This is a genomic window from Paenibacillus glycinis (assembly GCF_009909185.1).
Lineage (GTDB): Bacteria > Bacillota > Bacilli > Paenibacillales > Paenibacillaceae > Paenibacillus_Z > Paenibacillus_Z glycinis.
This window is the reverse complement of sequence record NZ_JAAAMV010000007.1, coordinates 57672-115342: the sequence shown is the minus strand read 5'-3', so window position 1 is coordinate 115342 and position 57671 is coordinate 57672. Positions and strand designations below refer to the sequence as shown.

Genomic DNA, 57671 nt, shown 5'->3' with positions numbered 1-57671 from the left:
CGGGAATCGTAATACAAAAATGCGCGCAGCGGGCTTGACCTTAACCAAGGTTCAGGTATTACGATACTTGAGCAGGCCAGGCCGGGCTGCCGCCCAAGAAGGGGAGAACAGAAGATGGAAATCACGTACGCAATTGCGGATATTTCGGCCGAAACGGGACTCAGCATCGACGTCATCCGCTACTACGAGCGAATCGGCCTGCTCCCGGCGGTGAAGCGCAAGGAGAACGGGCATCGCGCCTACTCCAAGTCGGATCTTGCCCGGTTTACCTTCGTGAAGCATCTGAAACGGACTCAGATGCCGCTCAAGGAAATCGAGCGGTACATCCGCTTCTACAACGAGGAGAATTACGAAGCCTGCTACCGCGTGCTTCAAGAGCATAAGCTCAGCATCGAGCGGCAGATCGCGGAATTGACGGGATCGCTCGGCATGATGAATTACAAGCTCGAGAATTACCGGCAGTTGATTCAATTACAAGATTAAGGAGCGATCATACATGGAAACTGCAATTCAATATACAAGGACGCCCCAAGAACCGATTCCATCAGGCTTCGGGAGCGACACGACGGCCGCGGAAGCGTTGGGAGGCCGCGATCTGAGCGGCAAAATCGCCATCGTCACCGGCGGCTATTCGGGACTCGGGCTGGAAACCGCCCGCGTCCTGGCCGAAGCGGGCGCCACGGTCATCGTGCCCGCGCGCACGCCGGACAAAGCAAGGGCGGCAGTCGCCGCCATTCCGCGCGTCGAGCTGGAGGCGATGGATCTGCTCGATCCCGCATCGATCGACGCGTTCGCGGAGCGTTTCCTCGCGACGGGCCGCCCGCTCGACATCCTCGTGAACAGCGCCGGCATCATGGCCGCTCCGCTGACGAGAGACGCCCGCGGCTACGAGTCGCAGTTCGCGGTCAATCATCTGGGGCATTTTCAGCTGACGGCCAGATTGTGGCCCGCGCTCAAGCAAGCGGGCGGCGCGCGCGTCGTATCCGTGTCCTCGCGGGCGCTTCGATTTGCCGGCGTGAACCTGGAGGATCCGAATTACGAGCACCGGGAATACGAGAAATGGCAGGCGTACGGCCAATCCAAAACGGCGAACGTGCTGTTCGCGGTCGAATTGGACCGGATCGGGTATGCGCATGGCGTCCGGGCGTTCGCGGTTCATCCGGGCACGATAGTAACGGATCTGTCCAGGCATTTGTCCGACGACGAGATGCGGGCGATGGGCGCGCTCGACGAGCAGGGCCGCCGCGTCGCGGTCAATAAGGACGCCGGCTTCAAGTCGGTCGCGGAAGGCGCGGCGACGAGCGTCTGGTGCGCGGCGAACGCGCAGTTGGACGGCCGCGGCGGCGTGTATTGCGAGGATGTGGACATCGCCGCGTTCGCCGGGCCGGACTCGCCTTCGTTCGGCCCGGGCGTCGTGCAGTGGGCGATCGATCCGGTCATCGCGCGGCGGTTGTGGGCATTGAGCGAGGACATGACCGGCGTGACATTCGAGTAAGCCGCGATAGGACGGGCAATTCTAAGGTCAACGTGACGCATCATGCGACCCGACTCGCTAACCGGGAACGCTAATAGCAGCGCCGAGCAACGGGAGTCGAGTCCCGGTATTCGGCGCTGTTTGGCGTGCCGGCGTTATTTTCGGGGCGAGCGTTCATGAATACGGCCAATCTTGGAAATCCTATCGTGGAACGCGAAGCGCACCCGGCAAGTTAACCGGAGCGGCGATTAGACGCGAGTCCGGACGCGGGGACGACAGGAGGTTTTGCGCAAGGATGTTTACTAATATTTTGGTTGCCTACGACGGCTCGAATCTTTCCAAGAAGGCGTTGAACAAGGCTGTCGAGTTCTACAGGCATTCGGAGGAATCGAAGCCGTCGAAGCTGGAAATCCTGCATGTGTTTCAAGATGTGGTCACGAGCGGCCAAGTGTATTTCGTGGTCAACGAGGACTCCATGAAGGAATACGCCGAGAAGCTGCGCGGCGACATCAAGGAATTGGTGCCTCCCGATATCCGCTTGGCGTTTTTTCAGGAGAAGGGAGACCCGGCCCGAACGATTCTCCAGCACGCGGAGAAGCACGGCAACGATCTGATCGTGATGGGCAGCCGCGGTCTCGGCAGGATTCGCGAGGTCGTGCTCGGCAGCGTCAGCCATAACGTGGCTCAGCATTCCAAAGTTCCGGTGCTCATCATCAAGTGACGCCGATGCCCCAAGCAGAAAGAGACGGCCGCGCAGCTTGCTGCATGGCCGTCTCTTTTTCGCGATCATGAAATTCCGCGCTCGGCGCGAACCGGTCGCTCCCGCACGCGCTTCGAGTGCGCCTCAATCGGATTCGATCAATGCGAGGCTTGCAAATAAGGCTCGACGATGCGGCGGACGCGGTTGATGCCTTCCCACATGTCGCCGGGGCCGTCGTAGATCAGCGAGATCGCGCCGTCATAGCGGCCTTCCCGCAGCAGATCTAGGCAGCGGACGTATTCTTCCGTGTCAGGGATGCCGTTCTCGTCGTAGTGCGCCTTGGCATGGATGGACACGGCATAAGGGAGAACGGCGGCCAATTGCTCGTACTTGGTCTCGCCCTTGAAATTGCCGAAATCGTCGACGACGTTCAGCTTGCCGTCGAAAGCCCCGACGATGGCGAGCACGTTGGCGGACGTCGACGTGAGCGGCTTGAAGTTCTCCGTGATGACGCGGACGTTGCTGCTCTGGCCGTATGCGTGCAGCTCCTTCAACGCCTCGATGGAACGGGTGAGGGCCGCTTCGTCGGACGGTTCGCTTTCGCCGGCGACGACGCGTATGTTCTTCGCGCCGGCCTTCGCCGCGATGTCGATCCACTCGCGGATATACGCGATATCCGCTTGCCTGCGCACGTCGTCGGCGCTGGAGATGTCGCCGTAGTCGAGCAGGACGGTGTCGAACGACAAGCCGGCGCTCGCGAACGCGCCGCGCAGCTTGGCCAAATAGTCGTCATCGGTGGACGGGAAATGAAAATGCCCGATTTCGAGCGCGCCGAAGCCTTGTCCGGCCATATAAGCCGGCAGGTCCAGGAGATTCATCAGCTCGGGCTGCGGGGTTTCGGCGAAAACATGCTTCTGCGCGTCCGCATCCCATTGCGTCCAGCGCAGCGGGCCAAGATTGCGGTGCAGGCTCCAGGTGCTAAGGGAAAGATAACTCATATCAGGATCACGCTCCATTGCAGAATAGGGGGCCTTGATTTTAGAAGCTTCAAATAAATCGGCGGCAGGCTTCGCATTTCTTGACCTTCGGATACTCGCGCGCCTCGAAGAAGTCATCCGTAAAGAAGTATTGACCGTTTTTGTTGGCATTATCGATCGCCTTCGCGCTGAAATGCGCGATATCGACGAAGACGCAGCGAGTCGAATGGAGCTTCCGTCCGGTCGTGTCCGCGATGATAAAATAACCGTCCTTGCCTTTGCAAGCTTTGAAATCCTCGGCCGTTTTGATTTCGATCAACGTTCCTCAGCTCCGTCACGATGGATTCGCAAACATCCGACGAACCGAACGTCCGTCTCTACTTCAGGGCAAGCGGCGCGAACGCGTTCCGCTGCGCGGCGATGATCTCGTCTTCCCAGGCGTCGAGATCGGAATTCGGGACCCGGCCTTCCGCGATCATCGCGTCGAATACCATCCGCATGCCGGTCTCCAGCGAGATCGAAGGCGCGAATTCCGGCACGTCCCGCATCAGCTTCTCGGAGCTGTAATACACGTTGTGCGCGAAGATTTCATCGCAGATGCCGATGCGCTCCGCGGCGACGGTTCGCAGCGTATCGAGCGACACGCCGACGAGCTCCACCTCGCGGCCGAGCACCTTCATGGCGAGCTTGTGATGCTGCTCCCAGGTCGTAAAGCCGCGTCCGACGACGTTGTACGATTGGCCGATGCAGTGCGCTTTGCCGAGCACGCCGGCGAACGCTTTGGCCGCGTCGTCCGCGTGCAGGAAGGAATGCAGCGCTTTGCCGTCGCCGCAGACGAGCAGCGGCTTGCCTTTCATGATGCGGTCGATCCAGGAGAAATCCCAGGCGACCTGCCGCAGCATGCCGGGACGCGGGCCGTACGTAGTCGACGGCTTCAGGATCGTGACCGGGAAGCCTTCCCGGTAGTAGGCTTCCATGAGCACGGCGTCGGCTTCGACCTTGCCGCGGCCGTAACCGGTCGTCGGACGGAGCGGATGATCTTCCGATACCGGCAGCCAGTCATAGTCGACGCCGTACGTGCAGACGGTGGAGCATTGCACGAAATGCTTCACGCCGCGGAAAGCGCGCAGGCTGCTCTCGGCATCCTCGCGGTTGAAGCTGATCATGTCGATCGCGGCATCGAATTGCTCCGACTGCATCGTTTGCTCGAAAAGGTCGCGTTCCTGGCGATCGCCGCGAATGACGCGGACGCCCTCCGGCAGCTCGCCGGCGCTTTGCCCGCGGTTGTAGCAGGTGACGTCATGCCCCTGCGCCGACAGGAGCCTCACAATGCTCGTGCTGATCGTGCCCGTACCGCCTAGAATAACGATTCTCATGGTTTCAATCTCCTCGCTTTCGATAGATGAAGGTCAGTCTGATTCCGAAAGGATCGAACAATCGAGCCGCCGATTCGTCCGCATGCGCCCGATCGGCAGGGATTCCGCGCGCATGCAGCAACTTTGAATGAATTCGCTTGCAAATGCGCGATTCCTGCGAAGCAACGGAATTTAATCCGCCGCCCGTGGCATTCGATACCCCGGCCAAAGGCGCGAAAAAGGCCAACCGGCCGTCGGAAGGCACCTTATACGGGGGGCAGGCGAAGTATAAAACCTGTTCCTTGTTTAGGGGCATTTCGCGTTACGGATTGACCTTCGTTTGGGCTGTTTTCGATGCAGGCATGTCGTCGCGCATCGTCGTGCCTCAGGAGGGAGCCGTGCAGCGCGAGACTGCCGGAGGCCATTCAAAACGGAAAACCAGAGTCCTTCGACATTGAAGGCTTCTGGTTTCGTTGTTAACGAGCGTTTTATGAAGACGATGCCGGGCGGCGCGAGCCCACAATCCCCCCGAGCCGCCGCCGAGTGCGCAACGCGCGCATACACGGCGCAAGCCTGATCGCGGAGCTAGCCGTTCGCGCGTGCATCGGCGATCGCTTTGACCTCGCGCCATTGCGCGAGCTGCTGCTCGAGGCCGAAGATGAGGGCGTCCACGCCGGCGACGAAGGCCGCGTGGTCCTGCTGCGGCAAGCTTGCCGCAGCATATGCGCCGAGCGCTTCCGGCGGCAGCGGCCGCACCGCCGCCAGCGAAGCGAGCAGCTGCTGCAGGCTTGCCGCCAGCGGAGCGGCTTCGGGTGCCATCGCCACGGCTTCTCCCGCAGCCGCAGCCGCGGCTCCCGCGGGCCCGCCGGTCTGCAAGCCCGCCGCGGCCGGCGATTCAACAACGGCGTCGGCGTCCACATAGCCTGCCGCTCCCGCACTCGCGGCAGGCGCCGTGCCGCCAAAAACGGCACTCGCGCCGCCTACGGCTTCTGCCGCGCCCGCGGCCGCCGGCTTCGTATGCGCGGCAGATGCGCCGGCGCCTCCGGTCCCGGCGGCGCCACCCGCGCCGCCGGCCGCGGCCGATTCCGCGGCCACGCGCGCCTTCTCCGCTTTGGCCGCCGCCGCGCGTTCCTCCTGCTCCGCCTTCAGCTCGGCGGCCCGCTCGCGCTCCTTCTTGTTCTGCTGCACGGTCGACCAGGTTTGCAGCAGCTCGTAGCCGTTCTTGTAGAGCAGCTTGTCCTTCGTGCCTTCCGAGATGTCCTTGTCCTTGAACAGCTTCACGATCTTCTTCACGTCGCCGACCGGCATTTCGTCCCGCGCCACGATGAGGGCGAGCGGATCGCGGTGCTCGATCGGCAGGTCCTTGATCGGCAGCACCTGGTCCTCCGTCAGCTTGTCCTTGCGGATCTGCGTGCCGCTCACGATCAGCTTCCGGACGGCGTTCCCGAATTTGAGCAGCTCGCATTTGTGCTTGATGTAGCTCTCCGGCTTGCCGAGCTTGCTCGCGAGAAACTTCAGGGAGCTGTTGAATTTCGACGCGTTCATCAGCTTATGGAACGCTTCGGCCTCCTCTATCGGCGAGAAGCCTTCCCGGGTCAGGTTTTCCGCGATCTGCTCCAGATAAATATCCATCTCGTCCGTCGCCGCCGAGACGATGCAGGGGATGGTCGCTTTGTTCAGCAGCTTGCTCGCTTTGTACCGGCGGTTGCCGTAAATGATCTTGTACCGCCCGTTCAGCGTCGAACGCACCTTGATCGGCGACAGCAGGCCGAGCTCTTCGATGCTCTTCATCAGTTCGTCGAGCGCCTCCTGGTCGAACTGGTAACGCGGCTGGTCCGTATCTTCATCGATTAAATCCATGGCGAGTTGAATAATATCCATATGAATGCTCCTATCTTTGCACAAGGTCGTGAAATTCGGCGCAAATGAGTCATCCGTATTATATAACACGAGATTCAATGTGAAAATGACCCCGTAACCGCTTACGGCGAAATTGGGTTCTGCGGCGCGATGTGGTACGATATAGCATAGTGGTTTACGAATACCAGATATTTTCCAATTTTACCTTTGCCGGCGGAGGGCAGCATGCCGTTCCGTCAGGCCGCCATGCTTTCGCGCGTTGCCGCGACGTCACATTTTCGAAGATGAGGTGCTCAGCTTGTCGTATGAAATCGATGCACGAACGGTGATCGGAACCGTGCAGTTGCGCGTTAGCGATCTTCAAAGGTCCGTGGACTTCTATAAGGAAGTCGTCGGCTTGCGCGTCCTTAAGCGGGACGGGGAATGCGCGGCCCTCGGCGTTCCGGGCTCGGAGAAGCCCTTGCTCGCGCTGAGGGAAATCGCGGGCGCGGTTCCGCGGCCCCGCAGGTCGGGAGCGGGTCTGTACCATGTCGCCCTGCTCGTGCCGGACCGCAGATCGCTCGGCCTCGCGCTCCGCAATTTGGTCGCGAGCGGCATCCAAGTCGGGCAATCGGATCATCTCGTCAGCGAAGCGCTGTACATCTCCGACCCCGACAACAACGGCATCGAGATCTACCGGGACCGTCCGCGGGAAGAGTGGCAATGGGACGGGGAAGGCCATGTCCGCATGGCCGTGGATCCCATCGACTGGGACGGCTTGCTGGCCGAGGCGGCGGACGCGCCGTGGACCGGCCTGCCGGCGGGCACGACGGTCGGCCATATTCATCTGCACGTGACGGAGCTGCCGACGACGGAGCATTTCTACGTCGACCTGCTCGGCTTTAACACGGTCGCGCACATGGCGGATTCCGCGATGTTTATTTCCGCCGGCGGCTATCACCACCACATCGGGCTCAACGTGTGGGCAGGCGTCGGAGCGCCCCTTACGCCGGACAGCGCGCCGGGACTCGATTATTTCGAGATCGTCCTCCCGACCGAGGACGAACAGATGACGGTCTTCGGCAGGCTGCAGGCGGCAAGCGTCCCGCTTCGAACGGAACGGGGAACGATCATCGCGCACGACCCTTCCGGCATACAAATTCATATCATCGTACGCGGCCCCGCTTAGGTTCAAACCCGAAGCGAGCCGGCGGCGGCAAAGGTAACGCCTCCAGCAAGCTTGCGCATTGCGGGAGGCTTTTTCGGCGGCCCGAACATGGCGAATTCAACGCGAAACGAAGGCTGGAAAAGCAAGACAACGATATCGGTTATCCGGAAAGGAGCTGCATCATGGCCAACAGGCGAGGACTGCTTGTCTCATTCGTTCGTTCCAAATGGTATATCTACGCTTCCGGCGTTTCGTTCACGCTGGCGGCCAATCTGTTTCAGTCGTATTACCCCAAGGTGCTCGGCCGCTTCACGGACCAGCTGGAGCGGCATGGCCTGACGCAATCGGCCGTGTTCGACGCCAGCATGGCGCTGCTCGTCATCGGCCTCGCGTACGGGGTCCTGGGAGGCATCGGGCAGTTCCACATCATGTACGTCGGCCGGCTGTTCGAGAAATACGCCCGCAAGCGGCTGTTCAAGCATTTTACGAAGCTGGGCGAGCAGTTCTATTCCAAGAACGGCGTCGGCAAGCTGCTCAGCTACGTGATGAACGACGTGACGACGGTGCGCGAATCGATCTCCATGGGCGTCAACCAGACGGCCAACGCGGCGATGCTGATCGTGTCGGCGATCGTGATGATGGTCATCAGCGACATTCCGTTATATCTCATCCTGGTCTGCATCTCGCCGCTGATCGCGATACCGTGGATCGTCGTGAAGCTCGGCCCCGTTATCCGCTCGCGGTCGCATACCGTGCAGGAATCGCTCGGCAAGATGACGGAATCCGCGGAGGAGCAGTTCGGCGGCATCCGGGTGACGAAGAAATTCGCGGTCGAGGATATCATGAACGACCGGTTCGGCGGCTCGGTCGATCGGATCAAGGACAATCAGCTGAAGCTCGTGCGCGTGTCTTCGTTCTTCCAGGCGCTGATTCCTTTCCTCGGCGCGCTGTCCTTAATCATCACGCTGGCGTACGGCGGCTACCTGACGCTGGCGGGCACGCTGTCGCTCGGCAATTTCGTCGCGCTGACGCTCTACGTCCGGATGATGGTCAATCCGCTGCAGGCGATCGGCAACGTCATCAATACGATCCAGCGCTCCCGCGCGTCGCTTGAGCGCGTCAACGATCTCTTGAACAAGGAGCCGGAGATCGTGGAGCACGAGACCGCGGTCGACGTCGACTGGTCGCATGCCCCGCTCAAGGTCAACCATCTGTCGTTCGCGTATCCCGGCGCGACGAAGGAAGCGCTCAAGGACGTCACGCTGACGCTGGAGCCCGGCAAGACGCTCGGCATCATCGGCAAGACGGGCAGCGGCAAGACGACGCTCGTCAAGCTGCTGCTCCGCGTGTTCGATACGCCGCCGGGCAAGATCAATATCGGCGGCACCTCGCTCGACGAGCTGACGCTGGAGAGCCTGCGCAGCGGCATCGCCTACGTGCCGCAGGACGGATTCCTGTTCAGCACGACGATCCGCGACAACATCGCGTTCTTCCGCCGCAGCTCGGAGCTCTCGCTCGTGCAGAAAGCCGCGGAGCAGGCGAAGATCCACGACAGCATCATGACGTTCCCGGACGGCTTCGACACGAAGCTCGGCGAGCGGGGCGTGACGCTCTCCGGCGGCCAGCGGCAGCGGACCGCGCTTGCGCGGGGCATGCTCATGAACGCGCCGATCCTCATACTCGACGACAGCGTCAGCGCCGTCGACGCCGTGACGGAGACGGCCATCATCGAGACGATCCGCAAGGAGCGCCGCGGCAAGACGACGATCCTGATCGCCCACCGGATCAGCGCGCTGAAGCACGCCGACGAGATCATCGTCATGGACGAAGGCCGGATCGTGCAGCGCGGCACGCATGATTCGCTGCTCGCGCAGAACGGCATCTACGCGATGCTGCACGCGATTCAAGAGGAGGGAAGCAGCGTTGGCTAAGACGATGGACAACTTGAAGACGAAGGCGGACGGCGGCGCCAAGGCGGATCCCACGCTGCCGAAGACGCCGAATCATAACCGTTCCGCCTACAAAGGGCTGTACAATTACGCCAAACCGCATCGCATGACGTTTCTGGCGGTATTCGGCTGCATCATCCTGGCGATCACGGCGGATCTGATGCAGCCGTACCTCGTGAAGATCGCGATCGACGACCATCTCACGAAGGGCGACGCGAACGCCAACATGCTGTTCCTGATCGCGGGCATTTACCTGCTGCTCTCGGTCGGCGGCTTCCTGTTCACGTACCTGCAGAACAATCTGCTGCAGAAGGCCGGCCAGAGCATCGTCGCCGCCATCCGCAAGCAGCTGTTCCGCCATATCACGAAGCAGTCGATGTCGTATTTCGACCGGGTGCCGAGCGGCAGCCTGATCACGCACGTGTCGAGCGACACGGAGACGATCAACCAATTCTTCAGCCAGGTGCTGCTGAGCGTGCTCCGCGACGGGCTGACGCTGGTGTTCATCATCGTGCTGATGTTCCAGCTCGACGTGCGGCTGACGCTGTACTGCTTGATCCTGCTGCCGATCATCGCGCTGAACGCCATCGCGTTCCGCTCTTATATGCGCAAGACGTACCAGATGGCGCGGACGAATCTCTCCAGGCTGGTGGCGTTCGTGGCGGAGAATCTCGCGGGCATGCACATCATCCAAGTGTTCCATCAAGAGAAAGAGCAGCAGAAGCAGTTCTCCGAGCGCAACCAGACGTACTTCCGCTCCAACCTGCGCGAGATCCGGACCAACGTGCTGTTCAACCGGTCGTTCGACATGCTCGGCAACCTGTCGGTCGCGTTCGTCACCTGGCTCGGCGGCAACGCGGTGCTCGGGGAATCCATCCCGTTCGGCGTCCTGTTCGCGTTCATTACGTATATCCGCCAGTTCTTCCAGCCGATCAATACGATCACGCAGCAGTGGAATACGCTGCTGTCCGCCTCGGTGTCGATGAACCGGATCTGGTCGATCTTCGACACGGTGCCCGAGGTGCAGGACAAACCGGACGCCAAGCTCGATTTATCCGCGGTGAAGGGTCAAATCGATTTCAACGGGGTAAAATTCGGATATGCGGACGGACAGCCCGTCATTCACCGGCTCGACCTGCACGTGCGTCCGGGCGAAATGATCGGCATCGTCGGCACGACGGGGGCCGGCAAGAGCTCCCTGATCAGCCTCCTCTGCCGTTTCTACGACGTGAAGGAAGGCAGCGTGACCATCGACGGCATCGACGTCCGCGACATGCGGCAGGAGAAGCTGCACCGGCTGATCGGGCTCGTGCAGCAGGAGCCGTATCTCTACTCCGGCAGCATCGTCGACAACGTCCGCCTGTTCGACGACTCCGTCTCGCGGGAGGAAGTCGTCGAAGCCTGCAGGCTGGTCGGCGCGGACGCGCTCATCGCCGGCATGAAGGACGGCTACGAGACGATGCTCTCCGAGCGCGGAAGCGGGCTGTCCGCCGGCGAGCGGCAGCTGATCTCGTTTGCCCGGATCATCGTGTTCAAGCCGCGCATCCTGATCCTGGACGAAGCGACGGCGAATCTCGATTCGCACTCCGAGCAGCTGATCCAGCGGGCGCTTGCGGTCGTCTCCGAAGGACGGACGACGCTCGTCATCGCGCACCGCTTGTCCACGATCATGGGCGCGGACCGGATCATCGTGATGCGGCTGGGCGAGATCGTCGAGGAAGGCACGCACCGCGAGCTGCTTGCCGCGGGCGGTTATTACGACGAGCTCTACCGGCATTCCCAAGGGAACGCCGACGGGAAGCACCGTCCGGGACGCGCGGACGGCGCCGCGATCGAAGCCGGGTGAAAATAGACAAGCCGGATCGAATTGTGAGATAATAAGCTGCTTTCGATCAAAGGCACCGGTTAGGAGTTAATGGGATGGAACTATTGCTATTGATATTGGAAATACTGCTCGTTAACCTCGTCTTGAGCGGCGATAACGCCGTCGTCATCGCGCTGGCGAGCCGCAATCTGCCGCCGGAGAATCGCAAGAAGGCGGTCTGGTGGGGCGCGCTGGCCGCGGTCGGACTGCGGATCGTGCTGACGGTGGTTGCCGTTTACCTGCTGAAGATTCCGTTCATTCAGATCGCCGGCGCGCTGTTGTTGTTCTGGGTCGCCGTGTCGCTGCTGAAGGACGACGGCGAGAGCAAGGACATAGAAGGCGCGCAATCGCTGCTGAAGGCCGTCCGGACGATCGTCGTGGCGGACTTCATCATGAGCCTCGACAACGTGCTGGCGATCGCGTCCATCGCGAACAACCAGATCTGGATCATGGCGGTCGGCGTCGCGCTCAGCATTCCGATCATCGTATGGGGCAGCCAGCTGATCATGGTCGTCCTGCACAAGTTTCCGATCTTCGTCTTCCTCGGGGCGGGCATTCTCGGCTATACCGCCGGCGAGATGCTCGAAGAGAACGAGACGCTGGCGTCGGCGATTCGCAAGGTCGCGGATTGGGCGGACGACGTCTTCCCGTTCCTCTGCGGCATACTCGTTATCGCGGTCGGCTACGTGCTGCAGAAGCGCACGCGTTCGCGGGTGCAGGAAGCGTGAGCCGAGGAACAGACGTTTAATCAAGGGTGATTCGTTCGAACGGCCGAAGGGCCGACCGGCGGATCGCCCTTTTTTGTCGTGCCGTCTTTCCTGCCGGATTTTGGACTGAATCCGGAATTTCGGAGTGGATGCCAGGCGTGGAGTATGGCATGATTTGAGTAAAACCGCGAACGAGGACCGGCCGGCCTGGAAAGGAGCAGCGATGAATATCCTTCGCATGTATCGATCGAAGAAATATCTCAGGCGCATCGTCCTCAGCTTCTCCGTCTTGGTGCTGATGCTGCTTGTCGTCTTTTCCGGAACGCTCTATATCAATGCCGAGAAGATCATCCTCACCATGCAGCGGGAGGCGAACACGAAGGTCCTCTCCCAGATCAAATTCAACATGACCTATCTGAACGACGTGATCCAGCGGCTCGCGATGTCGCTTTATTACGATAACGACATCATTCCGCTCATGACGGCGAGCGAGGATTCCGATATTTTCGACACGCTGACGAAGCGGTCGCGGATCGACAAGTTTGCGGACTACACGCCTTTCATCCACTCCATCATGATCTATAACGCGAAGACGGACCGTTTCTTGTGGGGCGGGGATCCGGCCGTGCAGGAGCGGGATGCGCCGATTTACGCCAACATGAGGGCGCTGTTCACGGGAAGCGAGCCGCTCCCCAAGCTGGAAATGGTGCCGATGAGTCTAAGCGAGGACGGGAACCGGGCGGATGTCTTCTCGATCTTCGACTACGACTCGATCGGGTATCGGCAAGGCGAGAGCGTATTCGTGCTGAACGTCAGGCCGCAATGGCTGTTCGATAATATCAAGCTCATCAATCAGCTGGCCTGGCAGGAGAACGAGAACGTGTTCATCCTGGCGGACGACGGCAGGATCCTGTCGCCCGATTCGGCTGCCCCCCCCATCGACGAGGCCTTCAAAAAGGCGATCTTGAACCACGTCCATCAGGAGCAAGCGAAGGATACGGGAACCTTCAAATATTCGCTCGGCAGCAAGCCGAAGATCGTGAATTATCTGGGCACGGGAATCAACGGCTGGACGCTGATCAGCATTCAGTCCTACGATACGCTGGTCAGCAAAGCCGACGCGTTGAAAAATACGTCGATCGTCTTGACGGTGGTCTTCCTGCTGCTTGCCTTGCTCGCCACGCTCGGCATCGCCCACCGGCTGTACCGGCCGCTCGGCAAGCTGGTGAGCTTCGTTCGGCAGGACTCCGATGTCGAAGCGGGCCCGAAGCCCCCGGACGGCGACGAGTTGTCCTATATGTCCAGCATCTACGCGGAAACAAGAAACCGCTTGCTCTCGGCCAGGAGCGAGCAGGTAACGACGCGCCATATCGTGCGTTCCTATTCGATCCGGAAGATCATGACGGACAGCGCAGCCATGCCGCTTGCGGAATTGAGCGAGCTGATTCAGGCACATAAACTGCAGATTAATCCCGAAGGCCCTTACCTGATCTGCGTCATGAAGCTCGACGAACGGAACGGCGCTTCCGGCCGCGAGGACGATCCGGATCGCAGGCTGCTGCGTTTTGCGATCGCGAACATCGCGCAGGAGCTGCTCGCCCGAACCTATCCGATCGAAACCGTTGAAATGAAGAACGACCATGTGGCGGCCGTCATCGGCTTGCCGGACGCATCGGCCTCCGCGCTCGGACATATCCGGCAGGAAATCGCGGGCATTCAGGATGTCATCGCGAAGATGTACCGGGCCACCTTCTCCGCCGCGCTGAGCGAAGACGTCCAAGCGTACCGGTCGGTGCACAATCACTATGCCTCCTGCCTGCAGCAGATCAGATATACGCTCGCGTTCGGCCGACAGTCCATCATTACGCCGTCCATGATCCGCGATAATCTGAGCAGCGCGGAAGCCGCATTGCCCCCCGAGCTGGAGAAGAAGCTGACCGAGAGCATGAAGTCGAATCAGGACGAAGCCTTCGAGAAGACGCTGGATAAAATCTTCGCGTTCATTGCCTCGCTGAATTACGATTACATGGTCTATATGGCGCTGCATGTCTTTATCCTGATGAAGCAGGTCATCAAGGAAATGAATGCGATCCGAATCGTCTCGCTGCCGAGCGAGCAGGGAGACATCAATCAGAAGATCATGGATTGCGCGTCGCTCGAGGACATGAAACGGATCCTGCTCGACCTGTACCGGGGAATGAACGAGAGCAAGCGGAGCCCGGAGCAGGAGCGGAACGAAATTCTCGCCGATACGGTCAGGGACATTATCATGCAGAACTACGCGGATACGAATCTCAGCCTGCAGATGATCGGAGATATGATGAAGCTGTCCCCCGACTACATCGGGAAGCTGTTCAAGAAGCATCAGGGCTTGTCCGTCGCCGAATACATCAATGACGCCAGGCTCCGCCAAGCCGTGAATTATTTGGAGCAGGGCGATCATACGATCAACGATCTCATCGAGCGGATCGGGTTCGGCACCCGCAGCAACTTTTTCCGCCTGTTCAAGAACAAATACGGCACGACGCCGAAGGAGTATCGGATCAAGCGCAATCTGACGGAGTGAATCGTGAACTGAACAAAAGCAGCCTGAGCCGTCCGAATGGACGGTTTTTTGCTATGCGCATGGATCTTCGGGGCTTTGTTGACGCGGCCTGTGCCCATTTGCGCCGATGAGGACGTTTACGGCGATATCGGACGCCGATCTTGGAACGGAAACGGGATTTTGGACTTCTCCGCGGCCCGTATTTGAGCCCAGAATGGGGCTATGAACGAGAAAGCAGACGGAAAGGAGAAGAACGGGCATGATCACCAAAGAAGCGGAGCTGCATCGTCCGCAGGCGGAAAAGGCGATTGTTCGGGGGAAGCGCAAAGGGAGGTTCAAGCACGGCGAGCTGTTCGGCTTGTCCCTGCCGGGCTTGATTTATTTATTCGTCTTCTCGTACGTTCCCATGTTCGGCATCGTCATCGCCTTCAAGAACTACCGCTACGACAAGGGCATTCTGGGCAGCGAATGGATCGGCCTCAAAAATTTCGAGTTTCTGTTCGCCTCCGAGAACGCCTGGCGCATCACGCGCAACACGGTGCTCTATTCCTTGACGTACATCGTCGTCGGCATGCTGCTTGCCGTGACGCTGGCCATCCTGCTTACCCAGGTGGGGAAGAACTGGGTCAAGCTTCATCAGACGGTGCTGTTCCTGCCGTATTTCGTCTCGTGGGTGGTGGTCGGGTACATCGCGCTGGCGTTCCTCGACAATACGTCGGGCTATCTGAATCAGCTGCTCGGTTATTTCGGGCTTGCGCCGCGCAAGTGGTACTTCGAATCCGGTCCGTGGCCGTACATCCTGGTCATCGCGCACGAGTGGAAAAGCATCGGCTTCGCGACGCTGATTTATTTTGCCGGGCTGCTCGGCATTAATCAGGATTATTACGAAGCGGCCCGCATCGACGGGGCTTCGAAGCTCCAGATGGTGCGGAAGATCACGCTGCCCCTGCTGCTGCCGCTGATGACCATCATGCTGATTCTGGCGATCGGCAATATGTTCAGGGGCGATTTCGGCCTGCATTATTTCGTTCCGAACGATTCGTCCTTTGCGCTGCCGACCACGGACATCATCGATACGTACGTGTTCCGGTCCCTGCGCATGCTCGGCGACATCGGCATGTCCTCGGCAGCGGGCGTCTATCAATCCGTCGTCGGGTTCGTCCTCGTCCTCGCCGCCAACTACATCGTACGCAAGATCAATAACGAGAACGCACTGTTCTAGGAGGTGCCCGCGTGGGTCACAGCAAGAAGACGGCCGCCGTCATCAACTCGTGCTTTATCCTGCTAAGCCTGCTGATGATCATCCCGTTCGTACTGGTCGTCTCGGTTTCGTTCACGGGCGAAGCATCGCTTGCCCGGAACGGCTACCGGTTTATTCCGGATACGTTCGTGCTGACCGCCTATCGGTATATTTTCAAGGTGCCCGACGTCATTCTCCGCTCTTACGGCGTTACGGCGCTGGTGACGGTAATCGGAACGGCCGCCGGATTGCTGATGACGGCGATGATGGCGTATACGATATCGCGGCCGGATTACAAGTATAAGAACGTCACGAGCTTCTACGTGTTTTTTACGATGCTGTTCAGCGGGGGACTTGTCCCTTTCTATATGCTGATGACGCAGTACCTGCATGCCAAGGATACGCTGTGGGCGATGATTCTGCCGGGGCTGCTCAGCGCGTGGAACGTCATGATCCTGAGAGGCTTCTTCGCGAAGATCCCCATGGAAATCATCGAGTCGGCCAAAATGGACGGCGCCCGGGAGTGGCGGATATTCTTCACCGTGATCATCCCGCTCTCCACCCCGGCGCTCGCGACGATCGGCTTGCTGATCGCGTTCGGGTATTGGAACGAATGGTTCAACGCGCTGTTGTTCATCGACGAGCAGCGCCTGGTTCCGCTGCAATTGCTGCTTGTCCGCATGCTGAACAGCATGGAAGTGATGACGCAGAATTTAGCGTTGCTCGGCATCCCGGATCTCGATGTTGCCCAGTTCCCGACGATGTCCGCGCGCATGGTGATGGTGGTGCTGGCCGCCGGGCCGATGATGCTCGTCTTTCCGTTCTTCCAGCGCTACTTCGTGCAGGGATTGACCGTCGGTTCGCTCAAGGGCTGACGGCGGGCAATGGCAAGACGGAACGCCGGCAAGCCGCCATTCGGGTGGGGCTAATAACGGAGGGGCAAGCCAATCGAAAGGAGGGAAGGCACGGCTGGCCGATAGCTCCCCATGTTATTATTTTCATACAAGCACGGTTTAAATAAGGGAGGTTTCATACAGATGAAGCAGTTGAAGAAGAAGGCATTCCGCCTCTCGTTGTTCGCGGTCGTACTCATGATGGCGCTGACGGGGTGCAGCAGCAAATCAAACAACGAGACGGCCGACAACGGCACAGCGAGCAAGGCGCCGGCGGACAACGGCACGTCCGCCACTACGAATGCGCCGGCTCCGGAGGCGGGCGCGGAGAACGACGCGCTTCCGCCGGTCGAGCTTACCTGGTATTACGGGGTAAGCGCGCAGCAGCCGGGCCAGCAGGAAGTCGAGGACGCGGTCAATCAATACTTGAAGGACAACACCAAGCTGAACGCCACGGTGAAGCTGAAGCCGGTCGATTTCGGCAGCTACGATCAGAAGATGAACGTGACCATCGCAGCCAACGAGAAGATGGACATCGTCTGGACGACGGGGTCCTGGCTGCTCAAATACAACGAGAACGTCAAGAAGGGCGCGTTCCAGGCGATCGACGACTTGCTGCCGAAATACGCGCCGCAGACGCTAAGCAGCCTCATGCCGGCGAAATTCTGGGAAGACGTGAAAGCGGATACGGACGGTAAAATCTATGCTGTGCCGAGCTATCAGGTCGCGGCCACTTCCTTCGGCTTCGTCTTTCAGAAGCGGTTCGTCGACAAATACCGCTTCGATATAAACAGCGTGAAGACGGAAGCCGACCTGGCGCCGTTCCTGGAGACGCTGAAGAAGAACGAGCCGGATGTCGTGCCGTTCGCCTTCCAAGCGGGCAACAACGGTCCGATCGACGGGAACCTGCGGGACTACGGTCCGGTTACGTATTACAAGAACGACCCGCACAAGAGCGTGGACAAACGCGAAACGCCGGAGTACAAAGCCTATCTGGATTTGATGCACGACTGGTATCAGAAAGGCTACATCTATTCCGATCTCGCGACGGTCAAGGACTTCAACCAATTGATGGCGAAGGGCAATATCGCCGTCATGACGGACGTCACCTTCAAGCCGGGCGGCGAAGCGGGCTATCCGGCCAAGAACGGCGGCAACGAGGTCGTCCGGAAGGCCATCACCGAGCCGCTCTTCACCGGAGTCACGACCTCGATGAACGCGATCAGCAAAGCTTCGAAAAATCCGGAGCGGGCGCTGATGCTGCTCGAGCTCGTCAATAACGACAAGAAGCTGTACGATCTGCTCTGCTACGGCATCGAAGGCAAGCATTACACCGTGGCGAACGGCGCGTATACGCCGGTTGAGAACTCGACGTACGCGCCGAACGTGGATTGGGTGTTCGGCAATCAGTTCAACGGGCTGCTGCGTCCGGGTCAGCCGGCCGACGTCTTCGAGCAGACGAAGCAGCTGAACGAACAAGCCGAGATTCATCCGATCAACGGCTTCAAATTCGACGATTCGAGCCTGAAGACGGAGGTTGCCGCCGTCGCCGCCGTGCAGGCGGAATACGCCGTTCCGCTCGAGACGGGAACGGCCGATCCGAACGAGGTGCTGCCGAAGTATCTGGATGCGCTCAAGAAAGCCGGCAGCGATAAAATCCAGGCCGAGCTGAACAAGCAGCTCGCGGATTGGGCGGCGAAGAACGGCAAGTAACGATCATCGATAAGGACGCGGACGGAAAGGGATAAAGCATCGAGGACGGACGTTCGTTTGCTTGCAGGAGAGCCGCATGGGAACGAAAGTCCGTTTCGACGCGCGAGAAAAAGCGCATGGCCGAAAGGGCATGAAGCGGAAACAAAAGGTGAAGCGAAAACAAAAAGCATGAAGCGAAAAAAGGAGGAAGAGTTGATGACGGCAACAATGCTAAGAAACGTCTCGCGCAAGATTGGAAAGCGCTTCCCGAAGTTCGGCCTTATTATGCTGGCAGGCGCAATCCTGCTATCGGGTTTCGTTTATGCAAGCGACACGGCGCAGGCGTCTCCGACGGTGTACTATGTAGCCAAAAACGGAAACGACGGCTGGAACGGAACTTCCGCGGACTTCGTATCCGGCACTACCGGACCCTTCCTGACGATTCAGAAATGCGCGAGCGTTGCGGCTGCCGGAGATACGTGCGCCGTTCGCGAAGGCGTTTACCGGGAAACGGTCAAGCCGTCGAGCTCCGGTACGACCGCGGCCCCGATTACGTTTCAGCCGTATCAAAATGAAAGCGTGACCATCGACGGAACGGATATCGTGACGTCCGCATGGACGCCGAAAAGCGGCAGCGCCGGCATTTATCAGACGAACATCGCCTTGAACCCGGCCCTGTTCGCCAATCAAGTGTTCGTGGACGGCAGCATGATGACGCAGGCCCGCTGGCCCAATACGAGCGGTCAGTTGATGTATCCGACCTTGGCCGTAGCCGAGGCGAATACGACGACGACGGGGACCTCGACCGAGACGGTGTACGATTCCCATTTGCCGAATTTGGATCTGGCGGGCACGAAGGTATGGATATTGGGAGGCGCCCAATTCACGGCCCATTCCGGCACGGTCTCGGCGAGCTCGCCCGGCTCCTTCACGTTCAATCAGCCGATGGCCGGCTGCGCGAGCCTGTGCTCGAAGCCCGGCAGCCGATATTTCCTGTTCGGCTCGTTGTCCTTCCTCGATGCGCCATCCGAATTTCATTATGATAGCAGCTCGCAAACGCTTTACCTGCAAACGACCGACAATACCGATCCGTCCACGCATACGGTTCAAGTCAAGCAGCGTCAATACGGGTTCGATCTAGCCGGCCGTTCATTCGTGCAAATCAAAGGCTTCCGTCTGTTCGGGACGACGATATTCACGGACAGCGCGAGCCGAAACAACGTGATCGACGGCATCAACGCGGAGTATCCTTCCCACTATATCGAGATTCCCGACGATCCGAGGAACGGCCCGTATGCTTCGCACAATTACGATACGGGGATCATCATGGACGGATTGACGAACACGCTGAAAAACAGCACGATCGCTTACAGCGCGGGCAACGGCGTTGCCCAGATCGGCCGGTTCAACGTCATTACGAACAACCTGATCCACGACGTCAATTACGCCGGCACCTACAACTCGCCGATCCGCTTCTTGGGGGCCGGAGTCGACGTGACCGCTACGTACAACACCATCTATAACACCGGCCGCGACGGCATGATCGGCGGGGGATTGCGCAATCGGGTCGCGTATAACAACATCTACAATTATGGCTTGATCGCCAATGATTTGGGCGGCTTTTACACATGCTGCGGCTCCACGCTCGGAACCGGCTCGAGTATCGACCACAACTGGGTGCATGACGACAAATCCGGCGGCGGCGTAGGCATCTATATCGACAACGGAGCGTCGCAATTCCTGATTCATCATAACGTGTCGTGGAACAACAACGGCGCAGGCATGATCTTGAACGGCTTGACGACCGGCAAGAGCCAAGGCAATAAGGTGTACAACAATACGCTCGGAGGCGGCCAAACGAAAAGCATCGCTTCCGCGGGAGTCGTCAACTCGGCGGACACCGTCGTGCAAAACAATATCTTCCGCGGACCGACGGATCCGATGCCGGGCGGATCGCAGTTCCTTAACAACCTGACGCCTTCCGCGAATCCGTTATTCGTGGACGGGACGACGTCTAATTTCCATTTGCAGACCGGTTCGCCTGCCATTAACGCGGGAGCGGTCGTACCGGGGATTACGGACGGCTACAGCGGCGCGGCGCCCGATCAAGGCGCTTATGAGTTCGGGCAATACGATTGGGTTCCGGGATGCAACTTCAACGGCTACGGAAGCTCGTGCAGCCCGACGAACAAGGTGTCCAATCCCGGGTTCGAACAAGGAACGACCGGGTGGCATGCGGCCGGAGGCTCGATTACGACCGCTTCGGATTCCCACAGCGGCACGTCTTCGCTGAAGGTCTACAACCGCATCGGCGCATCCAATAGCGCAAGGCAAAATCTGCCGATACAAAACGGCAAAACGTACACGTTTTCCGCCTTTACGAAATTGGGTTCCGGCACCGATTCGGCCTACATGGTGCTCGAAGTCGTCAGCGGAGGCCAGACATCCTGGATCCAGCTGGCTTCGAACCCGGTCAATTCGACGTCATGGGCGCAATTGACGCGCACCTATACGTTTAATCTGGCCGCCCCGATCACCGCCGCCAATCTTTATGTCCAGACGGGTACCTCGCTCGCGGATCTGTACGTGGACGACATGTTCGCGGATGAATTCAAGACAAGATTGACCCCTCCCGGCATGTACGTGGACAAAACGAAGCTGAACGACGCGATATCCACGGCGCAGACGCTTTATGACGGAGCGGTGGAAGGAAGCGAGCCCGGCCAATATCCCGCGGGCTCCAAAGCGGAATTGCTGTCCGTCATCCAGGATTCGCAATCGGTCGCGGCCGATTCGCATGCATCGGAGGATGCGATCGACGCCGCGTTGCGCATCTTGAATACCGCCATCGTCGCATTCCGATCGTCCCATAATTTGGACGCTACCGTCATCGTCGACGTGAATGACATGCTGGCCGATCAGGCGGGCTGGGATGCCGACCCGGGCAGCTTGCGTTTCTCCGATGACGATCTCGTGTTTACCCCGGCGACGGCGCGGACGGTTTTCGGCTACACGGGAGCCAAAATCAAGCATAACGAGATCGTGCAGTTCAAGGCGAAGCTCGATACGTCGAACGGCCTGCAGGGGTTCGGCATACGCGCGACCAATACGAACAAGCCGGCGTGGGATTCGAACAGCCAGTATTTGATCGTGGTCAAGACGGCCGTCATCGAAGTGCAGAAGTGGAACGGCACGAATCTGATCGTGCAGAGCATTCCGAATACGTATCTGCAGAGCGGCGTATGGCATACGGTGCAGCTGGGAGCCATCGATACGCACGAAGGCGTGCAAGTGATCATGAACGTGGACGGGACCGAGGTCGTCAACTGGACGGACGCGAACAATCCGATTCAGGACGAAGGGTATTTCGAAGTGTACGGGTCGACGCCGCTGTCGCCGATCGCGATCGGGGGTATCGAATCGCCCGATACGACGGCGCCCGTAACGACGGCGGCATTGTCTCCGTCGCAGCCGGACGGACAAAACGGCTGGTATGTGGGGCCGGTCACCGTAACGTTGACGGCGGAAGACGACAAGTCGGGCGCGGCGAACAGCGAGTATAGCTTGGATAACGGGGAAACCTGGCAGCCTTACGAGCGTCCGGTAACGGTCGATCAAGAAGGTCGAACCGTCATCAGCTATCGTTCGGCGGATAGCGCGGGCAACGTGGAAGAAGCGCAAACGTTAGCCATACCGATCGATAGGACGGCGCCGACGGCGGAAGTCGGTTACAGCACCGTGACGCCAACCTCGGGCAGCGTGGTCGCGACGATCGTGCCGAGCGAGCAGGTAACGGTCACCAACAACGGCGGATTCGACAGCTATACCTTCCAAAGCAACGGCGGATTTACGTTCGAGTTCGTAGACGAAGCCGGCCATCCGGGGACGGTGACGGCTGCGGTATCGAACATTGCGACCAGAAGCGCGGGCGTGCCGGGAAAGCCTGTCCTGTCGAGCGACAACGGATACGATACGGGAATTCAGGACGGAAGCTATGCGATAACCATGAATATGTGGTGGGGCAATAACGGCGACGTCTATAAGCTGTACGAGAACGATGCGCTGATCGATACGCAAACGTTGACCGACGATTCGCCGAACGCGCAATTCGCCGTTACGTCCGTAAGCGGCAGGAAAAACGGCGCTTACCGCTACCATGCCGAGCTTGCCAACGCTTACGGCACGACGAGGAGCGACGATCTGACCGTAAACGTTACGCAAGCGGAGCCGGCCGAACCGGTTCTCTCCAATGACAATTGGGACGGCGACGGAAGCTTCAACGTGAGCATGAACATGTGGTGGGGCACGAACGGAGAGACCTACCGCCTGTACGAGAACGGCGTGCTGATCGATACGCGGACGCTCGCCGGCCAAACGCCGCAGGCGCAAGCGGCCATAACGCCGATCTCGGGCCGGCCTGCGGGCATTTACGAATACGCTTGCGAGATCGAGAACGACGCAGGGACGACAGCGAGCGAAGTCATGGTCGTGCGGGTGAACTAGATGATCGCACACTATCGCCTGCGCGCAGGCTTAGACGATGCGGCCGAGAAGCTGGGCTCGGGCTCGGGAAAGTTCACGGTCGCGTTTATCGGCGGGTCGGTCACGGAAGGCGCGGGAGCTTCGCACGCGGATCGTACCAGCTATCGCGCGCTGACGGAGCGATATTTGATGCGTCGGTATACCGATGTTGCGTTCACGTTCGTGAATGCGGCCATCGGAGGAACGGATTCGGTCTATGGCGCCTACCGCTTCCGGGAGCATGTCCTGAAGCAAGGACCGGTCGATCTGTTGTTGGTCGAATTCGCGGTGAACGACGCCGGCGATCGGACTGCCTCTCTCCGGGCCATGGAAGGCATCGTGCGGCAGGCCAAGCGATCGAATCCGCGGATAGCGATTTGTTTTCTGTACTCGCCGAATACGGCGGGCTTGCGGCTGTTTCAGGAGAAAGGCAAGGTTCAGCCCGCTATCGAACACCATGAGGAAGTCGCGGCTTATTACGGGCTTCCTTCCGTCTCGATTGCCCGGAGCATCTACGAGGGCATTACGGCCGGCGAGCTGAAATGGGAGGATTTCAGCGGCGACGAGGTGCATCCGAACGATGCGGGCTTCGGCCTGTACGCCGGCTTCGTCGAAGCGTTTCTGCAAGAAACGCTCGGGCATCGGACGGTCGGCGGCTTCGATTCCGTTGAAGCCGCCGTCCTGCCGCCGCCCCTGGATCCGTCCTGCTACGAGGCTGCGAAGCTGCTGGCTCCCGGTTCGGCCGAGCGCGCGCCGGGCTGGCGGCATGAGCGCCCGTGGATCTTCGAGCAGATTTGTTATTGGAAGCTGCCTGACGAGGCTTTGATCGGGGATGCGGCCGGGGCGAGCTTCAGATTGAACTTCAGCGGGTCCGCGGTCGGCTTCGTGGTGTTGGCCGGCATGGACCTTGGCGACGTCGAATACGCGATCGACGGGAGCCCTTACGAGCGGATGCCGCTCTTCGATGCGAGATGCACGCAGTTTTATCGGCCGAAGACCGTCCTGCTGGCGGAGGATCTGATGCCCGGGAGGCATGCGGTCGATATTCGGATCGCGGCGGATACGCCCGAGTTCAGCACGGGCCGTTGCGTTCGCATGCTTTATTTTATGGTCAATGCCTAGCGCCCGACGCAAGAGGAAACGGAAATAGGACAGAACACCGACGCCGGCAGGGCGCCCGGAATAAAGCAGACGAAACGGGAGTTTCGGCATCCGCCGGAATTCCCGTTTTTTTGCGCGCGAGGACAGGAAGTCATAAAAACGCTATTATCGGCACATTCCTTCATAGTCACTCCGGAAAGCGAACGGTATCCTTAGGATGCATGTCAGGTCGATCCAGAGATAAAAGGAGATGAAGGAATGAGCAGAAAGTTCACTGGGCTGAAGACGCTGAGCCTCATGAGTCTGGCGCTGGGCTGCTTGGGCGGGTCGCTTGCGGCACCGCTGCAAGCCGGCGCGGAAGCCGGAGGCGGTTCGGGCGCCACGACGATCATGCGGGCGCACGAGGCGATTGCGGTCGACGGAGTCGTGGACGTACGCGGCGAGTGGGGCGATGCGAACGCCATCGCGCTGAACGGGATCACGGACGGCAACGGAAACGCCCACGGGGCCGAGATTTACTTTCGCTACGACGCCGACAATCTGTACATAGGCGCGATCGTGCAGGATCCCACGCCGATGATCAACGAGAAGTCGGGCAGCGGCATCTGGGACGGGGACAACTTGGAGTTGTTCATCGGCACGGAGGACGTGGATCTAAGCGAATTCCCGGACAAAGCCAACACGATGCTGGCAAGCGACGTCCAGCTCGTCCTCAGCGGAAGCGTCAGCAACGGGCCGCAATCGTACCTCTATCGCGGCTCGGAGTTCACGTTCCCGGCATTCCAGCTGGCGGCGAAGCGAGCGGCGGACAAGAAGAGCTATACGCTCGAAGCCTCGGTACCGCTCGGCGAGCTCGGCATTACGGAGCCATGGGACCATAAGCAAATCCGATTGAACGCGGTGCTGAACGACGGCGGTTCCAGCGGCAGGGGGCAATGGGGCTGGACGACGACGGGAGAATCCGTGAAGAAAAACCGGGGCTTATGGGGACTGGCGAATTTGGAGGCCGGCGCGGCGCCCGAAAGCAACATTACCGCGCAAGTAAGTGTAAGCGATTCCAATCAAATCACGGTGTCCGGCCGGACGACGGGCGCGGCGGGCAAGGACATGACGCTGCTGGTCGCCGATCCTAACGGGATGACCGCGTACGTCGGACAGGCGAAGAGCGACGCCGGGGGGAATTACGCCTTCGTCTTCCCGATCACGAAGGGCAGCGGCTATGCCGACGGGACCTACACGGCGACCGTGGGCGGCGATGGCGTTACCCTACCGGCAAGCGCGACGTTCTCGTTCGCGCCGGGCGAACCCTCTCCGGTGACGCCGCCCTATACGGGCGGACCGCCCGTCACGCCGCCGGCAACGACCGGCACGGACGAAGGCGCCGATCAGCCGGGAACGGGCGGAGACGATCAGCCGGACAACGGCCCGGCTCCGATCCTGAGCGATATCTCCGGCCACTGGGCGGAAGCCGCGATCAAGCGGGCCGTCGAGCTCGGCATCGTGAACGGCTACGAGGATCGCACCTTCCTGCCGAACCGCCCGGTGACGCGGGCCGAATTCGCGGTCATGCTGAGCCGGACCCTCAAGCCTGAAGCGGGCGGGAAGCTCGAATTCAAGGACGCGGCAAGCATACCGGCCTGGGCGGCCGACGCGGTCGGCAGCGCGGTTGCGGCGGGCTGGATTTCCGGCTACGAGGACGGCACGTTCCGCGCCGACCGGCGGATTACCCGCGCCGAGCTTGCGACGATGGCGGTCCGCGCGATGGGCTGGGAGCCGGATGCGGCGCTGGCGCTTGCATTTGCCGATGCCGCTGACATCCCTGCATGGGCCAGTCCGTACGTGGCGCTGGCCGCGGAACGGAAGCTCGTGAACGGAAGAGGCGACGATTCGTTCGTGCCGAACGGAATCGCCACCCGCGCGGAAGCGGCGGAATTGTTGATGAGAATGCTGGATGCCAAGACGACCGAGGGGGGTTAAGGGAATGACAGCGAGCAAGCGATGGAAGTTAGCCCTGACGGCGATTGCGGCCGCGTTATCGCTGCAAATGTCCGGGCTTGGCGGGTATGCGTCCGGAACGGCGTCGGCGGATGCCGCGGCCGAAGCGGGCGCGATCTACTACGTGGATTCCGCCGCGGGCGACGACGCGAACGCCGGGACGGATACGGATCATCCGTGGAAGACCTTGCAGCACGTCAGCGCCGAAGGCAGCATGGGCGCGTTTCGCCCCGGCGACCAGATCCTGCTGAAATCGGGTGGCGTGTGGAACGAACGGTTCGAGATGAAGTTCTCGGGCAGCCCGGAGGCGCAGATCACCGTCGGCGCTTACGGCGGCGAAGCCAAGCCGGTCATCAACGGCGGCGGACTCGACGCCGCGGTCAAGATCGAGAACCAGCAGTACGTCACGCTGCAGGACATCGAGATCACGAACTACAACGCGGCGGCTCCGGACGATTACAAGGCGGTGTTTCACAAGCGCTCCGGCGTGTGGCTCATGGCTTATCACAACGGGCCGATGAGCGGCATCCAGCTGAAGGGCCTGGACATCCACGACGTGACGGGACTGTCGGTCAGCGGCGAGGACTGGGTGGACGATCCGGACAGCGACAATCCCGACACGAAGATCAACAAGAACTTCAACGCGGCCATCATGGTCAACGCTTGGGAGTGGGAGAACGTCGCTCCCGACAAGCACGGCTATTACAAAGACCTGCTGATCGAGAACAATAACATCCACGACATCCGCACGATCGGGATCAACATGGACGGCTACCAGAACGACCTCGCGATGTATCACCAGAACGTGATCATCCGGGGCAACACGATCAACAAGACGGGCTCCGACGGCATCGTCGTCGGCGTCGCCCATAACCCGATCATCGAGAACAACGCCGTGTACGACGTCGGCATCAATTCCTACGATTTCAAATGGATCGCCGGCATCTGGGTATGGAAGTCGAACGGCGCGACGTTCCGCCATAACGAAGTGGCCCGCGTGCATTATCTGAATGCCGCTTCGGCGGATTCCTCGGCGTTCGACACGGATATCCAAGCGCAGGGCGACCATGTCTTCGAATACAATTATTCGCACGACAACGCGGGCGGATTCGTCATGGACATGGGCCAATTGACGAACGGGACCAACTACTACCGTTACAACGTCAGCCGCAACGACATGCACAACCGCTCCTCGGGCCGTACCGTGGAAGTGAGCGACCCGGGCGTCTTCTACAATAACGTCTTCTACAACGACATCGGCAACGGCGGCGTCATCCTGTCGAACAATCCGAAGACGACCTACGTCAACAACATTTTCTATGCGTCGCAAGGCAACGCGCCGTATCCGGCGGCTCCGGCCTTCTACAACAACGATTTCTTCGGCGCGACCCCGCCGAGCCAGGGCTTGCGCAACCTGACGGACGATCCGATGTTCGTCGACCCGTCGGGCGGAGACGGCATGGACAAAACGGCGGGCTTCAAGCTGAGCGCCAGCTCCCCGCTGATCGGCAAAGGCCGCATCGTCGCGGATAACGGCGGCAAGGATATGTTCGGCAATCCGCTCTACGCGGGCTCGCCGGATATCGGATTGTTCGAGGATCCGGCCAGCGCGATCGCGGACACGACGGCTCCGGCGCAACCGACCGGGCTGCAGGTCAAGAGCCGGACGGACACGTCGGTGACGCTGTCCTGGACGTCGGACGATAACGGCGTGCCGACGGACGCGGACGTCTACGACGCGGCGACCGATGCGAAGCTTGCTTCGGTCATCATGAAGAATGCCGCGACGCTGACGGGACTTACGGCCGAGACGGATTATTCGTTCTATGTCGTGGTCCGCGATTTCTCCGGCAACGCGTCGGAAGCGAGCGCTCCGATCGATGCCCGGACGACGGCGGCGGCCGTCGTCGTGGACGATCCGGCGGCAGCGGTGGACGGAACCTGGTCGGCGGGCACGGGCGGATCTTCCACCGGCAGCGGGTACCTCTACAGCGATAACGGCAGCGGATCCAAGACGATTACGTGGACGCCGACTTTGCCGCACGACGGGTACTATGCGGTGTATTACTGGCTCCCGCAGCGCGGCTCCGGCGACGTCTGGTCGACGAACGCGGCGTTCGACGTCCTGTTCGACGGCGGCTCCAAGTCGTACGGCGTCAACGAGTACACCGCGGCGAAAGGAAGCTGGGTGCTGCTCGGCATCCATCGGTTCAAGGCCGGAACGGCGGGTTCCGTCGCGCTCAGCGACCTGTCCGACGACAAGGTCGTCGGGGACGCCGTGAAGTTCCAATACCTGGCCGATTTCGGACCGTCCGGCATCAAGCAGGCGACGCTCTCTCCGGAGGCGCAGCAGCTGGAAGTCGGCGGCACGTCGGCGCTGAACGTCATCGGGACGGACGACACGGGATTGGCGCTTGACCTGAAGGCGGACGGCTTCGCCATCCAATACATTTCCGACGCCCCGTCGGTCGCATCCGTATCGAGCGACGGCGTCGTGACCGGGGTCGCGGCAGGCACGGCGCATATTCAAGCGAACGTGACCTTGAACGGCAGCACGTTAACCACCAATACGGCGACCGTCTATATCGGCAGCGGATTGGCCGTGTTCGCGCCGGTCTATACGAATGCCGACGGCGCTCCGGTGACGTCGCTTCAGCCGAACGGCGTCGTGAACGTCTCGACTGCGGTCGCCAATTTCACGGCGAAGGACCAGAACGTCACGCTGATCGTGGGCCTGTATAACGCGAACGGCCTGCTGCTGTCGGCCGTGCAGGGCGCGTACGTAAAGAGCGGCGGCAACGGCACGCTGACGGCAACCCTGAACCTGCCGGGCGATACGCAGGGCGCGACGATTCGGGCCTTCGTATGGGATGGCAAGGACCGGATGCATCCGCTCGCGTCCGGCACGGTATTTCCGGGCTGACCGCGGTTGCTTCGCCTAATTTGCTTCATTCGCCGGATTCGCCAGACTCGTCGGATTTGCCTAATTCGCTAGACTAATCAACCGGCTTGAAGCCGTTCGCGGGAAGGAAGATCCGCACATGGGAAACGCAGCCTTGAAAACGCCGACGCGCCCGCTTGCCGGCCCGGCGCCTATATTCCTCCGGAAGCGGCTTCAGGCGCTTGCGTTATCCGGGGCCGCGCTGCTGCTGGCGATCGCGGCGGCCGTGCTCCTGCATGCCACGGGAAGCGGCCAAGGGCTTCGCATCGCCGCGACCGTCAACGGCGTGCCGATCGAATCGGAAGAGCTGGCGCAAGCGATGTCGGAACAACGGGCGGCGACGGCCGCGTACTTCAAGGCGAAGTACGACGCCGATGCCGGCGCCGAATTTTGGAAGACGTCGTTCGGGGGAGAAGTGCCGCTCGAGAAGCTGAAGCGGGATGCGCTCGCGCAGACCGTGAAGCTGAAGCTGCAGCAGGCGATGGCCGAACGGGAAGGACTGACCGACGATATCTCGTACGCGTCGTTCCTGAAGCGGCTGAAGGCGGAGAACGAGCGAAGGGCAAGCGGCGACGAGGCGGGCGCGGGCGTGTACGGGCCGAAGCAGTACAGCGAGGCGGCCTACTATAGCCTGCTGAACTCCGATCTGATCGGCGCGCTCAAGGCCAAGCTGGAAGGCGGCATGACCTGGTCGGACGACGAGCTGCGCGCGTATTACAAGGCGCATGCCGCGGACCAATTCACGGAGCGGACGTCGGTGAGCGCCGACGTCGTCTCCGTCTCCTTCGCGCCGGGCTCCTCGTTGTCCGAGACCGAGGCGGAAGCCGTCATGAAGGCGATCGCGAAGAAGATCGACGCCGGCCTGTCCGCGGCCGACGCGGCAGCGGGCTTCGAGGGTCAAGCGACGGTCGCGGCCGTCCAAGTGGACGGCGACACCGCCCGCGGGGCGGCGCTTCGGACGCCGGTGCTCGCCTCGAAGGCGCAGGACCTTCAAGCCGGCCGGCATACCGGCGTGTTCAAGGAGAACGGCGCCTATGTCCTGGCGGTCGCGACGAACCGCGCGCAAGGCAAGGTCCATCTGTTCGCGGAAGTCCGGGACGGCATCGCGGCGCAGCTTGCCGAGGAAGCCTACGATGCGCGCGTGGCCGAGGCCGTCGCGAGCGCGACGGTCGACATCGATCCTTCTATTTATGACCGGATAAAGCTTGATTCGCAATGAAAGAATGCTAATATTGTAAATATTCGGGATTTAATGATAGCTATGCAGTCCGTTTCCTCCAGGAAGCGGGCTGTGTTTTTTAATTCCGTGTGCTACTCTATGGTTATGCGGGCCATTCGCCCGGGCAGGGTAGGCATTACGGAGGTGCGGGGTGATTGTCGTCGTCCGGAAAAAACGAACGCTTCGTTATAAATTCATCATCGGCTTTATTATCGTAACGGTGCCGCTGATCCTGTTCTTGTTCTATAACAATTATTACGCGATGAACGTCGTGCGGGAGCAGGTCTCCCAATCCAACAACAACCTGATCTCCACGCAAGCCGCCAAGAAAGACATCGTCCTCAGCCAGACGATCAGCTACCTCCTCCGGCTCGGAACGAACAATCCGTCGTTTCCGAATTTGTTAACGCTCTCAACGTACCCGGAGGAAAGCGGCGACTACTTCTTCGCGAAGCAATCCCTGCTGCAATCGTTCGACCAGGATCAGGGCGCCTACAAGGAAGTGGACACGTTCTTCATCTACCTGGACAAGCCCAAGCGCCTCATCACGAGCCAGCGCAGCTACACGGAAATCGAGCGCTACCATCAAGTGCTGGACCAGTACATGGCGGACAAAAACCTGCGCGCGGTGCATCAATGGAACGTCATCCAATCGCAAGGCACGAATTATCTCGTCCGCGTGGAGCAGGTCGCCGACGCCGAGGCCGACGTGTTCGTCGGCGCCTTGATCAAGGCGGAGCAGCTGATCGACGAGCTGAACGCCGCGCCCTCGGATCACGGGCTCGAGGAGCTGCTCGTCTCCAACGACGGGGTGCCGCTCACCGCGACGTCGCTGAGCGCGGGCGACGTCGACAAGATCGAGCGAAGCATGAAGAAGCCGGGCGACGAAGCGTACCGCAAGTTCAACCGGTCGTCCAACGGGCTCGGGTATTTGGCCGTCAGCGCCGACTTTGCCCAGGCGCCGGTGCATATGATCGCGATCGTGCCGGAGAAAGACCTGCTGAAGCAGCTGTTCTATTTTCAATGGGCGATTTATTTGATTCCGGTCGTCGGGCTGATCGTCATCCTGTTCTATTCGATCTTCCTGAAGCGGACGCTGCTGCAGCCGATGCAGGCGCTGATGTCGGGCATGAGGCGGATCATGCACGGCGACCTGAACGTAAGGCTGAGGGAAGAGTCCACGTTCGAGTTCTCGTTCCTGATCGATACGTTCAACGGCATGGTCGGCCAGATCAGCCGGCTCAAGATCGATGTCTACGAGGGGATGCTGAAGAAGCAGGAAGCCGAGTTCAAGCATCTGCAGGCGCAGATCAATCCGCATTTTTATTTGAATTCGCTGAACATCATCTACAGCCTGTCGGCGCTTCGCAAGAACGAGCTGGTCGAGAAGATGACCGAGCATTTGGCGGATTATTTCCGCTTCATCACGCGGGCGCACCGGGAGTTTATCACGTTGGCCGAGGAGATCGACCATATCACGAATTACCTGGAGATCCAGAAGCTGCGCTTTCCCGACAAGCTGGCCTTCGAGATCGAGCTGCCGGAGCGTTACGCCCGCTGCGGCGTGCCGCCGTTAACCATTCAGCCGTTTGTCGAAAACGCTGTCATTCACGGCATGCCGGAGGGGGAGCGCCAGTACGTCATCGCGATCTCCGTCAGGCCGGCGCCGGACGGCAGCGGCGATTGCGCGATCGAGATCGCCGATAACGGGCGCGGGCTTTCGCAGGAGCAGCTGCAGCGGCTGCAAAGCGGCATCGCCGCCGACGGCGAGGGTCAGGGCGCCGGCGGACTCGGCATCTGGAACGTGAAGCGCCGGCTCGGCATGATCTACGGGAATCGGGCGGAGATCTCGTTCATGGGCAGGGAGCCGGAAGGGACGATCGTCAGCATTCGGATTCCGATCGAGTCCGAACTCGAAGGGGGAGAAAGCGATGTATAATCTGCTCGTCGTCGACGACGAGAAATACGCCGTCGAAGCGATCTTGAACTGTATTGACTGGCCTTCCATCGGCGTAACGGGGCTGTTCAGCGCCTACGGGGTCGGGACGGCCATGGAGCAGCTGCGCGCGAATCCCATCGACATCATCGTATGCGACATCGAGATGCCGGGCAGCAACGGCCTGCAGCTGCTGGAATGGGTCAACGAGCATAGGCCGGACACGCTGACGATCTTTTTCACGGGGCATGCGAATTTCGCCTACGCGCAGCAGGCGCTGCAGCTGGGGAGCTTCGATTATCTGCTGAAGCCGGTGAAGCACAAGCAGATCGCCGAGGTCGTCTCGCGGGCCTGCGAGAGGCTGGGACAGGAACGCGACAAGCGCCAATATTCGGAGCGGTACGAGAAATACGCCCAGCTATGGGAGACGCAGAAGCCGCTGCTGTGGGAGAAGTTCTGGCACGACGTGCTCGGGGCGCGCGCCATGATGACCGACGAGCGACTCGCGCAGGCGATCGAGAACTACGGCCTGCCGATCACGCCGCGGACGCGGGTCAGGCCGATCCTGCTCAGCGTCGAGGAATTCCGGGAAGCGTTCAGCAAGCGCGACGAGGAAATCCTGGAATACGCGCTGCTCAAGAGCGCGGAGGAGATGTTCCTGGACGGCCGCCAAGGCGCCGTGATCCGGGATGCGGGCGGCATTCTGTTCGTCCTGCTGTACGAGAACGGGGAGGACGAAGGGCAGGGGGATACCCGGCCGCTCGAGGAAATTTGCAAAACGTACATGCAGGCCTCCTCATCGTATTTCTACTGCCGCTTGTCCTGTTACGTGGGCGAGCCGGCCGCGATCGGCGGGCTGACGGAAACTTATCACGCGCTGCTCGAGATGGAGCAGAGCAACGTCGCGGAGACGGAGTCGGTGCTTTTCCTGCGGGATAACGGGTTCGAGCGCGCCGCCGCGCGCCAGGCGCAGGCGCCGGTCTATATCGACTGGGCCGAGTGGACCGTGCTGTTCGAGTCCGGGAAGAAGACCGAGCTGCTGGACCGCCTGAACGCGGCCTTCCGGGAGCTCGGCGGGCATCCGGTCACGCATGAATCGCTGGAAGGCGTCTATCATCTGCTGCTGCACATGGTGTACCATGTCTCGCACCGCAAGGGCTGGTCGGCCAAGGAAGTGGTCGGCGGCAAGCTGCTGGGCGGGGAAGGCGCCGCCACGCGGTCGATCACCCGCCTCAAGAGCTGGGCGGAGCGGCTGCTGACGGCCGGGATGGACTATTTCAGCCAGCACGAGGGCGATCACCGCGCGAACATCGAGAAGGTGAAGAAGTATATCGCGGCGCATATCCGCGACGTCAACCGCGAGGATCTGGCCGCGCACGTCTATTTGAACTCCGCGTACCTGTCCCGGCTGTTCAAGAAAGAAACGGGGCAATCGCTGATGGATTTCATCATCTCGGCCAAAATCAACCAGGCGAAAATCCTGCTGACGGAGACGAACCAGAAGATCAGCGATATCGGCGATTCGCTCGGCTACGAGAATTTTTCCTATTTCGGAAAGGTGTTCAAGAAGACCGTCGGCATCTCCCCGCAAGAATATCGAAAGCGCTATCAAGGCTTCGTAGGCTGAGAAATCGCCTGATCGCCACCCCACCCCTGCCCGCCGGCGGGGGTTTGTCATAATAACGTTATCTTTGTCATCTCTGTTCGTATCTGACGCATGCGCCCATCTTTTACAATACCCTTAAGAACGAAATCAACCTGCCGAAAAGAACACGAGGTGATGGAACTGGACGCGCAACTGAAAAAGAACCGCTTTTCCTTCGGACGCAAGGTGCTGAGAAACCGATACTTGCTGCTGATGATGCTTCCCGGCACGATTTACTTGCTGATCAACAACTACATGCCGATGTTCGGCACGATCATCGCATTCAAAAGCGTGGATTACAGCAAAGGAATCTTCCATAGCCCATGGGTCGGGTTCACGAATTTCAAGTTTCTGTTCGGGACGTCGGACGCCTGGACGATTACCCGGAACACGCTGCTGTACAACGCGCTCTTCATCGTCATTACGCCGATTATCGCCGTCACGCTCGCGATCTTGCTCAATGAAGTGCGCGGCCGGCTCGCGGCGAGGTTCTATCAGAGCATCATGTTCCTGCCTTACTTCCTGTCGGCCGTCGTAGTCGGTTATCTGGGCTATTCCATGCTGAGCACGGAATTCGGCTTTATCAATACGCATGTGCTTGTCCCGCTCGGCTTCGATGCCGTCGCCTGGTACAGCGAACCGAAGTATTGGCCGTACATTCTCCCGCTCGTCTACATCTGGAAGAATATCGGCTATTCCACCGTCATCTATCTGGCCGCGGTCATCGGGATCGATAACGAGTATTACGAGGCGGCGCTGATGGACGGCGCTTCCAAATGGCGCCAAGCGATCAGCATCACGCTCCCGCAGATTCGGCCGATCATCATCATTCTGATGCTGATGGCCGTCGGACATATCTTGAATGCCGATTTCGGCTTGTTCTATCAGGTTCCGCTCGATGCCGGCGCGTTATATCCGACGACGAACGTGATCGACACCTACGTGTATCGCGCGCTGCTCCAGCTCGGCGACATCGGGATGTCCTCCGCGGCGGGCTTGTACCAATCGGTCGTGGGCTTCGTGCTCGTCCTCTCGGTCAACTTGATCGTTCGCAAAATCAACAAAGAAAGCGCCTTATTCTAGGGGAGGAGCGACACCCGCAATGAATACGACCACCGCGCAAGCCCCGTCGGCCGCGGCAGGCGTTTCCGGACCGAAATCGAAACGGAAAATCAACGCCATCTCGCCCGGCTCCAACCTTGTCGTGAACCTGTTCTTCATCGTGTACTGCTGCATCTGCATCTTCCCGATCCTGCTGGTCGTCTCCGCTTCCCTATCCGACGAGAACGCGATCACGCTGCACGGCTATTCGATCATTCCGAAGGTGTGGAGCACGGCGGCGTACCACTATCTCTCGTTCGATCTGCACAAGATCCTGGCCGGTTACGGCATCTCCATCGCCACGACGGTGATCGGCAGCCTGGCCGGCATGATGATCACGGCGCTGTATGCCTACCCGCTGTCGCGGGCGGATTTCGAATTCCGCGGGTTCTTCTCCTTCTTTATCTTCTTCACCATGATCTTCGGGGGCGGGCTCGTTCCCTGGTATCTGGTCTACACGAATATCTTTCACCTGAAGGATTCGCTGTTCGCGCTGATCATTCCCGGCCTGCTCATGAACGCCTTCCTCGTGCTGACGACGCGGACGTTCTTCCAGCAGACGATTCATCCGTCCATCCTGGAGTCCGCGCAGATCGACGGGGCCGGCGAGTTCCGCATCTTCTTCGGCATCGTGCTGCCGCTGTCGCTTCCCGTCATGGCCACGATCGGATTGTTCTACACGCTGGCGTACTGGAACGATTGGTTTAACAGCCTGGTCTACATCAATAACGATAAATTGATCAACCTCCAGTACATGATGTACCGGGTCATGCGCAACCTTCAATTTCTGCAGACCAACGCCCAGAGCGGCACGGCCATCGGCGCGGAGGAGATCGCCAAGATTCCGAACGAGACGGTCCGCATGGCGATGTGCATCGTCGGCATGGGTCCCATCGTGCTCGCCTATCCGTTCTTTCAGCGCTACTTCGTCGCCGGTCTGACGGTCGGCGCGGTCAAAGGCTAAACCCGGCTCCGCCGGTTAGCATATAGAACGACATGTTCATTTTCAAAAATGGGAGGGTTCATATGAAAGGCATCGGAAGAAAAGGACTCGCCGCGTTGACGGCGACGTTCGCGGCGACATTGATCCTGTCCGGCTGCGGCAGCAACAACGACGGCGGCAATGCAAACGGCAGCAATACGGCGAGCGGGAACAATGCCCCGGCAACGGCGAATAACGGCGGCGACGCCAAGGCGAACAATGCCGGCAATGCGGCCGATACCGGCGATACGGGCGCCGTCGACGCTTCGAAATTGGAGCCGTACACGATTAAATGGTTCGTCCCGGGGGCGGCTGCGCAGAAAGACCAGGCGCTCGTCAACGAGGAAGTCAGCAAGTACCTGAAGGACAAAATCAATGCATCGCTCGATCTGGAAGTCATCGACTGGGGCAGCTGGGACGATAAAATGAACCTGAAATTCGCCTCCAGCGAACCGTTCGACATCCTGTACACGGCCAACTGGAACGGATTCACGACGAAGATCGCCCAAGGCAACATCATCGACATGACGGATCTGATCGACAAATACGCGCCGGATGCAAAATCGATCATCGAGCCGGCCCTGCTCGAAGGCTCCAAGATCGACGGCAAGAGCTACGGCTTGCCGATCAACAAGGAAATGGCGAGCCAATACGGCGTCATGCTCCGCAAAGATCTCGTGGATAAATACAGCATCGACATCACCGCGATCAAGACGTTGGAGGACCTCGTGCCTTACTTCGATATGATCAAGGAGAAGGAGCCGGGCGTGACGCCGTTTTATCTGAACAAGGATATCTCGCTGTTGAACGTCTACACGAAGAACAACTTCGATTATTTCGACGAGTTCGCCGGAAGCTTGGCGAAAGGCCAAACGGACTTCAAGCTGATCGACGCTTACGAGACGCCCGAGCTTAAAGCCGGCTACGATCTCATTCACTCCTGGTACCTGAAAGGCTACGTCAACAAAGACGCGGCAACCCTGCAGGATTTGAGCGGCGGCCTGAAAGCCGGCAAGGCGTTCGCGTATCCGGAGCAGCTGAAACCGGGCAAGGACGCCGAAGTCAGCACGGCTACCGGCCAACAATGGGTCCAGGTGGAACTGACGCCGCCGGTCGTCAGCACCGGCGACGCGCAGGGCTCGATGGATTCGATCTCCAGAACGTCCAAGGATCCGGCGCGTGCGTTGATGTTCCTGAACCTGCTCTATACGGATAAATATCTGGTCAACCTGATCGCGTTCGGCATCGAAGGCAAGCACTACGTCAAAGTAGACGACAACACGATGGACTTCCCGCCGGGCGTCACGGCGCAGACCTCGGGCTACAACCTGAACCAAGCCTGGCTGTTCGGGAACCAATTCAACGATTACCTGTGGAAGAACGAAGATCCGCAGAAATGGGAGAAATTCAAAACGTTCAACGCCGCGGCGCAAAATTCCCCGCTGCTCGGATTCACCTTCGATCCGTCGAACGTGAAGACCGAAGTCGCGGCCATTACCAACGCCACCAAGGAATTCGGTCCCGGTCTGAGAACGGGTACCGTGGATCCGAACGTCTACCTGCCGAAGTTCATCGACAAGCTGAAAGCGATCGGCATCGACAAAGTCATCGCCGAGGAACAAAAGCAGCTCGACGCATGGCGCGCATCCAAGTAATCCGTCCGTATCAAGCTGGGAAGCCCGTGCGCATATCGGCATCGGCTTCCCTTTTCATTATCCGAAAGCGAGTTGATCGTATGAACGGCAAGGTTCTGACAAACGAAGAAATCGAGCATTTCATCGAACGCGGCTGGGTCAAGGTCAGCGAGGCGTATCCGCGGGAGCTGGCGCTGGAATGCCAGCGGTTCGTCTGGGAGCAGCTGCGCCCGTTCGGCATCGACCCCGAGGACCGAGGCACCTGGGACAAGCCGATTCATTATTTGCGGGAAGCGTACAAGACGCCGGCATTCGACCGGTGCAACACGGAGCGGATGGCGGATGCCATCGAGGACTTGGCGGGACATGGCCGGTGGATCGACCGGGGCGTGTACGGGAAGGAAGAAGTCGTCGCGACCTGGGGCTGGTGGCCCGTCAACTTCTCGCTCGGCGCCGAGCGTCCCTGGACCGTGCCGACGGCGGGCTGGCATTGGGACGGCGGGCATTTCCGCCATTACGTGGACAGCCCGGAACAAGGACTGCTCTGCTTGTGCATTTTCTCGGAGATCGGTCCCCAAGGCGGCGGCACCTTGATCGTGGAAGGATCCCATCGCGTCGTCGCGCGGTTTCTGGAGCGGCATCCGGAAGGCTTGGAGCCGCAAGAAGGCATCGACAAGCTGAACCTGGAGCATCCCTATCTGTCGGAGCTGACCGGCTTGACCGGCGCGGGAACCGACGATCCGGATCGGGTCGGCAAATTCATGGGCGGCTGGCATACGGATGCCGACGGCTTCAACCTGCGCGTCGCCGAGACGACGGCATCGCCGGGCGACATCATCTTGTGTCATCCGTTTCTCTACCATACGCCTTCGCAGAACCATTCCGGCGTGCCGCGCTTCATGTGCAACCAGAAGACGCCGCTGAAGGAGCGGATGGACTTCGACCGCGCCGATCCCGCGGATTACTCGCCGGTGGAGATCAGCATCCGCAGGGCGCTTGGACGGGAATAGACGAGCCCGCCGCCGCTTGGCGCGGCAAGGACGCAGGCAAGGCAGTCTCCGCTGGAGGCTGCCTTTTTTGCCGCGCGTCGCGGTCGGCGTCGCGGCTTCCCGCCCAGGGTATATTGAAGCGAGGCGCGATTTATTGATGGAAATTTAATGAAGTCCCCGATGGCTTGCTATGGTAGAATGGCAACTAGAAGGATAGGAACGCGCGTACGCCGTATACGGGAAAAGGAGAACGTCTTCATGCCGCAAAGCAGACCGAAGTTATTCCTGGGTTCAACGAGCGAAGCCAAGAAACTCGCGCTCGCCGTAATGAAGGAGCTGGAGCGGGTCGCCGAGGTCACGCCTTGGTTCGCGGGCGCCTTTCAGGTCAACAACGACACGATGACCGACCTGGAGCATCAAGCGGACATCAGCGACTTCGCGGTCTTCTTGTTCACGGCGCACGACGTGGTGGAGCTGCGCGACAAAGTCATGATGATCCCGCGCGACAACGTCGTCTTCGAGCTGGGGCTTTTCTGGGGAAAGCTTAAGCGGGGACGGGTCTTCTTCGTCGTGCCGCGGGCCGTGGCGCAGGAGCGCCCGGACGGTCGCGTCATCGACGAATTCCACATCCCGTCGGACCTGAACGGGCTTACGTACCTAACCTACGACCCGGACCGGCCGAACCTCGATGCCGCCGTGAGCACGGCATGCGGCGCGATCGCGGCCAGGATCGAGGAGCTCGGCGCGTACCAGAATCCGGCTCATGCCTCTTTGCTGCAATTCTTGATTCAATTCAGCGCGGATATCGTCGTGGACGGTGGACGCAAATACGAGCATTTGTACGAAGCGATCCGAACGGCGTACGACGGCCGGGCCGTCGGCAAAGTATCGGGCGCCGCCGTGTGGAAGGCCGAGGGCAGCGACGGCATCCGGCAGGTCGCCGGGAATGTCGGGCGAGGCAAGTTTTACTCCTTCTCGGCCTACGAGGACGCGGGCGAACAGGCGCCGCTGGTCGTCGACGTGTACCGGACCAGCACGGAACAGGCGATCCTGTACAAGGGACATGGCGTTGGCAAAATTTATTTGCTGTGCTATCCTGTGGGTAGAGAGCTTGTCGTGACGGTTCATCTCACGGGACACGTCTCGACGAGAGAGCAGTTGGAGCAGTTGATGGACGCGAACGAAGAATTGATGAGCACGGTACACTACCTGTTTGGAGGCGATCCGGCATGAAGGACAAAGACGCGAAGAAGAACGCGCGAAGGAAACTACCGGTCACTCGCGCCAAAGAAGGCAAAGTCGTCGTGGTCGACATGAACGAAATGGTGCTGGCTCCGGTCATCGGGACCGGTCGGGAAGAGAACGGCTTCGTGCTGATCAAGCGAAAAGCCGAGTACAAGAAACCGTTATTCGCGCAGTGAACCTGAAGGCTGCGCATGGATTCCGAACAACGGAGGCCACCCATCGTCAGCCATTATCATAACGTCAGCCGTTATCATAACGCCAGTCATTAGCAAAAACCGCCCGGCTCATCGCGAGCCGGGCGGTTTTTCGTTGCAGGCATGGTGCTTCCATCGAACGTCTATCGAGCGTCTATCGTGCAGGCGTCCGGCCGAAACGCGAAGGACCGCGCGTTCCGCCGCGACGTACGAAAAAGTCGCAAGCTCACAGCGCGGCCAGCTGCTTCTCCAGCCAGTCGCGCATGACGTCGAACACTTCCTCGCGGTCCAGCTCGTTGTGCAGCTCGTGCTTGTAGCCGGCCCATTCCATGAACGTGCAGTCGGATCCGGCCGCGTCGGCGAACTGCCGGGTCGCCAGGATCGAGGTGACTTTGTCCGAGCCGCCATGCATGAGCAGGAGCGGCGTGCGCCATTGCGACGCATGCTTCAGCGCCCACAGGCCGGCTCCCTGCACGCTGAGGAAGAACCGCGCCGTGATGGCGCCGTGGCCGAGCGGATCCTCCTGGTAGCGCTTGATCATCGCTGGATCGGACGTGAGATGATCGCCGACCATCGGCCGTTCGTTCGTATAGGCGGGAAACAGCCGGTTCACGACGCGCGCGACGATCAGCTGCAGCGGAGGCGGGTTGAACGCCAGCCTCAGCCAAGGCCCCGTCACGATGGCGCCGACGATGCCGGGCTTGCGCCGCAGCACGTAATTGAGCGTAACGTTGCCGCCCATGCTGTGCCCATATAGGAAAATGGGCGCGCCGGGGAAGCGCTTCTTCGCCTCGGCGAGCATCGCGTCGATGCCGTCAAGCAGGGCGGGGTACGATTTGGTATGTCCGCGTTTGCCTTCGGTGCGGCCGTGGCCCACCTGATCGAAGCCGATGACGGCGTAGCCGGCTTCCGTGAACATCTCGGCGACATGCCGGTAGCGTCCGACATGCTCCCCCATGCCGTGCACGAGCGCGATGACGCCGCGGGGACGCCCTTCGTCCTCCGGCTCCCATTCCGCCGCGTAACGGCGAGAGCCGTCGCGGCAGCGCAGCTCGAATATTCGCTCCTTCATTTTCCTGCAGCCTCCCTCGTTCGCAACCTTCCTTATATTCAACTTTACCACACTGGATGCCGGATTATGAAATGCGGTGGATTCGCTTACAAAAAAAATAATGGAATAGCAGGATATGGCGCGCTCGGCGAGAAAGGGGAAGAGGGTTCGGGTTTCCGGACGATGAAGACAGAGATGAGGATGAAACCGAATATGAACGGGATAATCGAAAACGATAACGAGGCGTTCCGGATCGATTGCGGCGCCGTCGTGTTGCGGCTGTTCAAGCCGGAGGATTTGGACGACTTCCACGCCGTTACCCATGAGCCGGAGATCGTGCGCTATCTGCCCGGCTGGAATGCGGAGACGAAGGAGATTCGCGCGGATTGGCTGCTTCATTACGAGATTCCCGGCAACGAACGTTTTCTTCAAGCCGTCCGCGAAGGCCGGGACATCGGGGAACTTCAGCTGAGGCTGGCCGTGACGCTGAAGGAAACGGGGCAGTTCGTCGGCTGGGTCTGCTCCGGGATCAAGGATGAGCTGCCGCCGCCGAACCGGGAGATCATGTACGGCATCTCGAACGCGCACGGCGGCAGAGGCTACGCGACGCTGGCGGCGGCCGGCATGATCCGCTACCTGTTCGGGCGCGGGCTGGCGGATGAGCTGAACGCTCTCGCCCTCCCGCACAATACGGCTTCCAACCGGGTCATCGCGAAATGCGGCTTTCGCGCGGCAGGCAGCATAACGATCGACGGCGAGGCGTATCATCATTACAAGCTGTTCCGAAACGAACGAAAAGCATGAACGGGAGGAATGCGCCAATGGCGGACGATCACGAGCATCAGCGCCGGAACGAGGAGCATCGGCAGCCGGCCGGAAATACGTTCAACGACGTCACCGAGCATAACCGCACCATTATGGGCGTGCCGGACAAACCGGTCGATCTGGGCAGCATGCCGAAGCCTTTGCGGATTTTCGGGTACTTTTTCCTGGGAGCGTTCGCGCTGTTTGCGGCGGTGCTGGTCGTAACGCTCATCGTGCAGGTGTGGGGCTGAACGTTGCCAATCCTCCGCGATGCCTTCATGACCGGGCGATCGCCCGCATAAGGTAATGACAGGATATTGGCGGAGGTGTGGGACATTGTACAATCCTGATCGTTCTGTCAGTCAAGCTCCCGATCTGCCGCTCCGGCAGAGTAATGATAGGAATGACGCATACGGAAGGTTTGTTCGCATGGGGCCTCTTCGCTGCGCTGCCGGACCTGAACCGGAGGCGCCCGCGTGCACGGCGAAGACTGGGGCGCGGCTTTCTCTTAAGCGCTGGCGGCAAAGCATCCGGACAGGGTGAAGAAGCCGACGGGTCTCGGGTTGGAAGAGTGGTCAACCTTAACGCCGGAGAACGTACATTCCAATCACTGGTTCTGGCATATCGTCTTCTTTGCCGTTCCGGACGTGCCCGAGTTGCTGATCACGGGCAAGGAGCGGGAGTTCTGGGGCAAAATTAATGCGGGACGAATGCCAGGATCCGAGCGCGATCGCGGAGCCGCTGTTGGAGGCGGTCGTTCGCGGCAGTTCCGGCGCGGGTGGCCTGCGTCCGATCTTCGATGTGTACCGCAATGACTTTGCTAACGTCGCATTCGTACGGAAGCACGTGCAGCGGAAATTGACGATGCCCGTCATCGCGATAGCCGGCGCTTATTTCATGGACGGGGACGTTCATCGCGTCGCCGGGCTTGTCGCGGAACACGTGACGGCGGAAACCCTGCCTTGCGGGCACTGCTTGGCATTGGAACGGCCCGAAGAATTGGCCGGCCTGCTTCGCATCTTCATGGGATGATCGGGGGAACCGGGTATAAATGCATGAGGCTGCCCGCTAATCGGCGGCTTTTTCGAGTTTGCCCGCCTCCGGCGTCGATCAGGCGTCAATAAAGGGGCTTTCTACTTTACGGGCGGAATGCTACCATGAGGGAGGGACAAACCGAATTTTTCCAAGCTTTGCGAGTAGAAAGCCAATCGCGTGAGAGGGGAAGTTGCGCATGCAGGCACTTATCTATGAAGGACCGCAGGAAATGACGATCCGGGAAACGGACATGCCGGTCGCGGGGGAGGACGAGATTCTCATTCGCGTAGCCTACTCCGGCATTTGCGGATCGGAGCTGAGCGGGTACCTGGGCAAAAATTCGCTCCGCAAGCCGCCGATGATCTTCGGCCACGAGTTCTCCGGCACGATCGCCGCCGTCGGCGGCCGCGCGGAAGCGGCCGGCCGGTGGCGGATCGGCCAGCGCGTCACGGCGAATCCGCTCGTGACCTGCGGCCAATGCGAGCCGTGCGCGAGCGGCAGGCAGCAGCTGTGCGTCTCGCGCAAGCTGCTCTCCGCCGCGCTGCCGGGCAGCAACGCGGAATACGTGAAGATCCCGGCGGCGTTCGTCTACGCCGTTCCGGATGCGGTGACGCTGCAGCAGGCGGCGATGACGGAGCCGGCGGCCTGCGCTATCCGCGCGGCGGAGCTGGCCGAGCCGAAGCCGACGGACACGGTGCTCATCATCGGGATGGGACCGATCGGGCTGCTCGCGCTGCAGGCGGTACTCCAGTACGGCGTGCGCGACGTGATCGCGGTCGACATGAACGCGGACCGTCTGGGGATCGCCGCGAAGCTGGGGGCGAAGCATACGATCTGCCCGGCGGACGGAGCGGACACGCTGGAGGAAGTGAAGCGGCTGACCGGCGGCGCCGGCGTGAACGTCGCGCTCGACGCGGTCGGCGCGGGGCTGACGCGCAGGCAGTGCGTGCTTGCCTGCAAGGGCGGCGGCCGCGCCGTATTCACGGGCTTGCACGAGGAAGAGTCCGCGCTGCCGGTTAATATCGCGATTCGCAACGAAGTGACGATGACGGGCGCGTTCGCTTATTCGACGGCGAACTTCCGCACGGCGCTGCGATGGATCGAGGAAGGCCGCATCGGACTGGCCGACGGCGTGGTCGAAGCGCCGCTCGGCGAAGGCGGCCGCTGGTTCGACACGCTGCTGAAGCAGCCGGGCAGCGTGTCCAAAGTACTGCTGGTGCCGGGAGGCGAAGCCTGATGCCGCGCTTTGACGAATGGCATGCATCCGGCCCGGGAATCGAACGCAAAATATTCCCGCCGGGCGAGACGATCATGAGCATGATGGTGACGCTGAAGACCGGATCGGTCGGGACCGCGCATTCCCATCCCCATGAGCAGTTGACGTTCGTCGTCAGCGGCCGGCTGCAGCTCGAGATGAACGGAGCGATCACCGTCGCCGAAGCGGGCGAGCAGTTCTTCATCCCCGGCGATGCGGTGCACGAGGTAACGGCGCTGGCGGACACGGTCGTCGTCGAGACGTTCACGCCGCTGCGCGCCGACCTGCTGGCGACCATCACGGAATAAGGGCAGCAACCGTCGTACGGCATCGTCGGTCCTCGCGGCAAGCGCGAGGTTCCGAGAGCGGGTAAACGCATAACAAGGAGCGTGGTCATCCATGCAAAAGGTGTTTTTCATCTCCGACCATCACTTCGGTCACAAGCATATCATCGATTTCGAATCGCGGCCGTTCGCGAACGCCGACGAGATGAACGAGGCGATGATCGAGAAGTGGAACGCGGTCGTCGGCGAAGGGGACAAGGTGTTCCATCTGGGGGATTTCTCGTTCCTGAACCGGGACAAGACCAAGGCGATCGTCGCGCGGCTGAACGGGTACAAGCATCTGATCCTCGGCAATCACGACCGCGGCCGCTCCCGCCAATGGTGGCTGGACGTCGGTTTCGACGAGGTGAGCGAGCATCCGATCATTTACAAGGACTTCTTCTTCCTGTCGCACGAGCCGATGTACATGAACAAGCACATGCCATACGTGAACGTGCACGGCCATATCCACGGGCAGAAATACGAGAGCGTCAGCTACTTCAACGTCAGCGTGGAGCATTGGGATTACGCGCCGCTTACGTTCGAGCAGATCCGCGACGCCGTGGTGCCGAGCGAGGAGCAGGCATGAAGGTCGTCTACGCGGGAAGCTTCGATCCCATCACGTTGGGGCATATTTCGGTCATCGAGCGGGCGGGGAGCCTGTTCGACGAGGTGCATGTGATCATCGCGAACAACCGGAGCAAGCAGCATTATTTCGACATCTCGCAGCGTACCGAGCTCGTGCGGTTGTCTTTGGCCCAAATGGCGAACGCGGTCGTCGTGCCTTTCGAGGGCATCGTGGCCGATTACGTCAACGCCAATAACGTGAAGGCCGTCATCCGGGGCATCCGCAACTCCACGGACCTCGAGTACGAGCTGCAGCTGGAGCAGTACATGCGGAGCACGACGAAGGCGGATACCGTCTACCTCTCGCCTTATTTGAAGGACATCCAGACGAGCAGCTCGCTCGTGCGGATGTTCCTCCAATCGAACAAAACGGAGCTGGCGCAAGCATACATGCACAGGGACGCGTATGCGCGAATGGTGACGTTCTAAGCGTAAGGGCAGGCATGGACGAGGATTCGCGAGTTAAACGGTGCTTGCGAAGGACAGGCTTGCCGCGCGGCGGCCGGAGGGTTCCGTGCAGGGATGCCCGCAAGGGATTGCCCCGCATCCTTTGCGGGCGTATAATACAACCATCGATTCAAAAGCGTGTGTGACTGGCGTGACGCGGCGAACCGCGGGGGAGCACATCGTTTATACGGCCGTACGCCTGGGCAGAGGTAAGGGGAATTTTCCCTTGCCTCTTTCTGTTTTTCTGCAGCTATCACGGAAAGGGTGACGGGACATGACTTATGCAAATCAGCTTATTTTGGACGGCAACGCGGTCGCGGACAGCATCAAGGCACGATTGGAGACGCGCATCGCCAGCCTGGCGGAACGGGGCATAACCCCGTGCCTGGCGACGGTTCTGGTCGGCGACGATCCGGCTTCGGCGACGTACGTGCGGATGAAAGGCAATGCCTGCAGGCGCCTCGGCATCGCGTCGATCCGCGTGGAGCTGCCTGCCGGCACGACGACGGAGGAGCTGATCGGCGCGCTTCGGAAGCTGAACGAGGATGCCTCCGTGCACGGCATCCTGCTGCAGCATCCCGTGCCGCACGGGATCGACGAACGCGCGGCGTTCGAAGCCATCGACATCCGGAAGGACGTCGACGGCGTCACGACGCTCGGCTTCGCGCAGAACGCGTTCGGCTTCGCGGATTTCCCGTCGTGCACGCCGGCGGCGATCATGGCGATTCTGGACTATTACGAGCTGCCTATCCGGGGCCGCCATGCCGTCGTCATCGGCAGAAGCCCGATACTCGGCAAGCCCGTATCCGCCATGCTGCTGAACGCGGACGCGACGGTGACGACCTGCCATTCGCGGACGGAGGATTTGCCCGCGATCGTGCGCCTCGCGGACATCGTCGTCGCCGCCGTCGGCAGGCCGAATTTCGTGCGGGGCGACTGGATCAAGCCCGGCGCCGTGGTGCTCGACGCCGGCTATAACCCCGGCAACGTCGGCGACGTCGGTTATGAGGCGTGCGCGCGGCACGCGTCCGCGATTACGCCGGTTCCCGCGGGCGTCGGGCCCGTCACGATCGCGACGCTGCTGAAGCATACGGTGGACGCGGCGGAGAAGCTCGGGGCGTAGGCGGGATGGCGAGACGGTCGGCGCCGGCAAGACGATCGGCGCGTTTCGATGCGCGCCGCGCGAAGTTCGGCAGCAGGCCGATGGCGTTGTCGGAAAGGCCGCGTCTCGCCGATGCGTTGAGGCATGCTCGCATTTAACGTGAACAAGCGGGCTTCCGGCGGAGCCCGGCAGAGCAGTAAATAAGACGAAAAAGGCGATTCGGGGAGCGGCAGGCTTAGCGGCCGCAAGCCCACCGCGCGCCGTTCAGCGCAAGCCGCCGGTAAGCCGCGGGCTCGAACGAAGGGGCATGATGCCCCGGCTGCAAGTAAACGACCTTGCCAAGGCCGAAAGCACGCGTCCAGCCGGCGGGGTGACGGTTCCCTTCGAATTCGTATTCGAGGAACACTTCGCGTTCGGATAACGGATCGAACGCGAAGAAGTACGGCTCCTCGTCCAGGCTGAACGCGTCGACTCCCTCTAGCAGGGGATGCCCGGCAACGGGATGGTAGCGGAGCGGCTGGTAGGGCGGATGTCCGGTAAAGCGGGCGCCGATCAGCTGCGCAAGCTCCGGACTGCATTGCAGCGATATGCCGTTGTGCACGACCAACAGCCCGCCGCCGCCCGCGACGTACCGCAGGAGTCCGGCCGTTTGTTCGGGCTTCAAGGCGCGTTGCCAGCAGTCCGTATACGAGACGCACAAAGGATAGGCCGCCGGATCCAGCCTCGTCAGGACATCGTAATCTTCCGTGGCGTCCAGAAGGAAATCGCCGCCAAGAATGGACTGCAGCTGCGCGCGCGCCGGCTCCAGCGGATGCCAAGGCGCGGCCGTGAAATCGCCAAGCAGCAGCGCTTGAACGGATTCGTTCATCGTCGTGTCTCCTCTCTTCACCAAGGCAGCTCGTTGCCTGTATCCGCTTCCAAGTATAGGGGCGAATCATGCAGCTCTCCGCCCCGCGCTTCGATTAGCCGCAGGATGTGAGCGGCCGCTTCCTCCGGCGTATGCGTGCCCGCGTCGTTCCAGCTGCCGCCCATGAACGTTTTCACCCAGCCGGGATGGAGGAGCAGCACGCGGCCGCCTTCCGGGCGGATCCGGTTGTGGATGATGGTCGAGCCCATGTTCAGCGCGGCTTTGGCCATGCAGTAGCCGAACCACGCCTCGCGGTGGCTGTTCCCGATGCTTCCGGCCTCGGAGCTGATGTTCACGATCAGCTTGCCTCCGTTCATGACCGGTTCGAGCAGCGCGTTCGCCATGCGGATCGCGCCGAGCGCCGAGACGTTGTATACCCGCTGCATGTCGCCGAAATCCAGATCGTCCGCGATCGTTTTCCCCGTGTCCCCGAGCAGGGCGGCGTTGTTGATCAGCATGTCGAGCGCCGGCGTCTGGCCCCGTATCCGGTCCGCGGCTTCCTGCACGCTGGCGTCGTCTCCGACGTCCAGCCGGAAGGGGTGCAGCCGTCCCGGGAATTGCGCCGACAACCGCGCGAGCTCGGGATTCGGGTCGACGATGCCGCCCGCATGCACGGTGCAGCCGGCGCGAAGCAGCCCTTTCGCCAATTCGAGCCCGATCCCGCGGTCGGTGCCCGTGATGCAAACCTGATTGAATTGTGGCATGAGCGCTTCCTCCATTTCGTGGAATAAGTGTTGGCAAGGGAGCAATGGTTCGGCGATGCTTAGTTCCATTATAAGGAAAATCAGGATGCCTGCCTACGGCAATCGATGCGGCATGCAGGCTCTGACATTCCCGCGTGACGGGCGTGCGGCATGGGGAGGTCCGTTCGGCGGGCAGACGTTCATCGAGGCGTAAAGTCAAGCTTGCCTCCAGGCAGGTCGGATTTAGCGGTTGACGGATGAGGACGAGGCTGATATCTTTTAATAGTAAATATTACGATTAGTGACGATGGACATTGCCATCGCGAATCGCGAATCGTAGGGTACGTAACCTGTCGCCGATGTATCGTTTTGGATTCAATTCGTAAAAATTACGCATGAAAGCGGGTAAATCCATGAACCACTTGAATACCGACAAAATCCCGGTAACCGTCCTCAGCGGCTACCTCGGCTCCGGCAAGACGACGCTGCTCAACCATGTCCTGCAAAACCGCGACGGCCTGCGAGTGGCCGTGATCGTCAACGATCTGAGCGAAGTGAACATCGACGCGGCGCTCGTCAAGGAAGGAGGCGGCTTGTCCCGGACGGACGAGAAGCTGGTGGAGATGTCGAACGGCTGCATATGCTGCACGCTCCGCGAGGATCTGCTTCGGGAGGTGGAGCAGCTCGCGCTGGAGGGACGCTTCGATTACATCCTCATCGAATCGACGGGCGTCGGCGAACCGGTTCCCGTCGCGCAGACCTTCACTTACGTGGACGAGGAGCAGGGCATCGATCTATCCCGGTTTTGCCGGCTGGACTGCATGGTGACGGTCGTGGACGCGTACCGGTTCTGGCATGATTTCTCCTCCGGCGATTCGCTGCTGGCCCGCAGCCAGGCGGTCGGCGAAGACGATAACCGGGACGTCGTGGACCTGCTGATCGACCAGATCGAATTTTGCGACGTGCTCGTGCTGAACAAATGCGATCTGATGGACGAGGCGGACCTGGCGGAGCTGGAAGGCATGCTGCGGAAGCTTCAGCCGCGAGCCAAGCTTCTCCGCGCCAGCCACGGAGTCGTGGATCCGGCGGAAATCCTGCATACGGGGTTGTTCGATTTCGCCGAAGCGAGCGTCTCCGCGGGCTGGATCCGGGAAATGGAAAAACCGCAGCATACGCCGGAGACGGAGGAGTACGGCATCGCTTCGTTCGTGTACGAGCGCGTTCGGCCGTTCCATCCCGAGCGGCTGTACCGCTGGATGAGCCGCTGGCCGGCGGAGGTCGTGCGGGCGAAGGGAATGGTATGGCTGGCTTCGCGCAACGCGATGGGCCAGAGCCTGAGCCAGGCGGGACCGTCCATCCAATTCGGTCCTTCCGGTTATTGGGTCGCGGCGCTTCCCCAGGCCGAGCAGCGCGGGATCCTGGAGCAGGAGCCGGATATCGCGGCGCAGTGGGACTCCGTTTACGGCGACCGGATCAATAAAATCGTGTTCATCGGCATCGACATGAATCAGGCCGGGATGATCGCTGCGCTGGATGGCTGCCTGCTAACCGAGCCGGAGATGCGGCAGGACTGGAACGGATTCCGGGACCGGCTGCCGAACGCGTCCGCGGAGCAGCTCGGCGCGAACTAGGACATGCCGCAAGGTACGCATCGTCTTCGGACGGAATCAAGATCGCCTCGTTCGGCCATTGGCCGGGCGACCGGCGGTCTTTTTTGAATAGGTCCCGCATGATGCGGAGCGCGCGCGGACGGCAAGCGGAAGCGGGATCGGCTTGCCATCACGACCGGCCGGACCCCGTTATCGAATAAACCGCTATCGATTCGGATCTTGGAACGACGCTCCATCATTGGAAAATAAATGCGTTTAAAAAATTGACGAAATTGTGTCTTCGCGATTAAAATAAGGATTAACGTTGAGGTTCTTTGTCGAGTCGAAGCAAAAAAGCGTTAACACGGCATCCGAGAAGAGGCGGCTGGATTACGGCTGGGAACAGGAGCAAGGCATGCCGATATCCGCTGCTTCCGCATCACTGGACAAACCACGAAAAGGGGTAATAAAGTGAAGAAAAAGATGCTGGCTTCCTTGCTTGTGTCCGCGGCGGCGCTTGTAATTGTAAACGGTTGCGGGGAGAAGAACGACGCTTCCTCCGGTTCGGGCCCGAAGACCTTCTCGATCGCGATCTCGCAGTACGTGGAGCATCCCTCGCTGGATGCAACGCGCGAAGGCTTTCTCGCGGCACTGAAGGACGCGGGCATCGCCGAAGGCGACAACCTCAAGGTCGATATGAACAACGCGCAGGCCGACGCCGGCAACAACTTGTCCATCGCGCAAAAGATCGCGTCCAACGACTACGATCTCGTGCTGGGCATCGCAACCCCGTCCGCGCAGGCCGTCGTGCAAGAAGAGAAGGACAATCCGGTGCTGTTCGCGGCCGTTACCGATCCGCTCGCGGCCAAGATCGTCAGCAGCCTGGACAAGCCGGGCGGCAACGTCTCCGGCGCCTCCGATACGAATCCGGCGGCGATCACGCAACTGATGGACTTTATCGCCAATAACTTCCCGAACGTAAAAACAGTCGGCATGGTCATCAACGAAGGAGAGTCGAACGCCGTCATCATGGCCGACCAAGCGGAGAAGGCGCTTGCTGCGCATGACGTCAAGCTCGTCAAAGCGCCCGTAACGGCGACTTCCGAAGTCAAGCAAGCGGCCGAATCGTTGATCGGACGCGCGGACGCGCTGTACATCGCGCTCGATAATACGGTCGTGAGCAGCGTGGATTCCATCATCAAGACAGCGAACGACAACAAAATCCCGTTCTTTTCGAGCGACCGCGATACGGTCGAGGCGGGCGCTTTCGCAACCGTCGGATTCAAATACTTCGACCATGGCTACCAAGTCGGCCAAATGGCGGTCGATATTTTGAAAAACGGCAAGAAGCCGGGCGACATGAAAGTGACGGTTCCGGACAAGCTGGATCTGATTCTCAATTTGAAAGCCGCCGAAGCGCAGGGCATTGCCGTAACGGACGGAATGAAGGGCGAAGTGAAGGACCAGGACAACGACATTATCAAGTAAGGCGCGGAGCGGGCGATTCCAGTCGCTCGCTCCGTTTTTCATTTCGGGCGAACGCGTTCGAAGCGCGCGATATGGCACGCGGCGACGATCGCGGAAGCTTACGCTTAGGAGGCTGCTGACGTGCTGGAATCCATGGTAGGAGCGGTTGAGCTCGGTCTGCTTTACGCCTTGATGGCGCTCGGCGTGTACATCACGTTCCGGATACTCGATTTTCCCGATCTGACCGTCGACGGCAGTTTCACGACGGGCGGCGCCGTCGCGGCGATCATGATCACGCACGGTTCGAGCCCGCTGCTGGCAACGATTTGCGCCTTCCTCTGCGGTTTGGCCGCGGGGGCATGCACGGGGCTCCTTCATGCGAAAGGCAAAATCAACGGCCTTCTGGCCGGCATTCTCATGATGATCACGCTCTATTCCATTAACCTGCGCATCATGGGCAAGCCGAATGTTTCGCTCTTGAACACGGATACGGTGTTATCGGCCATCGCGGATAACGAATGGGCGTACGTTCCGGTGCTGCTCGCGCTGGCGCTGGCCGTCAAGCTGGCGCTCGATTGGTTCCTGCACACCGATGCCGGCATGGCGCTTCGGGCAACCGGCGACAACGCGCGCATGATCCGCAGCTTCGGCGCCAACACCGACACGACCAAGATCATCGGCGTGAGTCTCTCCAACGGCCTCGTCGCCTTGTCCGGCGCGCTGATCGCGCAGGACTCGGGCTTCGCGGACATTTCCGCGGGCGTCGGCACGATCGTCCTGGGGTTGGCGTCGGTCATCATCGGCGAAGCGATCTTCGGATCGCGCAACGTGTTTCGAGCCACGCTGGCGGCGCTTCTGGGCGCGGTCGCCTATCGGATCATTTATTCGCTGGCGCTTCGCGTCGAGCTGCTGGACGCGTCCGATTTGAAAATGATGACCGCCCTTATCGTCGTGGCCGCGCTCGTGGTCCCCACCTTGCGTCGGTCGATGAAGCAGAAGGCGTTGGCGCGCAAGCGCACGCAGGAGCTGGCAGGGGCATCAAGCAATCGGGGAGGCCGATCGTAATGCTGGACCTTGTTCAGGTATCGAAGTTGTTCAATCCGGGGACGCCGGATGAGAAGATCGCGCTCATGAACATTCGGCTGAAGCTCGAACCCGGCGATTTCGTTACGGTCATCGGCAGTAACGGAGCGGGGAAATCGACGCTGATGAACGTCATCTCCGGCGTGATGAAGCCGGATATCGGCGAGGTGCGCATCGGCGGCCAAGCGATTCATCCGTTGCCGGAGCACGCGCGCAGCCGTTGGATCGGACGGGTGTTCCAGGATCCGATGGCGGGCACGGCGCCGGCGATGTCAATCGAGGAAAACCTGGCTATGGCGTATGCGCGCGGCAAGAAGCGCGGACTCGGCCGGGGCGTGAACGCGTCTCGGCGCGAACTGTTCCGCGCACGGCTGCAGCGCCTGGGCATCGGGCTGGAAGCGCGGCTGAAGGCGAAAGTAGGCCTGTTGTCCGGCGGCGAGCGGCAGGCGCTCAGTCTGCTGATGGCGACGTTCACGCAGCCGCAGATCCTGCTGCTGGACGAGCATACGGCTGCGCTTGACCCGGCCCGCGCGGAACTCATTACGACCTTGACGGAGGAGATCGTCCGCGAGATGAAGCTGACGACGCTCATGGTCACGCATAACATGGAGCAGGCGATCCGTCTAGGCAACCGCTTGATCATGATGGACAAGGGCCGCATCATTCTGGACATCCCGGAATCGCGCAAGCGCACGCTGACCGTCGCGCAGCTGTTAGGCGAATTCGAGCGGATCAGCGGCCAGCGGCTGTCCGACGATCGGATCGTCCTCGGCTGAGCATAGTCGGGCAGGAGAAGGCAATGCGCCTTCTCCTGTTTTTTAATAAGGACGGGACGACCGACGGCATCGGGAACGATCGGAGCGATTTCGTCTTACATCCCTTGCGGGTCGGAACGGCGGGCGCTTCCCGCGGTCGGAACCTTCAAGGCGGCCCGCAGGGCCCCGACGCCTGAAGCGAATGAAATCAGGAAGCACCCGGCGGCGGCAAGCGGAAGCGCGGACCACGCAAGAACGGAATGTCCCAGGTACGTCTGCCAACCGATCGCGAGCAAGCCGAGCAGGAACGAGATGCCCGTGATATGGATGAAGGCGCGGGACGTCTTGCCGTTCCGCGACGCGCGGGCCGTCAGCCAGGCGACGATCGGCATGACCTGGAGGGCATGGAAGCCGAGACCGTGCAGCCAAATAATGTTCCCGTCGGTGCCGACGATGCGTCCCTGATTCATCGAGATCCAGATCCCGGCCGAAAACGAGACTACGACGGCGACCATGGCATAACGGATTCCGACGGAGAGCTCGGGATGGAGGCGGGATGCTTTCGGACGAAAATACTGACTTGCCAGGAATAAATAGTACAGAACCAGGAACAGGGCAACAAACGTGAAAATATTGCCGACCGCCTCGTCAAACGATGTGCCGCCGTCGACGAATCGCGGATTGACGCCCCGGAAGTTTTGCACGGTTTCCGCGAAGTACGAATAGAGGGCCAGGGCGATATACGACCAGCGAAAGACGGCTCTTGCCTTTGCCCCCATCCTGGAGAACGGGACGATGGCTGCCGTCGACAGCAGGAACAATCCCAGCGCGGCATCGAAAGAGAAGGCATGCGAGACGTCGCCGTCCGGTCCGACCGGACCCCCATACAGCATCCACCAAACCCCGCATAGCCCTGCAAGCAGGAAACCGAGCAAGCCGGTCAGCACCATCCATTTCTCGCCCGCAAAAAAACCGACCTTCTCCGAAGCATCCTTGTTATGAGCCGATTCAAACCTCGGTACGCTTACAACGTTCACTTTGGTTCACTCCTTTGTTTATCGCGTTCCTTGCCTTCTATCGTAGCTCGGAAAATTTTGGAAAAACACATACGGGAGGCTGAACGCGAATTCGGACATTGGTCGGGGGAAGACCCGGTCCATGATCGGGTCATATCGGGGCAATGCGCCTGAAAGACTTGAGAAGCGATGCTGACGCGGATCCATGCTTATGCGGAAGAGGCGGGGAGGTCCGGAGACGGTCGACGGAGATTTGGAAGCGAGGTCGATTATGCATAACAAAAACAGCGGTAGTCCCTGGACGATATTCGTCCAGGACTATCGCTGTTTCGTGTTCGCGTTATCTAAAAGGCCCAGCCGGGCGGCTTGTCTTTCGACCGCAGTCCCGGCCGAGCAGGCAGCATGCGCATCACATCGGCAGCCGTACCGTAAACGCGCTGCCTTCGCCAAGCCTGCTCGTCACGGAGACGGAGCCCCCGTGGGATTCCGCGATGGCCCGCGTGATCGCGAGTCCGAGCCCGGAGCCGCCGTACTTGCGGGCGCGCGAGGCATCGCCGCGATAGAACCGCTCGAACAGATGGGGCAGCTGCGCGTCGTCGATGCCAGGGCCGTTATCGCGCACGGTCAGCTCGGCGAAGGCGCGCGCGCCATCGCCGATGCCGCGAACCGCCATCAGCAGGACCGCGATGGCGCCGGTGCCGGAATCCGTATGCTGCACGGCGTTCTGGAACAGGTTCAGCAGCACCTGCTTGATCTTGTCGCCGTCGCCGTTCACCCGGATGCCGTCGGTCAATTCCAGCGAGACGGACCGGTCAACGGCAAGCAGGCGGAGCTGCGGCTCCATGCCGCGGACGAGCCCGTCCAGGGAGAGCTCCGCCAGCTTGAGCTGCGGCGCGCGGTCGAGCTTCGCGAGCGTGAGCAGGTCCTCGACCAGCTTGTTGATCCTTCGCGACTCGCCGTGCATGCTGCGAAGCGCGGCCTGCAGCTGCTCCGGATTGGACGCCGCCGCTCCGCGCAGCAGCACCTCGAGAAACCCGTGGATGGAGGTGAGCGGGGTGCGCAGCTCGTGCGAGGCGTCCGCGATGAAGCGCCGCATCGCCTCCGTCGCTTCCTGCTCGGCGCGGAACGACGCATCGAGCCGTTCCAGCATGCCGTTGAAGCTCGCGGACAGGCGGTCGATCTCGATCTGGCCCTGATGCTCCGGCAGGCGCTGCTCCAAATTGCCGGCATCCGTGCCCTTGACGGCTTCCGCCATGCGGGACAGCGGCACGAGCGTCCGGCGCAGCACCGGCATGTAGAGCGCCAGGCCGGCGGCGAGCGCGAGCGCGGACAAGCTGGCGAAGATGAGCAGCTGCCGCGTCATCACGTCCGTCAGCTGCGACGTCTCCGCGCCCATCTGGAGAAGGCCGGGCGGACGGTCCGGCGGGCCCGCCGGCAGGAATACGACGATCTGCCGGACGCCTCGGGCATCCTCGAGCAGCGAATAGTCGTTTCGCGGCTTCAGGCCTCTGTCGGCTGCCAGCTCCCGAATCTTGCCGAGATATTCGACTTGGGTCAACTGCGGCGAAGGCACGCTGTACGCGCCGGACAAATCCGTGAAGGCGCCGTCCGCGCCGACGTAAGCCAAGGACGTTCCCGGCGCGAACAGGAACGGCGCGTTCCTGCCCCCGGGTCCGCCTCCCCCTCCGGGCCCTTTGCCATTGCCCGCTGCGCCGTTATGGCCGCCTCCGGGATTCTGCCCGTTCCCGGGGCCGGCGGCCGGCTGCTCGTCCCGGGTTCCCGGGACGCTGCCCTCGTTGGCGGCATCGACGAACCAGCCCATCGGAATCGTCATCAGCTGCGAGCGCAGCGCGTCGGCTTTGCTCCGGTAAAGCGAGTCCTTCATGAGCCAATTTTGCATGAAGCCGATCAGGATCAGCAGCGCGGCCATGAGCAGCAGGGTACGCGCCAGCAGCTGTCCGCTGAGCGAGCCGGGAAAGAGCCAGCGGAGCGGCCCGCGCCTGTTATCGCTGCTCGGCGACGACGGCGCCGCCGTCATGGCAGATCCACCCGGTAGCCGGCGCCGCGCAGCGTACGGATCAGCCGGTGCTCCTTGTCCCCCAGCTTGTCCCGCAGGGAGCGAATATACACCTCGACGATGTTTTCTTCGCCTCCGAAATCGTACCCCCACACCTTGTCCAGAATGACCGCTTTGCTTTGCACCATGCCGTGATGCAGCACGAGGTACTTCAGCAGCTCGTATTCCGTGGGCGACAGCTCGAGCAGCCGGTCCTCGAGGCGGATCTCGCCTCTGCGGTCATCGATGCCGAACGGACCCAGCACCACTTCGCCCAGCAGATCCGGAAACTGGTTGCGCAGCCGCGCGCCGATCCGCGCCAGCAGCTCGTCGAAGCTGAACGGCTTCGCCATGTAATCGTCCGCGCCGAGCGTCAGTCCCTTGACCCGGTCGTCGATGTCGTCCTTGGCCGTCAGCATGATGACGGCGACCGCGTTGCCGCTCTCCTTCAGCATGCGGCACACGTGGTAGCCGTCCATGCCCGGCATCATGACGTCCAGCACGGCGACATGCGGGCGAAAATCCATCGCCAGGGCATAAGCGCTCATCCCGTCGGGCGCGGTACGCACCGTAAATCCTTCGCTTGCAAGCCCCATCTCCAGAAACTGCAGGATATGCGGCTCGTCGTCCGCCAGCAGTATGCGTATTTCCTTGGACGGCTTCATTCGGTCCACTCGCCTCCGATCGATCGGCATCCATGCCGCTCCGCCCGCGTTCAGCAAGCCTTCAGCAAGCCTTCAGCGGGCATTCAGCAAACATTCAGCCGGGGTTCATTTTCAGTTCAGATAGAAAACCCATCATAAGGACATAGCCGAAAGGGATTCGGTAATGCGAAGTTCCATGCGGTCAGTATGAGTCTGCACTCGCTGTTGTAATTGGATGCCTTGGTTTGAATAGAGATTTCAAGGTTGGAATCCATTTACAAAGGCGACCGTTATCACTGGTCCGACTTCATGCTGACTCTCCGGTCACGTCACCGAATCTCGTCTATGAAGGCAAGAAAGCAGAAGCAAGCAGGAATATGGTAACTTCTTTTCCTTGCAATGTAAAATGCCGCTTTCGCGGAGCGGCGGGGAGAAGGGTGAACAAGAGGAGTGGTTCGTCCCATGAAGGGATTCAAGCAGGTTAAGATCGATTTTTATTTGACGGCCGTCGCGGTCGTGTCCGTTTTTTTGAACGGCTACGGCATTTGGGAAGACAAGTACGCGAATGCCTATTACACGACGGCGGTCGCGAGCATGCTCCAGAGCTTCTCGAATTTTTTCTACGGGTCGCTCGACTCGGCTGGCTCCGTCACGGTGGATAAGCCGCCGCTGACGTTCTGGATTCAGGCGGCCTTCGCGTACGTATTCGGCGTGCACGGCTGGAGCGTCATATTGCCGCAGGCTTTGGCCGGCGTCGGCAGCGTGCTGCTGATTTATTTTATCCTCAAGCCTACGTTCGGCGTCAAGGCCGCGCGGATCGGCTCGCTCGTCCTGGCTTTGACGCCGGTGCTGCCGTCCGTCAGCCGGACGAACAACATCGACAGCATGCTGGTTTTCGCCCTGCTGGTCGGCACCTGGCTG

The 57671-nt window shown here is 60.6% G+C and carries 47 protein-coding genes and 1 riboswitch (1 of these 48 only partly in view); of the genes, 37 read left to right on the top strand and 10 right to left on the bottom strand.

Annotated features, from left to right (window positions below; genetic code table 11):
• The first annotated feature begins 114 nt into the window (after positions 1–114).
• From GT019_RS11720 to GT019_RS11710, 3 genes are all read left to right on the top strand, one after another.
• A complete protein-coding gene (locus tag GT019_RS11720; RefSeq protein ID WP_161743336.1) occupies positions 115–483 on the top strand; it encodes a MerR family transcriptional regulator in 369 nt (122 codons plus the stop codon).
• A 13-nt stretch (positions 484–496) separates the two neighbouring features.
• Complete coding sequence (locus tag GT019_RS11715; RefSeq protein ID WP_161743335.1) at positions 497–1495, top strand: oxidoreductase; 999 nt, start codon at positions 497–499, stop codon at positions 1493–1495.
• A gap of 274 nt (positions 1496–1769) precedes the next feature.
• Positions 1770–2195 (top strand): universal stress protein, encoded by a 426-nt coding sequence (locus GT019_RS11710; protein ID WP_161743334.1) that lies wholly within the window; start codon positions 1770–1772, stop codon positions 2193–2195.
• Between the two features lie 137 nt (positions 2196–2332).
• Here the strand turns inward: GT019_RS11710 and GT019_RS11705 are convergent, their stop codons facing one another.
• The 4 genes from GT019_RS11705 to GT019_RS11690 all read right to left on the bottom strand — a co-directional run bounded on the left by GT019_RS11705 (position 2333) and on the right by GT019_RS11690 (position 6387).
• On the bottom strand, positions 2333–3172 hold the full coding sequence (locus GT019_RS11705; protein ID WP_161743333.1) for a sugar phosphate isomerase/epimerase family protein: 840 nt from the start codon (positions 3170–3172) through the stop codon (positions 2333–2335).
• Between the two features lie 49 nt (positions 3173–3221).
• Positions 3222–3470 carry a hypothetical protein gene (locus GT019_RS11700; protein ID WP_161743332.1) on the bottom strand — a complete coding sequence of 83 codons (249 nt, stop codon included), beginning with the start codon at positions 3468–3470 and terminating at the stop codon, positions 3222–3224.
• Positions 3471–3528: 58 nt separating this feature from the next.
• Positions 3529–4527 (bottom strand): NAD-dependent epimerase/dehydratase family protein, encoded by a 999-nt coding sequence (locus GT019_RS11695; protein WP_161743331.1) that lies wholly within the window; start codon positions 4525–4527, stop codon positions 3529–3531.
• A gap of 564 nt (positions 4528–5091) precedes the next feature.
• The gene (locus GT019_RS11690) at positions 5092–6387 is read right to left on the bottom strand and encodes a ParB/RepB/Spo0J family partition protein (RefSeq protein WP_161743330.1); all 1296 of its coding nucleotides are present in this window, start codon (positions 6385–6387) and stop codon (positions 5092–5094) included.
• Positions 6388–6655: 268 nt separating this feature from the next.
• On the opposite strand from GT019_RS11690, the gene GT019_RS11685 reads away from it, so the two are divergent.
• The 21 genes from GT019_RS11685 (at position 6656) to GT019_RS11585 (ending at position 39888) form a co-directional block, all read left to right on the top strand.
• Positions 6656–7534 carry a VOC family protein gene (locus GT019_RS11685; protein ID WP_407945079.1) on the top strand — a complete coding sequence of 293 codons (879 nt, stop codon included), beginning with the start codon at positions 6656–6658 and terminating at the stop codon, positions 7532–7534.
• 161 nt (positions 7535–7695) lie between these two features.
• Positions 7696–9444 carry an ABC transporter ATP-binding protein gene (locus GT019_RS11680; protein WP_161743328.1) on the top strand — a complete coding sequence of 583 codons (1749 nt, stop codon included), beginning with the start codon at positions 7696–7698 and terminating at the stop codon, positions 9442–9444.
• Positions 9445–9448: 4 nt separating this feature from the next.
• Positions 9449–11308 carry an ABC transporter ATP-binding protein gene (locus GT019_RS11675; RefSeq protein WP_161743470.1) on the top strand — a complete coding sequence of 620 codons (1860 nt, stop codon included), beginning with the start codon at positions 9449–9451 and terminating at the stop codon, positions 11306–11308.
• Positions 11309–11382: 74 nt separating this feature from the next.
• Positions 11383–12054 (top strand): TerC family protein, encoded by a 672-nt coding sequence (locus GT019_RS11670; protein ID WP_161743327.1) that lies wholly within the window; start codon positions 11383–11385, stop codon positions 12052–12054.
• 154 nt (positions 12055–12208) lie between these two features.
• Positions 12209–14599, top strand: coding sequence for an AraC family transcriptional regulator (locus GT019_RS11665; RefSeq protein ID WP_161743326.1), 2391 nt, complete (start codon positions 12209–12211; stop codon positions 14597–14599).
• A 238-nt stretch (positions 14600–14837) separates the two neighbouring features.
• Positions 14838–15800 (top strand): ABC transporter permease, encoded by a 963-nt coding sequence (locus GT019_RS11660; protein WP_161743325.1) that lies wholly within the window; start codon positions 14838–14840, stop codon positions 15798–15800.
• Between the two features lie 11 nt (positions 15801–15811).
• Complete coding sequence (locus GT019_RS11655) at positions 15812–16693, top strand: carbohydrate ABC transporter permease (protein WP_328803947.1); 882 nt, start codon at positions 15812–15814, stop codon at positions 16691–16693.
• A gap of 162 nt (positions 16694–16855) precedes the next feature.
• Positions 16856–18424: an ABC transporter substrate-binding protein gene (locus tag GT019_RS11650; protein WP_161743324.1), complete on the top strand. Its 1569-nt coding sequence runs from the start codon at positions 16856–16858 to the stop codon at positions 18422–18424.
• Between the two features lie 195 nt (positions 18425–18619).
• The gene (locus tag GT019_RS11645; RefSeq protein ID WP_161743323.1) at positions 18620–22906 is read left to right on the top strand and encodes an OmpL47-type beta-barrel domain-containing protein; all 4287 of its coding nucleotides are present in this window, start codon (positions 18620–18622) and stop codon (positions 22904–22906) included.
• Positions 22907–24046, top strand: coding sequence for an SGNH/GDSL hydrolase family protein (locus tag GT019_RS11640; protein WP_161743322.1), 1140 nt, complete (start codon positions 22907–22909; stop codon positions 24044–24046).
• A 237-nt stretch (positions 24047–24283) separates the two neighbouring features.
• Positions 24284–26002, top strand: a complete 1719-nt coding sequence (locus tag GT019_RS11635; RefSeq protein WP_161743321.1) for an S-layer homology domain-containing protein — start codon at positions 24284–24286, stop codon at positions 26000–26002.
• 4 nt (positions 26003–26006) lie between these two features.
• Positions 26007–28943 (top strand): golvesin C-terminal-like domain-containing protein, encoded by a 2937-nt coding sequence (locus GT019_RS11630; protein WP_161743320.1) that lies wholly within the window; start codon positions 26007–26009, stop codon positions 28941–28943.
• 118 nt (positions 28944–29061) lie between these two features.
• Entirely contained in the window at positions 29062–30180 is a 1119-nt protein-coding gene (locus GT019_RS11625) for a peptidyl-prolyl cis-trans isomerase (protein WP_161743319.1), read from the top strand.
• Between the two features lie 151 nt (positions 30181–30331).
• The gene (locus GT019_RS32465; RefSeq protein ID WP_161743318.1) at positions 30332–32119 is read left to right on the top strand and encodes a sensor histidine kinase; all 1788 of its coding nucleotides are present in this window, start codon (positions 30332–30334) and stop codon (positions 32117–32119) included.
• Entirely contained in the window at positions 32112–33743 is a 1632-nt protein-coding gene (locus GT019_RS11615) for a response regulator (RefSeq protein ID WP_161743317.1), read from the top strand. Before GT019_RS32465 ends, GT019_RS11615 begins: the two co-directional genes overlap by 8 nt.
• 153 nt (positions 33744–33896) lie before the next feature.
• On the top strand, positions 33897–34844 hold the full coding sequence (locus tag GT019_RS11610; protein WP_235947757.1) for an ABC transporter permease: 948 nt from the start codon (positions 33897–33899) through the stop codon (positions 34842–34844).
• A 19-nt stretch (positions 34845–34863) separates the two neighbouring features.
• A complete protein-coding gene (locus GT019_RS11605; RefSeq protein WP_161743316.1) occupies positions 34864–35826 on the top strand; it encodes a carbohydrate ABC transporter permease in 963 nt (320 codons plus the stop codon).
• 62 nt (positions 35827–35888) lie between these two features.
• A complete protein-coding gene (locus GT019_RS11600) occupies positions 35889–37499 on the top strand; it encodes an ABC transporter substrate-binding protein (RefSeq protein ID WP_161743315.1) in 1611 nt (536 codons plus the stop codon).
• An 80-nt stretch (positions 37500–37579) separates the two neighbouring features.
• A complete protein-coding gene (locus GT019_RS11595) occupies positions 37580–38488 on the top strand; it encodes a hypothetical protein (RefSeq protein WP_161743314.1) in 909 nt (302 codons plus the stop codon).
• Between the two features lie 237 nt (positions 38489–38725).
• Positions 38726–39700: a TIR domain-containing protein gene (locus tag GT019_RS11590; RefSeq protein WP_161743313.1), complete on the top strand. Its 975-nt coding sequence runs from the start codon at positions 38726–38728 to the stop codon at positions 39698–39700.
• On the top strand, positions 39697–39888 hold the full coding sequence (locus GT019_RS11585) for a hypothetical protein (RefSeq protein WP_161743312.1): 192 nt from the start codon (positions 39697–39699) through the stop codon (positions 39886–39888). The genes GT019_RS11590 and GT019_RS11585 overlap by 4 nt, the downstream gene beginning before the upstream one ends.
• Positions 39889–40132: 244 nt before the next feature.
• Here GT019_RS11585 and GT019_RS11580 read toward each other — a convergent pair whose 3' ends face one another.
• Positions 40133–40978 (bottom strand): alpha/beta hydrolase, encoded by an 846-nt coding sequence (locus GT019_RS11580; protein ID WP_161743311.1) that lies wholly within the window; start codon positions 40976–40978, stop codon positions 40133–40135.
• A 192-nt stretch (positions 40979–41170) separates the two neighbouring features.
• Here GT019_RS11580 and GT019_RS11575 point away from each other — a divergent pair, with 192 nt between their 5' ends.
• The 8 genes from GT019_RS11575 to GT019_RS11540 all read left to right on the top strand — a co-directional run bounded on the left by GT019_RS11575 (position 41171) and on the right by GT019_RS11540 (position 46571).
• Positions 41171–41761, top strand: a complete 591-nt coding sequence (locus GT019_RS11575) for a GNAT family N-acetyltransferase (RefSeq protein ID WP_235947754.1) — start codon at positions 41171–41173, stop codon at positions 41759–41761.
• A gap of 17 nt (positions 41762–41778) precedes the next feature.
• Positions 41779–42012 carry a hypothetical protein gene (locus GT019_RS11570; protein ID WP_161743310.1) on the top strand — a complete coding sequence of 78 codons (234 nt, stop codon included), beginning with the start codon at positions 41779–41781 and terminating at the stop codon, positions 42010–42012.
• 448 nt (positions 42013–42460) lie between these two features.
• Entirely contained in the window at positions 42461–42793 is a 333-nt protein-coding gene (locus GT019_RS11565; protein WP_161743309.1) for a hypothetical protein, read from the top strand.
• Between the two features lie 199 nt (positions 42794–42992).
• Entirely contained in the window at positions 42993–44033 is a 1041-nt protein-coding gene (locus GT019_RS11560) for a zinc-dependent alcohol dehydrogenase (RefSeq protein ID WP_161743308.1), read from the top strand.
• Positions 44033–44359 carry a cupin domain-containing protein gene (locus GT019_RS11555; protein WP_161743307.1) on the top strand — a complete coding sequence of 109 codons (327 nt, stop codon included), beginning with the start codon at positions 44033–44035 and terminating at the stop codon, positions 44357–44359. Before GT019_RS11560 ends, GT019_RS11555 begins: the two co-directional genes overlap by 1 nt.
• Positions 44360–44450: 91 nt before the next feature.
• A complete protein-coding gene (locus GT019_RS11550; protein ID WP_161743306.1) occupies positions 44451–44963 on the top strand; it encodes a phosphoesterase in 513 nt (170 codons plus the stop codon).
• Positions 44960–45430, top strand: a complete 471-nt coding sequence (gene coaD, locus GT019_RS11545) for a pantetheine-phosphate adenylyltransferase (protein ID WP_161743305.1) — start codon at positions 44960–44962, stop codon at positions 45428–45430. The genes GT019_RS11550 and coaD overlap by 4 nt, the downstream gene beginning before the upstream one ends.
• Positions 45431–45580: 150 nt before the next feature.
• Positions 45581–45660: riboswitch (ZMP/ZTP riboswitch) on the top strand.
• Between the two features lie 62 nt (positions 45661–45722).
• On the top strand, positions 45723–46571 hold the full coding sequence (locus GT019_RS11540) for a bifunctional 5,10-methylenetetrahydrofolate dehydrogenase/5,10-methenyltetrahydrofolate cyclohydrolase (RefSeq protein WP_161743304.1): 849 nt from the start codon (positions 45723–45725) through the stop codon (positions 46569–46571).
• Positions 46572–46785: 214 nt separating this feature from the next.
• On the opposite strand, the gene GT019_RS11535 is transcribed toward GT019_RS11540, so the two are convergent.
• Both GT019_RS11535 and GT019_RS11530 read right to left on the bottom strand, forming a co-directional pair.
• Positions 46786–47418, bottom strand: a complete 633-nt coding sequence (locus GT019_RS11535) for a ThuA domain-containing protein (RefSeq protein WP_161743303.1) — start codon at positions 47416–47418, stop codon at positions 46786–46788.
• 17 nt (positions 47419–47435) lie between these two features.
• Positions 47436–48161: an SDR family NAD(P)-dependent oxidoreductase gene (locus GT019_RS11530; protein WP_161743302.1), complete on the bottom strand. Its 726-nt coding sequence runs from the start codon at positions 48159–48161 to the stop codon at positions 47436–47438.
• A gap of 392 nt (positions 48162–48553) precedes the next feature.
• Here GT019_RS11530 and GT019_RS11525 point away from each other — a divergent pair, with 392 nt between their 5' ends.
• The 4 genes from GT019_RS11525 to GT019_RS11510 all read left to right on the top strand — a co-directional run bounded on the left by GT019_RS11525 (position 48554) and on the right by GT019_RS11510 (position 53055).
• A complete protein-coding gene (locus tag GT019_RS11525) occupies positions 48554–49771 on the top strand; it encodes a GTP-binding protein (protein ID WP_161743301.1) in 1218 nt (405 codons plus the stop codon).
• Between the two features lie 429 nt (positions 49772–50200).
• A complete protein-coding gene (locus GT019_RS11520; protein WP_161743300.1) occupies positions 50201–51217 on the top strand; it encodes an ABC transporter substrate-binding protein in 1017 nt (338 codons plus the stop codon).
• A gap of 120 nt (positions 51218–51337) precedes the next feature.
• A complete protein-coding gene (locus GT019_RS11515) occupies positions 51338–52261 on the top strand; it encodes an ABC transporter permease (protein ID WP_161743299.1) in 924 nt (307 codons plus the stop codon).
• The gene (locus GT019_RS11510; protein ID WP_161743298.1) at positions 52261–53055 is read left to right on the top strand and encodes an ABC transporter ATP-binding protein; all 795 of its coding nucleotides are present in this window, start codon (positions 52261–52263) and stop codon (positions 53053–53055) included. The genes GT019_RS11515 and GT019_RS11510 overlap by 1 nt, the downstream gene beginning before the upstream one ends.
• Before the next feature lie 95 nt (positions 53056–53150).
• Here the strand turns inward: GT019_RS11510 and GT019_RS11505 are convergent, their stop codons facing one another.
• The 3 genes from GT019_RS11505 to GT019_RS11495 all read right to left on the bottom strand — a co-directional run bounded on the left by GT019_RS11505 (position 53151) and on the right by GT019_RS11495 (position 56771).
• A complete protein-coding gene (locus tag GT019_RS11505; protein WP_235947777.1) occupies positions 53151–53984 on the bottom strand; it encodes a hypothetical protein in 834 nt (277 codons plus the stop codon).
• Positions 53985–54459: 475 nt separating this feature from the next.
• A complete protein-coding gene (locus GT019_RS11500) occupies positions 54460–56088 on the bottom strand; it encodes a sensor histidine kinase (protein WP_161743296.1) in 1629 nt (542 codons plus the stop codon).
• Positions 56085–56771 (bottom strand): response regulator transcription factor, encoded by a 687-nt coding sequence (locus GT019_RS11495; protein ID WP_161743295.1) that lies wholly within the window; start codon positions 56769–56771, stop codon positions 56085–56087. The genes GT019_RS11500 and GT019_RS11495 overlap by 4 nt, the downstream gene beginning before the upstream one ends.
• 441 nt (positions 56772–57212) lie before the next feature.
• Here GT019_RS11495 and GT019_RS11490 point away from each other — a divergent pair, with 441 nt between their 5' ends.
• Positions 57213–57671, top strand: partial view of an ArnT family glycosyltransferase gene (locus tag GT019_RS11490; RefSeq protein ID WP_161743294.1) — the 5' end (the start) only. Its footprint extends 1950 nt past the window's final position; the window shows 459 of its 2409 coding nt (coding positions 1–459); it begins with the start codon at positions 57213–57215; its stop codon lies beyond the right edge, outside the window.

Bases quoted from the DNA above. Each gene is read 5' to 3' on its own strand.
- GT019_RS11720 (WP_161743336.1), top strand. From the start codon at position 115: ATGGAAATCACGTACGCAATTGCGGATATTTCGGCCGAAACGGGACTC.
- GT019_RS11715 (WP_161743335.1), top strand. From the start codon at position 497: ATGGAAACTGCAATTCAATATACAAGGACGCCCCAAGAACCGATTCCA.
- GT019_RS11710 (WP_161743334.1), top strand. From the start codon at position 1,770: ATGTTTACTAATATTTTGGTTGCCTACGACGGCTCGAATCTTTCCAAG.
- GT019_RS11705 (WP_161743333.1), bottom strand. From the start codon at position 3,172: ATGAGTTATCTTTCCCTTAGCACCTGGAGCCTGCACCGCAATCTTGGC.
- GT019_RS11695 (WP_161743331.1), bottom strand. From the start codon at position 4,527: ATGAGAATCGTTATTCTAGGCGGTACGGGCACGATCAGCACGAGCATT.
- GT019_RS11690 (WP_161743330.1), bottom strand. From the start codon at position 6,387: ATGGATATTATTCAACTCGCCATGGATTTAATCGATGAAGATACGGAC.
- GT019_RS11680 (WP_161743328.1), top strand. From the start codon at position 7,696: ATGGCCAACAGGCGAGGACTGCTTGTCTCATTCGTTCGTTCCAAATGG.
- GT019_RS11675 (WP_161743470.1), top strand. From the start codon at position 9,449: ATGGACAACTTGAAGACGAAGGCGGACGGCGGCGCCAAGGCGGATCCC.
- GT019_RS11670 (WP_161743327.1), top strand. From the start codon at position 11,383: ATGGAACTATTGCTATTGATATTGGAAATACTGCTCGTTAACCTCGTC.
- GT019_RS11660 (WP_161743325.1), top strand. From the start codon at position 14,838: ATGATCACCAAAGAAGCGGAGCTGCATCGTCCGCAGGCGGAAAAGGCG.
- GT019_RS11650 (WP_161743324.1), top strand. From the start codon at position 16,856: ATGAAGCAGTTGAAGAAGAAGGCATTCCGCCTCTCGTTGTTCGCGGTC.
- GT019_RS11645 (WP_161743323.1), top strand. From the start codon at position 18,620: ATGACGGCAACAATGCTAAGAAACGTCTCGCGCAAGATTGGAAAGCGC.
- GT019_RS11640 (WP_161743322.1), top strand. From the start codon at position 22,907: ATGATCGCACACTATCGCCTGCGCGCAGGCTTAGACGATGCGGCCGAG.
- GT019_RS11635 (WP_161743321.1), top strand. From the start codon at position 24,284: ATGAGCAGAAAGTTCACTGGGCTGAAGACGCTGAGCCTCATGAGTCTG.
- GT019_RS11630 (WP_161743320.1), top strand. From the start codon at position 26,007: ATGACAGCGAGCAAGCGATGGAAGTTAGCCCTGACGGCGATTGCGGCC.
- GT019_RS11625 (WP_161743319.1), top strand. From the start codon at position 29,062: ATGGGAAACGCAGCCTTGAAAACGCCGACGCGCCCGCTTGCCGGCCCG.
- GT019_RS11615 (WP_161743317.1), top strand. From the start codon at position 32,112: ATGTATAATCTGCTCGTCGTCGACGACGAGAAATACGCCGTCGAAGCG.
- GT019_RS11610 (WP_235947757.1), top strand. From the start codon at position 33,897: ATGGAACTGGACGCGCAACTGAAAAAGAACCGCTTTTCCTTCGGACGC.
- GT019_RS11605 (WP_161743316.1), top strand. From the start codon at position 34,864: ATGAATACGACCACCGCGCAAGCCCCGTCGGCCGCGGCAGGCGTTTCC.
- GT019_RS11600 (WP_161743315.1), top strand. From the start codon at position 35,889: ATGAAAGGCATCGGAAGAAAAGGACTCGCCGCGTTGACGGCGACGTTC.
- GT019_RS11595 (WP_161743314.1), top strand. From the start codon at position 37,580: ATGAACGGCAAGGTTCTGACAAACGAAGAAATCGAGCATTTCATCGAA.
- GT019_RS11590 (WP_161743313.1), top strand. From the start codon at position 38,726: ATGCCGCAAAGCAGACCGAAGTTATTCCTGGGTTCAACGAGCGAAGCC.
- GT019_RS11585 (WP_161743312.1), top strand. From the start codon at position 39,697: ATGAAGGACAAAGACGCGAAGAAGAACGCGCGAAGGAAACTACCGGTC.
- GT019_RS11580 (WP_161743311.1), bottom strand. From the start codon at position 40,978: ATGAAGGAGCGAATATTCGAGCTGCGCTGCCGCGACGGCTCTCGCCGT.
- GT019_RS11575 (WP_235947754.1), top strand. From the start codon at position 41,171: ATGAACGGGATAATCGAAAACGATAACGAGGCGTTCCGGATCGATTGC.
- GT019_RS11570 (WP_161743310.1), top strand. From the start codon at position 41,779: ATGGCGGACGATCACGAGCATCAGCGCCGGAACGAGGAGCATCGGCAG.
- GT019_RS11565 (WP_161743309.1), top strand. From the start codon at position 42,461: ATGCGGGACGAATGCCAGGATCCGAGCGCGATCGCGGAGCCGCTGTTG.
- GT019_RS11560 (WP_161743308.1), top strand. From the start codon at position 42,993: ATGCAGGCACTTATCTATGAAGGACCGCAGGAAATGACGATCCGGGAA.
- GT019_RS11555 (WP_161743307.1), top strand. From the start codon at position 44,033: ATGCCGCGCTTTGACGAATGGCATGCATCCGGCCCGGGAATCGAACGC.
- GT019_RS11550 (WP_161743306.1), top strand. From the start codon at position 44,451: ATGCAAAAGGTGTTTTTCATCTCCGACCATCACTTCGGTCACAAGCAT.
- coaD (WP_161743305.1), top strand. From the start codon at position 44,960: ATGAAGGTCGTCTACGCGGGAAGCTTCGATCCCATCACGTTGGGGCAT.
- GT019_RS11540 (WP_161743304.1), top strand. From the start codon at position 45,723: ATGACTTATGCAAATCAGCTTATTTTGGACGGCAACGCGGTCGCGGAC.
- GT019_RS11535 (WP_161743303.1), bottom strand. From the start codon at position 47,418: ATGAACGAATCCGTTCAAGCGCTGCTGCTTGGCGATTTCACGGCCGCG.
- GT019_RS11530 (WP_161743302.1), bottom strand. From the start codon at position 48,161: ATGCCACAATTCAATCAGGTTTGCATCACGGGCACCGACCGCGGGATC.
- GT019_RS11525 (WP_161743301.1), top strand. From the start codon at position 48,554: ATGAACCACTTGAATACCGACAAAATCCCGGTAACCGTCCTCAGCGGC.
- GT019_RS11510 (WP_161743298.1), top strand. From the start codon at position 52,261: ATGCTGGACCTTGTTCAGGTATCGAAGTTGTTCAATCCGGGGACGCCG.
- GT019_RS11505 (WP_235947777.1), bottom strand. From the start codon at position 53,984: ATGGTGCTGACCGGCTTGCTCGGTTTCCTGCTTGCAGGGCTATGCGGG.
- GT019_RS11500 (WP_161743296.1), bottom strand. From the start codon at position 56,088: ATGACGGCGGCGCCGTCGTCGCCGAGCAGCGATAACAGGCGCGGGCCG.
- GT019_RS11495 (WP_161743295.1), bottom strand. From the start codon at position 56,771: ATGAAGCCGTCCAAGGAAATACGCATACTGCTGGCGGACGACGAGCCG.